Source organism: Arthrobacter zhaoguopingii (assembly GCF_009828595.1).
In the GTDB taxonomy this organism is placed as follows: domain Bacteria; phylum Actinomycetota; class Actinomycetes; order Actinomycetales; family Micrococcaceae; genus Arthrobacter_D; species Arthrobacter_D zhaoguopingii.
In genome coordinates, this window is record NZ_WPNY01000002.1 from 394984 (window position 1) to 452654 (window position 57671).

General features: G+C 68.6%; 54 protein-coding genes, 1 tRNA gene and 1 riboswitch (1 of these 56 running past the window's edge). Of the genes, 21 read left to right on the forward strand and 34 right to left on the reverse strand.

The genetic code is table 11. From position 1 onward, the window contains the following. Positions 1-49: 49 nt before the first annotated feature. Together cysK and epsC are read left to right on the forward strand one after the other, a co-directional pair. Positions 50-985, forward strand: a complete 936-nt coding sequence (gene cysK / locus GVV86_RS04300) for a cysteine synthase A (RefSeq protein WP_159801555.1) — start codon at positions 50-52, stop codon at positions 983-985. A 24-nt stretch (positions 986-1009) separates the two neighbouring features. Then, on the forward strand, positions 1010-1597 hold the full coding sequence (epsC, locus tag GVV86_RS04305; protein ID WP_159616925.1) for a serine O-acetyltransferase EpsC: 588 nt from the start codon (positions 1010-1012) through the stop codon (positions 1595-1597). Positions 1598-1660: 63 nt separating this feature from the next. On the opposite strand, the gene gndA is transcribed toward epsC, so the two are convergent. After that, positions 1661-3097 carry an NADP-dependent phosphogluconate dehydrogenase gene (gndA, locus tag GVV86_RS04310; protein ID WP_159616927.1) on the reverse strand — a complete coding sequence of 479 codons (1437 nt, stop codon included), beginning with the start codon at positions 3095-3097 and terminating at the stop codon, positions 1661-1663. Positions 3098-3285: 188 nt separating this feature from the next. Between gndA and rlmN the strand changes: the two genes are divergently transcribed. Beyond that, complete coding sequence (gene rlmN, locus GVV86_RS04315) at positions 3286-4503, forward strand: dual-specificity RNA methyltransferase RlmN (RefSeq protein ID WP_159801557.1); 1218 nt, start codon at positions 3286-3288, stop codon at positions 4501-4503. Positions 4504-4621: 118 nt separating this feature from the next. Here rlmN and GVV86_RS18585 read toward each other — a convergent pair whose 3' ends face one another. From GVV86_RS18585 to GVV86_RS04345, 5 genes are all read right to left on the reverse strand, one after another. Continuing rightward, positions 4622-7540 carry a CBM96 family carbohydrate-binding protein gene (locus tag GVV86_RS18585; protein WP_246669878.1) on the reverse strand — a complete coding sequence of 973 codons (2919 nt, stop codon included), beginning with the start codon at positions 7538-7540 and terminating at the stop codon, positions 4622-4624. 514 nt (positions 7541-8054) lie between these two features. Continuing rightward, positions 8055-8130, reverse strand: a tRNA-Val gene (locus tag GVV86_RS04330). Positions 8131-8251: 121 nt separating this feature from the next. After that, on the reverse strand, positions 8252-9136 hold the full coding sequence (locus GVV86_RS04335; protein WP_201291359.1) for an NAD-dependent protein deacetylase: 885 nt from the start codon (positions 9134-9136) through the stop codon (positions 8252-8254). Positions 9137-9207: 71 nt separating this feature from the next. Further along, entirely contained in the window at positions 9208-9681 is a 474-nt protein-coding gene (locus GVV86_RS04340) for a redoxin domain-containing protein (protein ID WP_159616931.1), read from the reverse strand. Between the two features lies 1 nt (position 9682). Then, on the reverse strand, positions 9683-10102 hold the full coding sequence (locus tag GVV86_RS04345) for a DUF3052 domain-containing protein (protein ID WP_159616933.1): 420 nt from the start codon (positions 10100-10102) through the stop codon (positions 9683-9685). A gap of 426 nt (positions 10103-10528) precedes the next feature. Between GVV86_RS04345 and aceE the strand changes: the two genes are divergently transcribed. From aceE to fabF, 6 genes are all read left to right on the forward strand, one after another. Beyond that, a complete protein-coding gene (gene aceE, locus GVV86_RS04350) occupies positions 10529-13282 on the forward strand; it encodes a pyruvate dehydrogenase (acetyl-transferring), homodimeric type (protein WP_159801559.1) in 2754 nt (917 codons plus the stop codon). A gap of 142 nt (positions 13283-13424) precedes the next feature. Next, a complete protein-coding gene (locus GVV86_RS04355; RefSeq protein ID WP_159618225.1) occupies positions 13425-14678 on the forward strand; it encodes a PucR family transcriptional regulator in 1254 nt (417 codons plus the stop codon). Between the two features lie 93 nt (positions 14679-14771). After that, positions 14772-15734, forward strand: coding sequence for an ACP S-malonyltransferase (locus tag GVV86_RS04360; RefSeq protein WP_159801561.1), 963 nt, complete (start codon positions 14772-14774; stop codon positions 15732-15734). Further along, the gene (locus GVV86_RS04365) at positions 15731-16798 is read left to right on the forward strand and encodes a beta-ketoacyl-ACP synthase III (RefSeq protein ID WP_159801563.1); all 1068 of its coding nucleotides are present in this window, start codon (positions 15731-15733) and stop codon (positions 16796-16798) included. The genes GVV86_RS04360 and GVV86_RS04365 overlap by 4 nt, the downstream gene beginning before the upstream one ends. A gap of 79 nt (positions 16799-16877) precedes the next feature. Beyond that, positions 16878-17123 (forward strand): acyl carrier protein, encoded by a 246-nt coding sequence (locus GVV86_RS04370; protein ID WP_120165357.1) that lies wholly within the window; start codon positions 16878-16880, stop codon positions 17121-17123. Positions 17124-17243: 120 nt separating this feature from the next. Beyond that, positions 17244-18479, forward strand: coding sequence for a beta-ketoacyl-ACP synthase II (gene fabF / locus GVV86_RS04375; RefSeq protein WP_159618231.1), 1236 nt, complete (start codon positions 17244-17246; stop codon positions 18477-18479). A 179-nt stretch (positions 18480-18658) separates the two neighbouring features. Here fabF and GVV86_RS04380 read toward each other — a convergent pair whose 3' ends face one another. The 6 genes from GVV86_RS04380 to GVV86_RS04405 form a co-directional block, all read right to left on the reverse strand. Further along, a complete protein-coding gene (locus GVV86_RS04380) occupies positions 18659-19162 on the reverse strand; it encodes a DUF3145 domain-containing protein (RefSeq protein WP_120165355.1) in 504 nt (167 codons plus the stop codon). A 228-nt stretch (positions 19163-19390) separates the two neighbouring features. Continuing rightward, positions 19391-20344 (reverse strand): tyrosine recombinase XerC, encoded by a 954-nt coding sequence (locus GVV86_RS04385; RefSeq protein WP_159801681.1) that lies wholly within the window; start codon positions 20342-20344, stop codon positions 19391-19393. Positions 20345-20382: 38 nt separating this feature from the next. Next, positions 20383-21312, reverse strand: a complete 930-nt coding sequence (locus GVV86_RS04390) for a methylated-DNA--[protein]-cysteine S-methyltransferase (protein ID WP_343206281.1) — start codon at positions 21310-21312, stop codon at positions 20383-20385. Between the two features lie 53 nt (positions 21313-21365). After that, complete coding sequence (gene dprA / locus GVV86_RS04395) at positions 21366-22556, reverse strand: DNA-processing protein DprA (protein ID WP_159801567.1); 1191 nt, start codon at positions 22554-22556, stop codon at positions 21366-21368. Then, positions 22553-24091: a YifB family Mg chelatase-like AAA ATPase gene (locus GVV86_RS04400; RefSeq protein ID WP_159801569.1), complete on the reverse strand. Its 1539-nt coding sequence runs from the start codon at positions 24089-24091 to the stop codon at positions 22553-22555. The genes dprA and GVV86_RS04400 overlap by 4 nt, the downstream gene beginning before the upstream one ends. Then, entirely contained in the window at positions 24092-24448 is a 357-nt protein-coding gene (locus GVV86_RS04405) for a YraN family protein (RefSeq protein ID WP_159618576.1), read from the reverse strand. Between the two features lie 221 nt (positions 24449-24669). On the opposite strand from GVV86_RS04405, the gene GVV86_RS04410 reads away from it, so the two are divergent. Then, a complete protein-coding gene (locus GVV86_RS04410) occupies positions 24670-24882 on the forward strand; it encodes a hypothetical protein (RefSeq protein ID WP_159618241.1) in 213 nt (70 codons plus the stop codon). Positions 24883-24939: 57 nt separating this feature from the next. Here the strand turns inward: GVV86_RS04410 and GVV86_RS04415 are convergent, their stop codons facing one another. From GVV86_RS04415 to ffh, 12 genes are all read right to left on the reverse strand, one after another. Then, a complete protein-coding gene (locus GVV86_RS04415; protein ID WP_120165348.1) occupies positions 24940-25266 on the reverse strand; it encodes a DUF2469 domain-containing protein in 327 nt (108 codons plus the stop codon). A gap of 7 nt (positions 25267-25273) precedes the next feature. Further along, complete coding sequence (locus GVV86_RS04420) at positions 25274-25999, reverse strand: ribonuclease HII (RefSeq protein ID WP_159801571.1); 726 nt, start codon at positions 25997-25999, stop codon at positions 25274-25276. Next, positions 25999-26862 (reverse strand): signal peptidase I, encoded by an 864-nt coding sequence (gene lepB / locus GVV86_RS04425; protein WP_159618245.1) that lies wholly within the window; start codon positions 26860-26862, stop codon positions 25999-26001. Before lepB (GVV86_RS04425) ends, GVV86_RS04420 begins: the two co-directional genes overlap by 1 nt. A 91-nt stretch (positions 26863-26953) precedes the next feature. Next, positions 26954-27625, reverse strand: a complete 672-nt coding sequence (lepB, locus tag GVV86_RS04430; protein ID WP_425483357.1) for a signal peptidase I — start codon at positions 27623-27625, stop codon at positions 26954-26956. Between the two features lie 10 nt (positions 27626-27635). After that, positions 27636-27995, reverse strand: a complete 360-nt coding sequence (gene rplS / locus GVV86_RS04435) for a 50S ribosomal protein L19 (RefSeq protein WP_120165344.1) — start codon at positions 27993-27995, stop codon at positions 27636-27638. Positions 27996-28201: 206 nt separating this feature from the next. Then, complete coding sequence (trmD, locus tag GVV86_RS04440; RefSeq protein ID WP_159618249.1) at positions 28202-28999, reverse strand: tRNA (guanosine(37)-N1)-methyltransferase TrmD; 798 nt, start codon at positions 28997-28999, stop codon at positions 28202-28204. Next, positions 28999-29607 carry a ribosome maturation factor RimM gene (rimM, locus tag GVV86_RS04445; protein ID WP_159801573.1) on the reverse strand — a complete coding sequence of 203 codons (609 nt, stop codon included), beginning with the start codon at positions 29605-29607 and terminating at the stop codon, positions 28999-29001. Before rimM ends, trmD begins: the two co-directional genes overlap by 1 nt. A gap of 118 nt (positions 29608-29725) precedes the next feature. Beyond that, a complete protein-coding gene (locus tag GVV86_RS04450) occupies positions 29726-29971 on the reverse strand; it encodes an RNA-binding protein (RefSeq protein ID WP_120165341.1) in 246 nt (81 codons plus the stop codon). A 1-nt stretch (position 29972) separates the two neighbouring features. Next, entirely contained in the window at positions 29973-30374 is a 402-nt protein-coding gene (rpsP, locus tag GVV86_RS04455) for a 30S ribosomal protein S16 (protein WP_159801575.1), read from the reverse strand. A gap of 130 nt (positions 30375-30504) precedes the next feature. Next, positions 30505-31434, reverse strand: coding sequence for a VOC family protein (locus GVV86_RS04460; RefSeq protein WP_159801577.1), 930 nt, complete (start codon positions 31432-31434; stop codon positions 30505-30507). 72 nt (positions 31435-31506) lie between these two features. Next, positions 31507-32202, reverse strand: a complete 696-nt coding sequence (locus GVV86_RS04465) for an alpha/beta fold hydrolase (RefSeq protein WP_159618257.1) — start codon at positions 32200-32202, stop codon at positions 31507-31509. Positions 32203-32286: 84 nt separating this feature from the next. Then, positions 32287-33867, reverse strand: a complete 1581-nt coding sequence (gene ffh / locus GVV86_RS04470) for a signal recognition particle protein (protein WP_159618259.1) — start codon at positions 33865-33867, stop codon at positions 32287-32289. A gap of 98 nt (positions 33868-33965) precedes the next feature. Here ffh and GVV86_RS04475 point away from each other — a divergent pair, with 98 nt between their 5' ends. Beyond that, positions 33966-35471, forward strand: a complete 1506-nt coding sequence (locus tag GVV86_RS04475; RefSeq protein WP_159801579.1) for a glucose-6-phosphate dehydrogenase — start codon at positions 33966-33968, stop codon at positions 35469-35471. A gap of 139 nt (positions 35472-35610) precedes the next feature. Here the strand turns inward: GVV86_RS04475 and GVV86_RS04480 are convergent, their stop codons facing one another. The 3 genes from GVV86_RS04480 to ftsY form a co-directional block, all read right to left on the reverse strand. Next, positions 35611-35949 (reverse strand): P-II family nitrogen regulator, encoded by a 339-nt coding sequence (locus tag GVV86_RS04480; protein ID WP_159618263.1) that lies wholly within the window; start codon positions 35947-35949, stop codon positions 35611-35613. Continuing rightward, complete coding sequence (locus GVV86_RS04485) at positions 35946-37253, reverse strand: ammonium transporter (protein ID WP_159801581.1); 1308 nt, start codon at positions 37251-37253, stop codon at positions 35946-35948. Before GVV86_RS04485 ends, GVV86_RS04480 begins: the two co-directional genes overlap by 4 nt. 219 nt (positions 37254-37472) lie before the next feature. Beyond that, complete coding sequence (ftsY, locus tag GVV86_RS04490) at positions 37473-38669, reverse strand: signal recognition particle-docking protein FtsY (protein ID WP_159801583.1); 1197 nt, start codon at positions 38667-38669, stop codon at positions 37473-37475. A 66-nt stretch (positions 38670-38735) separates the two neighbouring features. Here ftsY and GVV86_RS04495 point away from each other — a divergent pair, with 66 nt between their 5' ends. Next, a complete protein-coding gene (locus GVV86_RS04495) occupies positions 38736-40022 on the forward strand; it encodes an MFS transporter (RefSeq protein WP_159801585.1) in 1287 nt (428 codons plus the stop codon). Positions 40023-40026: 4 nt separating this feature from the next. On the opposite strand, the gene GVV86_RS04500 is transcribed toward GVV86_RS04495, so the two are convergent. Further along, complete coding sequence (locus GVV86_RS04500) at positions 40027-43686, reverse strand: AAA family ATPase (protein ID WP_159801587.1); 3660 nt, start codon at positions 43684-43686, stop codon at positions 40027-40029. A 225-nt stretch (positions 43687-43911) separates the two neighbouring features. Here GVV86_RS04500 and GVV86_RS04505 point away from each other — a divergent pair, with 225 nt between their 5' ends. From GVV86_RS04505 to GVV86_RS04515, 3 genes are read left to right on the forward strand one after another with little or no spacing between them, the layout of a single operon-like run. Next, a complete protein-coding gene (locus GVV86_RS04505; RefSeq protein ID WP_159618273.1) occupies positions 43912-44937 on the forward strand; it encodes a 3-oxoacyl-ACP synthase III in 1026 nt (341 codons plus the stop codon). Further along, positions 44931-47591 (forward strand): alpha/beta fold hydrolase, encoded by a 2661-nt coding sequence (locus tag GVV86_RS04510; protein ID WP_159801589.1) that lies wholly within the window; start codon positions 44931-44933, stop codon positions 47589-47591. The genes GVV86_RS04505 and GVV86_RS04510 overlap by 7 nt, the downstream gene beginning before the upstream one ends. Beyond that, on the forward strand, positions 47588-48571 hold the full coding sequence (locus tag GVV86_RS04515) for an NAD-dependent epimerase/dehydratase family protein (protein WP_159801591.1): 984 nt from the start codon (positions 47588-47590) through the stop codon (positions 48569-48571). Before GVV86_RS04510 ends, GVV86_RS04515 begins: the two co-directional genes overlap by 4 nt. A 140-nt stretch (positions 48572-48711) precedes the next feature. Here the strand turns inward: GVV86_RS04515 and GVV86_RS04520 are convergent, their stop codons facing one another. From GVV86_RS04520 to GVV86_RS04540, 5 genes are all read right to left on the reverse strand, one after another. Next, the gene (locus tag GVV86_RS04520) at positions 48712-49584 is read right to left on the reverse strand and encodes a C40 family peptidase (protein ID WP_159618279.1); all 873 of its coding nucleotides are present in this window, start codon (positions 49582-49584) and stop codon (positions 48712-48714) included. Between the two features lie 3 nt (positions 49585-49587). After that, positions 49588-49761, reverse strand: a riboswitch (cyclic di-AMP (ydaO/yuaA leader). A 125-nt stretch (positions 49762-49886) separates the two neighbouring features. Further along, entirely contained in the window at positions 49887-50858 is a 972-nt protein-coding gene (mutM, locus tag GVV86_RS04525; RefSeq protein ID WP_159801593.1) for a bifunctional DNA-formamidopyrimidine glycosylase/DNA-(apurinic or apyrimidinic site) lyase, read from the reverse strand. Positions 50859-50864: 6 nt separating this feature from the next. After that, on the reverse strand, positions 50865-51560 hold the full coding sequence (gene rnc / locus GVV86_RS04530) for a ribonuclease III (RefSeq protein WP_159801595.1): 696 nt from the start codon (positions 51558-51560) through the stop codon (positions 50865-50867). A gap of 6 nt (positions 51561-51566) precedes the next feature. Further along, positions 51567-51770 carry a 50S ribosomal protein L32 gene (gene rpmF, locus GVV86_RS04535; protein WP_120165325.1) on the reverse strand — a complete coding sequence of 68 codons (204 nt, stop codon included), beginning with the start codon at positions 51768-51770 and terminating at the stop codon, positions 51567-51569. A 2-nt stretch (positions 51771-51772) separates the two neighbouring features. Continuing rightward, a complete protein-coding gene (locus GVV86_RS04540; RefSeq protein WP_159801597.1) occupies positions 51773-52339 on the reverse strand; it encodes a YceD family protein in 567 nt (188 codons plus the stop codon). A gap of 202 nt (positions 52340-52541) precedes the next feature. On the opposite strand from GVV86_RS04540, the gene GVV86_RS04545 reads away from it, so the two are divergent. From GVV86_RS04545 to GVV86_RS04560, 4 genes are read left to right on the forward strand one after another with little or no spacing between them, the layout of a single operon-like run. After that, on the forward strand, positions 52542-52949 hold the full coding sequence (locus GVV86_RS04545; RefSeq protein WP_159801599.1) for a TOBE domain-containing protein: 408 nt from the start codon (positions 52542-52544) through the stop codon (positions 52947-52949). Then, on the forward strand, positions 52946-53767 hold the full coding sequence (modA, locus tag GVV86_RS04550) for a molybdate ABC transporter substrate-binding protein (protein ID WP_246669871.1): 822 nt from the start codon (positions 52946-52948) through the stop codon (positions 53765-53767). The genes GVV86_RS04545 and modA overlap by 4 nt, the downstream gene beginning before the upstream one ends. Positions 53768-53808: 41 nt before the next feature. Next, complete coding sequence (locus GVV86_RS04555) at positions 53809-54606, forward strand: ABC transporter permease (RefSeq protein ID WP_159618578.1); 798 nt, start codon at positions 53809-53811, stop codon at positions 54604-54606. Then, on the forward strand, positions 54606-55643 hold the full coding sequence (locus GVV86_RS04560) for a sulfate/molybdate ABC transporter ATP-binding protein (protein ID WP_159801601.1): 1038 nt from the start codon (positions 54606-54608) through the stop codon (positions 55641-55643). The genes GVV86_RS04555 and GVV86_RS04560 overlap by 1 nt, the downstream gene beginning before the upstream one ends. 59 nt (positions 55644-55702) lie before the next feature. Here the strand turns inward: GVV86_RS04560 and coaD are convergent, their stop codons facing one another. Then, positions 55703-56182 (reverse strand): pantetheine-phosphate adenylyltransferase, encoded by a 480-nt coding sequence (coaD, locus tag GVV86_RS04565; protein WP_159801603.1) that lies wholly within the window; start codon positions 56180-56182, stop codon positions 55703-55705. A gap of 70 nt (positions 56183-56252) precedes the next feature. Here coaD and GVV86_RS04570 point away from each other — a divergent pair, with 70 nt between their 5' ends. Both GVV86_RS04570 and GVV86_RS04575 read left to right on the forward strand, forming a co-directional pair. Further along, positions 56253-57491, forward strand: coding sequence for an aminotransferase class I/II-fold pyridoxal phosphate-dependent enzyme (locus tag GVV86_RS04570; RefSeq protein ID WP_159801605.1), 1239 nt, complete (start codon positions 56253-56255; stop codon positions 57489-57491). Then, positions 57488-57671: the 5' portion of a spermidine synthase gene (locus GVV86_RS04575; RefSeq protein ID WP_246669872.1), read on the forward strand. The gene runs 611 nt beyond the window's last position; the window shows 184 of its 795 coding nt (coding positions 1-184); it begins with the start codon at positions 57488-57490; its stop codon lies off the right edge, out of view. The genes GVV86_RS04570 and GVV86_RS04575 overlap by 4 nt, the downstream gene beginning before the upstream one ends.

Below are 57671 nucleotides of genomic sequence, written 5' to 3' on the forward strand. Positions count from 1 at the left end.
CCTTATCCACCCGTCCCCCGCGGCAGACCAGATCAGGCAGGCTCATTACATGGCACGGATTTACGATGACGTCACCCAACTGGTCGGCGGTACGCCCCTGGTACGCCTCAACCACCTGGCTGAGGGCCTGGGGGCGGACGTGGTGGTCAAGCTCGAGTTCTACAACCCGACCAACAGCGTGAAGGACCGCATCGGCGTCGCGATCGTCGACGCCGCGGAGCGCTCCGGTGCGCTGCGCCCGGGCGGCACCATCGTCGAGGGCACCTCCGGCAACACGGGCATCGCCCTCGCCATGGTCGGCGCTGCCCGCGGGTACAAGGTCATCCTCACCATGCCGGAGACCATGTCCACCGAGCGCCGCGTCATGCTCCGCGCCTACGGCGCCGAGATCGTCCTGACCCCCGGCTCCGAGGGGATGCGCGGAGCGGTGGAACGCGCCAAGGAGATCGTGGCGAACACCGACAACGCCATCTGGGCCCAGCAGTTCGCCAACGCCGTGAACCCGGAGATCCACCGGACCACCACCGCCGAGGAGGTCTGGGAAGACACCGCCGGCGCCGTCGACATCTTCGTCGCCGGCGTCGGCACCGGCGGCACCATCACCGGCGTCGGGCAGGTCCTCAAGAAGCGCAAGCCCGGAGTGCAGATCGTCGCCGTCGAACCGGCCGACTCCCCGATCCTCAACGGAGGGGCGCCGGGCCCGCACAAGATCCAGGGCCTGGGCGCGAACTTCGTGCCGGAGATCCTGGACACCGATGCCTACGACGAGGTCATCGACGCCTCCGTCGAAGACTCGGTGCGCGTTGCCCGCGCCCTGGGGACGAAGGAGGGAATCCTCGGCGGCATCTCCTCGGGAGCCATCGTCTGGGCCGCCCTTGAGCTGGCCAAGCGGCCCGAAAACGCCGGTAAGCTCATCGTGGCGGTGGTGTGCGATTTCGGCGAGCGGTACATCTCCACGGTGCTTTTCGACGACATCCGCGCCTGACCCGCCCTCTACGAGGAGGAAGCCTTGAGCTTTTTAGGGAGACTGCGCGAGGACCTGGAGACGGCCCGCACCCACGACCCCGCGGCGCGCGGGGCTGTCGAGAACACCCTGGTGTACTCCGGCCTGCACGCCATCTGGGTGCACCGGCTCACGCACCGGATGTGGACCCGGCCGGGGCTGCGCCTTCCGGCCCGCATCCTGGCCCAGTTGGCCCGGGCCGCGACCGGAATCGAGATCCACCCCGCGGCGGTCATCGGACGCCGTTTCTTCATCGACCACGGCATGGGTATCGTGATCGGTGGAACCGCCGAAATCGGTGACGACGTCATGATGTACCAGGGCGTCACCCTGGGCGGGCGGTCCCTGGAAAAGGTTAAGCGCCACCCCACCATCGGCGACGGAGTCACCATCGGCGCCGGGGCGAAAATCCTCGGCCCCATCACCATCGGTGCCCGCAGCGCCGTGGGAGCCAACGCCGTCGTCGTCAAGAGCACGCCGCCGGAATCGATCATCACCGGGATCCCCGCGACCTACCGGCACCGCGACGCCCGCCGGGAGACCCTGCCCGCCGTGGATCCCGCCGAGTACGTCGACCCTGCCATCTACATCTAGCTTCTCCACGCACGACAAAGGCCCCGGTTTCCCGGGGCCTTCGTCGTGTCTAAGCCAGCTGAACTAGTGGGTGTCCACGGCTTCGATTTCGGAGCGGTCGCCGCTCCACTGGGTGTGGAAGGTGCCCTCGGCGTCGACCCGGTTGTAGGTGTGTGCGCCGAAGAGGTCGCGCAGGCCCTGGGTCAGGGCGGCGGGCAGGCGCTTGCGGCGCAGACCGTCGTAGTAGGCCAGCGACGAGGAGAAGACGGGCACGGGGATGCCCAGCTGCACCGCCGTGGCCACGACGCGCCGCCAGGCCGGAACGGCGTCGGCGATCGCCTCGGTGAAGGCCGGCGCGAGCAGCAGGTTGGCCGGGCGGTCCGCGCCGGCGTAGGCCTTCATGACATCGTCGAGCAGTTCGGCGCGGATGATGCAGCCGGCCCGCCAGAGCGAGGCGATCTCGTCGAGCTTCAGCTCCCAGCCGTACTCCTTCGCGGCGGCGCCGAGCATGTCCATGCCCTGGGCGTAGCTGACGATTTTCGAGGCGTAGAGGGCAAGGCGCACGTCCTCGACAAAGGACTCGGGCAGTTCGACGCTCGACTCGTGGCCCTTCAACGTCTCCTGTGCCAGCAGGCGCTGCTCCCGCTGGGAGGACAGGCCGCGGGCGAACACGGACTCGGCGATGCCCGAGGTCGGGCTTCCGAGCTCAAGCGCAGAGACGACCGTCCAGCGGCCGGTACCCTTCTGGCCGGCGGAGTCGACGAGGATGTCGACGAACGGCTTGTCGCTGCGCGGATCGGTGTGGCGGAGCACCTCGGCCGTGATTTCGATGAGGAAGGACGAGAGGGAGCCCTTGTTCCACTCGGTGAAGATGTCGGCCTGTTCGGCCGGTTCGATGCCGGCGGCCGAGCGGAGGACGTCGTACGCCTCGCCGATGACCTGCATGTCGGCGTACTCGATGCCGTTGTGGACCATCTTCACGAAGTGGCCGGCGCCGTCGGTGCCGATCCAGGCGCAGCACGCCTCGCCCTTGTACTTCGCGGAGATCTTCTCAAGCATGGGGCCAAGCGACTCATACGACTTGCGGGAGCCACCGGGCATGATCGAGGGCCCGAGCAGCGCGCCCTCCTCGCCGCCGGACACGCCGACGCCGACGAAGAACAGGCCCTTCTCGGCCAGCGCTGCCTCGCGCCGACGGGTGTCTTCGTAGTGGGAGTTGCCCGCATCGATGATGATGTCTTCGGGCTCGAGCAGCGGCGCCAGCTGATCGATGACGGAGTCCACCGGCTTGCCGGCCTTCACCATGATCAGGACCCGGCGGGGCTTCTCAAGGGAGTCGACCAGCTCCTGGAGTGATTCGGTGCGGATGAAGTCGCCCTCGTGGCCGTACTTCTCGAGCAGGGCGTCCGTCTTTTCGATCGACCGGTTATGCAGGGCCACGGTGTAGCCGTTGCGGGCCAGGTTGCGGGCGAGGTTTGCTCCCATGACGGCAAGCCCGGTCACTCCAATTTGTGCACTCAATGATTTCTCCGATGCTTCGAGGCGCGTCGTTGGCGCCTGCGCTGAGTGGGGGCATCTTCGCCCCCATCCCTTAATCCTCAGCCTATTACCGGGGGCGCTCCGGAAGCCATAGGACGGCATATGGCCTAGGTAACATTCGCCACGGGCCGCGGACTCGGCTCCAAACAAGTCGTGAAACAATGGAACCGATGACTGACGCGACCCTTTCCCCCGCTCCCGGTTCCACCCGCCCCCAGGTCCGCCCGGAGGTGGAGGGCGCCGCCCCGGTCGTCGGCAGCGACGGGCGTCCGCTCCTCCAGTTCAAGTCCCCGCGCGTGAAGCAGCCGCCGGTGCACCTGGCCGACCTCACGCTCACCGAACGCCAGGAGCGGCTCAAGGAACTCGGCTACCCGGCGTACCGGGCCAAGCAGCTCTCCACCCACTACTTCACCCACTACACCACCGATCCCGAGCTCATGAGCGACCTCCCCAAGGCGGGCCGGGCCGAACTGGTCGAGGCGATGTTCCCGCCGCTGCTCACCAAGGTCAAGCAGCTCAAGACCGACAACGGCGACACCATCAAATTCCTGTGGCGGCTGTTCGATGGCGCGCTCGTCGAATCCGTCCTGATGCGCTACCCCGGCCGGGTCACCCTGTGCGTCTCCTCACAGGCCGGTTGCGGCATGAACTGCCCCTTCTGCGCCACCGGCCAGGCGGGTCTGACCCGAAACATGTCCACCGCTGAGATCGTGGACCAGGTGGTCGCCGCGAACCGCGTCCTCGCGGCAGGCGAGCTCGGCGGAACCCGCACCGACGGCGGGCACGACGCCGACCGCGTCACCAACATCGTCTTCATGGGCATGGGCGAGCCGCTGGCCAACTACAAGCGCGTCATGGCCGCCGTCCACCGCTTCGTCGACGACTCCCCCGAAGGGCTGGGCATGTCGGCCCGGCACATCACCGTGTCCACTGTGGGGCTGGTGCCCGCGATCAACAAGCTCGCGGCCGAGGACGTTCCTGTGACCTTCGCGCTGTCCCTCCACGCGCCCGACGACGAGCTGCGGGATGAGCTGATTCCCGTGAACACCAAGTGGAAGGTGGACGAGGCCCTCGACGCCGCGTACAACTATTTCGCCACCACGGGGCGCCGGGTGAGCATCGAGTATGCGCTGATCAAGGACATGAACGACCACCCCTGGCGTGCGGACCTGCTGGCCAAGAAGCTCAACAAGCGCGGCCGCGGCTGGGTGCACGTCAACCCGATCCCGCTGAACCCAACGCCGGGGTCGATCTGGACGGCCTCGGAGCCCGCCGTCACCGCGGAGTTCATTCGCAGGCTCCGGGACGCAGGCATTCCGACGACGCTGCGCGACACGCGCGGCCAGGAGATCGACGGGGCGTGCGGGCAGTTGGCTGCGGCCGACTGACGCAGCCCGAAAACGACCGCCGCGCCTCGAAGCGTCCGGCACACCCGAAAACGACAAACGCACCGGTTTTATCCGGTGCGTTTGTCGTTATCAGGTGCGTTGGTCGGCAGTGCCGGGCCTAGTCACTGAAGGTGAGCACCAGCTTGGGTGCGGCCGTGCTGCCGGCCTCCCGGGAGTTGAGGTCAAGGCCGTCGCTGCTGGTGGAGTCCATTCCCAGGGACAGCTGCTGGCCGAGCTCACCGCTCAGGCCGCTGACGGTGAGCGGAACACTGTAGTTGGTGTTGGTCACGGTCGGGCCCAGCGTGCCGATGCCGGTGCCCAGCGCCGGCCTGTTGCTGTACGTGATCGCGCCCTCGGTCCAGGTGTCGCTGGCCACCAGCTTCACGTTCTGCCGGCCCGAGGACCCGCTGCCGGCACTGCGCACCTGCAGCGTGGCACTCTCCAGGGTCCTGCCCGCATACGCCGACAGATCGAACTTCAGGTACGAAACCTCCACCGGGCTGTTGTCCACCCCCAGGACGGTACCCGAACCATAATTCGTCCCTGTCGCCCCGCTGGAGACATAACTGTCAGCAGCGGCCGTCAGCGTGACCGTCTCCGGGGTGCCCCCGCCGCCGCCCGCGGCAGCGGTGGTGAAGGTCCACGTCTTATCCGATGACAGCGGATTACCGGCGGCATCCTTCACCCCGGCCGAGCCGCCCTTGATCGTGGCCGTGTACGTCGTGCCCGCCGCCAGATCCGAACCCGGATTCAACGTCGCGATATTGCCGCTGTACGTCACGGCCGCCGGCACCGGCGTCGTCGACCCCTGCGCCGTCAGCGTGAACGTGGAGGACGTAATCGTCGAGGCGGTCATCGCCTCCGAGAACGTCCCCGACGCGTTCGCCGTCACCGCCACACCCGTCGCACCGGCAGTCGGAGAGGTCCCCGTCACCGTCGGAGCCGTCGTATCCGTAACACCGCCGCCGCTGCCATCACTGAAGGTGAGCACCAGCTTGGGTGCGGCCGTGCTGCCGGCCTCCCGGGAGTTGAGGTCAAGGCCGTCGCTGCTGGTGGAGTCCATTCCCAGGGACAGCTGCTGGCCGAGCTCACCGCTCAGGCCGCTGACGGTGAGCGGAACACTGTAGTTGGTGTTGGTCACGGTCGGGCCCAGCGTGCCGATGCCGGTGCCCAGCGCCGGCCTGTTGCTGTACGTGATCGCGCCCTCGGTCCAGGTGTCGCTGGCCACCAGCTTCACGTTCTGCCGGCCCGAGGACCCGCTGCCGGCACTGCGCACCTGCAGCGTGGCACTCTCCAGGGTCCTGCCCGCATACGCCGACAGATCGAACTTCAGGTACGAAACCTCCACCGGGCTGTTGTCCACCCCCAGGACGGTACCCGAACCATAATTCGTCCCTGTCGCCCCGCTGGAGACATAACTGTCAGCAGCGGCCGTCAGCGTGACCGTCTCCGGGGTGCCCCCGCCGCCGCCCGCGGCAGCGGTGGTGAAGGTCCACGTCTTATCCGATGACAGCGGATTACCGGCGGCATCCTTCACCCCGGCCGAGCCGCCCTTGATCGTGGCCGTGTACGTCGTGCCCGCCGCCAGATCCGAACCCGGATTCAACGTCGCGATATTGCCGCTGTACGTCACGGCCGCCGGCACCGGCGTCGTCGACCCCTGCGCCGTCAGCGTGAACGTGGAGGACGTAATCGTCGAGGCAGTCATCGCCTCCGAGAACGTCCCCGACGCGTTCGCCGTCACCGCCACACCCGTCGCACCGGCAGTCGGAGAGGTCCCCGTCACCGTCGGAGCCGTCGTATCACCGCCACCGCTGCCGCCGCTGCCGTCGTAGTAGTGCCAGTAACGGCTCGTGGCATTTACATCGGCGAGCAGCAGCAGACCGCTGTTGGCCGTGCCTCGCGAACTATTGATGTTCTGCTTCGTCGACGTCACGTTGTGGACATACTGGTCGGCGTCAACGATTCGCGCCGTCTTCGAAGTGGTGAAGCTGATGGTGCTGAGCGGGGTGGATTTCTCGTAGATGGCCCCACCTGAGGTGGTGCAGGCACCGGCGTTGGTCGTGCCGCTGGGCTTGGGATAGGTGGCGAAGGTGCGCAGTCTCTGCGTGCTTTCGTCGATCAGGACGATCACCCGGTTCGGGCACTCGGCCACGGTTGCGATGGTGTGCGCCGACCACGTCGACGTCGAGTTGTTCAGGGCCAGCAGCTGGATCAACGGCTGGGACGCCGATGTGTACGACGTCTTGATCGCGGCGAAGACGCGACCACCGGAGGAGTCCAGCCACTTCAGGTTCATATGGTCATCACCGCTGCGCTGGCCCGACACCGCCGCCACGGGAGTGGACCAGGAGCTGTTTGACGCTCCATCGTTGTGGAAGCTGAAGTACATGCCGTCGGTTGAGTCACCGACCTGGCGGCTCCACATCAGACCCATTTTGCCGGGCCCGTAGGCCACCAAAGCCGAGGTGTCATCCACCGATACGTTGCTCAGCGACGCGGGATGCGCGAACGGTGACCCCCAGGTCTTGCCGTCGGTGCCGGTGACATTCAGGTAGATCCGGTTCCCCTGCTGCCAGGTGGCCCAGATCCGGCCCGTCGTATCCTTATCGATGGTCAGGGCCTCAACGCGCTGATTGTTGATCTGGGTGGAGCTCAGCAGCGTGTACGTCTTAGTGCTCGCGTTGTAGCTGTAACGCCGCATCGTCGTCGGGTAATTCGGCTCGGCCGGCAGACCGTCATTGACGAACCGGTAGCTCGCCACATGCAACGTCGACCCGTCCCACAGCACGTCATGGTGGGTGCTCGACCGCGTATCGGTCTTCACACCCGTATTGACCCAGGAGTTCGTCGAGGGGTTGAACCGGAAGATATGGAAGTCCGAGCTGGACGTGTCCCACAGATTGCCCCACCACAGCCCGTCGTGGAACCACAGATTGCTCGTGGCCCGCTTGGTGCCGGTCGGCGTCCCCGTCCCCGAATGCGACGGACCCTCGACCCCGACATCGCCGGTCGCGCCCGACGCCGCGACCGGCATCACCAAGGCACCCGCCGCAACCAGCAGCGCCGTCAGCACTGCGTTGATGCGCAGATTCAGCAGCCCGCGAGGACGCGGACCACCCTGGCGCCGTAATTTAGATTGAGAAGTCCTGCGGCCGTCACCACGACGGCGAAGTGAAAAGAATGCAGAGTCCAGCACCAGTTGCCCCCTGGATTTAAAAAATGGATCCCCAGTGCGTCAAGTGTGGAGGGGGCGATCCGTCGAGCGCAAGGCAATCGGGAGCGACTCCATACCCTAATTGCAGTCGGTTTCTACCCTGAATTGGAGTGACCATCTACCCTAAATTGGTGGGACTCTCTACCCTCATTGCTTGATTCCCGACCAAACCCCGGGGGCGGAGTCGACCGTCGCGCCATTCCGGCGCAGTCGAAGTGCTGAGGTTGGTGCCTCTGCTTTCGTGGGACAGCAGTGTCGAGTCTTTCGTGGAAAGGGCGCACTCAACGCAGAAACCCCGTTCCCGCGGCTTCTAGGCCGGGAAACGGGGTTTCGGTGGTGGGTCCTACCGGGATCGAACCGATGACATCCACGGTGTAAACGTGGCGCTCTACCAGCTGAGCTAAAGACCCAAATTCGTGAATGCGGCGCCGCCCGGAAAATCCGGAAGAGCGCTCATCACGAGGACTGACTCTACCCGATGACGGACGGCGCGCGCCAATCGCTGGCACCCGGCACACGGGCGGTCCGCGCTCAATTCTCCAGCGCGGGCAGCCTTTCCGCGAGGTAGGTCAGTGACTCCGAGACCCCGGCGTCGATGAGCAGGGTGGCCAGATCGTCGCCCCGGGTCGCGCCGCGGTTGATAATGACCACAGGCTTCCCTGCCTTGTGCGCGTGGCGGACGAACCGCAGCCCGCTCATCACGGTGAGCGAGGACCCGGCGACAAGCAGGGCCCCGGCCTCGTCCACCATGCGGTAGGCCTCGGCTACCCGGTCCGTCGGGACATTCTCGCCGAAGTAGACGAAGTCCGGCTTGAGCATCCCGCCGCAGACCGGGCACGGTGCGATGACGAAATCGGCGGTGTCATCGACGTCGGCGTCGGCGTCGGGTGCGACGTCCCCGGCGTCGGCTTCGCGCTCGAGGTAGCCGGGGTTGAGCCTTTCGAGCAGATCGGCGATCTCGGCCCGCCGGAACTGCGTCCTGCAGTTGAGGCAGACAACCCGGTCGTAGGTGCCGTGGAGGTCGATCACGTTGACGCTGCCGGCCGTTGAATGGAGCCGGTCCACGTTCTGGGTGATGAGCCCGGTCAGCAGCCCGCGCTGCTCGAGCCGTGCGACGGCGGCGTGGCCCGGGTTGGGGTCGGCGTGGCGCAGATGGCGCCAGCCCACGTGATTGCGGGCCCAGTACCGCCGGCGGAGGGCGTCATCGCCCACGAACTGCTGGTAGGTCATCGGGTTGCGCGGGGGCGACGACGGCCCGCGGTAGTCGGGGATGCCCGAATCCGTGCTGAGGCCCGCCCCGGTCAGGACGGCAAGCCGCAGGCCGGACAGCAGCTCCACGGCCTCATCGAGCCGGGCTAGGGCCTCAGCGTCGAGGGGTGCCAGCGCGGCGGAGCCGTCCGTCGCGAATCCCGTCAGTCCGAAGCGCGGATGAGCCGCCGGATCCGCCGGCACGGGATCACCGGGCGGATTCTGTCCGGGCTGCACGCTCACGCCGCACCCGCCAGCGAGGCGACGGCGGAGGCATAGTCCGCCGCGCTGCGCGGCTCCCCCGGGCCGGAACTGACGACGGAGGAGACCAAGCCGTTGGCGTCGAGGAAGAAGGTGTACCGTCCCGCGTGCCCGGCCTGCCCGTCGAAGACGCCGAAGGCCTGGGCTGCGGCGCCGTGGGGCCAGAAATCCGACAGGAGATCGAAGGAGAGGCCTTCGGCCTCGGCATAGGCCCGCAGGGTGTACTTGGAGTCGGTCGAAATACCGAGCAGCCGGACACCATGGGCCAAAAAGAGGCCCCGGGAGGCCTGCAGGTCCGCCAGTTCCCGGGTGCAGACCCGGGAGAAGGCCGAGGGAAAGAAGACGAGCGCCGCCGGCGCACCCCGAAGGGCACTCAAACGAATTGTTTCGCCATGCTGGTTCACCAGCTCGGCAACGGGCGCGGGCTCACCCGGAACAGGGAGCCTCGTCACGCTACTGCTTCCGCCGGCTCACCAGGCGGGTTGCGGCCCACTCCTTCGAGACCCCCGCGGAGGAGGTTGAGTGGAGCCCTGCGGTGGGCGCGGCCTCCTGGATTTCGGACGGGGCGACGTAGCCCTCGCGTCCGGGCTTGGGGGTGAGAACCCAGATGACGCCGCCTTCGCCGAGGGAAACCAGTGCGTCGACGAGAGCATCAACGAGGTCGCCATCGTTGTTGCGCCACCACAGGATGACGCCGTCCACGACGTCCTGGTCGTCCTCCATCAGAAGTTCCGACCCGATGTCGGCCTCGAGCGCGTCGCGGAAGTCGAAGTCGACGTCCTCGTCGTAGCCGAGCTCCTGAACAAGGTCACCGGTCTTCAAACCCAACTTGCCCGCCACACTTACTGCAGTGGCGGCTTCGGCCTCGCTCACTTAGTTCCTCCTGAAGAACGCCGGGACCGTCCAGATGACGAATCCGCACAAAGGTAATCTTGTATTACTACCAGCCAACACCTTTATACGCCACGCTTCAAGCTGGCATGACCTTTGCACGGGCTGCGGCGCACCCCATCTGGTGACACCGCGCCCCCCTTACCCGCCGCCGCGGGCCCATCGACCGTCCGACGCCGCCCTGCCATGGCGTCCGGCGGCGGGCCGCCGCCGCCCTGCCATCCGCGGTTTCGCCCAGCGCGAAGCCGCGGCTACGCATCCGACCCGCCGCGGCGATAGAGTGATTCGGTGAACGGCCTCGGTTAATCAGCCCCCGGCCGGACCTGCACAATCATTCGGGCAATCGATCCGAAGCACGAAGTCATAAGCGTCGCTGACAACATCGGCGACAAGTGGAGAGGTTTTCGCGTGGCTGCAGAAGAAGGTACGGCAGATATTTTGAGTGGTCTGACCGTGGGCAAGCCCGATGGCGACCCTGAGGAGACGGCTGAGTGGATCGAGTCCCTCGATCAGCTCATCCGCACCCAGGGCACCGAGCGGGCGCAGTACATCATGCGTTCGCTGCTCCAGCGGGCAGGAGCCCAGAGCGTCGGCGTTCCGATGGTGACCACCACGGACTACGTCAACACCATCCCCGCCGACCAGGAGCCCGAGTTCCCCGGGGACGAGGAGATCGAACGCAAGTACCGCGCATGGATGCGCTGGAACGCGGCGGTCATGGTGCACCGGGCCCAGCGGCCGGAGATCGGCGCGGGCGGGCACATCTCGACCTACGCCGGCGCGGCCACGCTGTATGAAGTCGGTTTCAACCACTTCTTCCGGGGCAAGGACCACCCGGGCGGCGGCGACCAGGTGTTCTTCCAGGGTCACGCCTCTCCCGGCATGTACGCCCGGGCCTTCCTCGAAGGGCGCCTCACCGAAGAGGACCTCGACGGGTTCCGGCAGGAGAAGTCGAAGGAGGGCCACGCGCTCTCCTCCTATCCGCACCCGCGGCTCATGCCCGAGTTCTGGGAATTCCCCACCGTGTCCATGGGCATCGGCCCGATGAACGCCATCTACCAGGCGCAGTCGAACCGCTACCTCCACAACCGCGGTATTAAGGACACCTCCGACCAGCAGGTCTGGGCGTTCCTGGGCGACGGCGAGATGGACGAGCCCGAATCGCGCGGCCTCCTGCAGCTCGCCGCCAACGAGAACCTCGACAACCTGAACTTCGTCATCAACTGCAACCTGCAGCGCCTCGACGGCCCGGTGCGAGGCAACGGCAAGATCATGCAGGAGCTCGAGGCGTTCTTCCGCGGCGCCGGCTGGAACGTCATCAAGGTCGTCTGGGGCCGCGAGTGGGACTCGCTGCTCGAGAAGGACAATGACGGCGCGCTGGTGGAGATCATGAACACCACCCCCGACGGCGACTACCAGACCTTCAAGACCGAGTCCGGCGGATTCGTCCGGGACCACTTCTTCGGCAAGTCGCCGGCCACCAAGGCGATGGTCGCGGATATGACCGATGCGCAGATCTGGAACCTCAAGCGCGGCGGCCACGACTATCGCAAGGTGTACGCGGCATATAAGGCGGCCACCGAGTTCAAGGGCAAGCCCACCGTCATCCTCGCCAAGACCGTCAAGGGTTACGGCCTGGGCCCGCACTTCGAGGGCCGCAACGCGACCCACCAGATGAAGAAGCTCACCCTCGAGGACCTGAAGGCGTTCCGCGACCACCTGCGGATCCCCGTCACCGACGAGCAGATCGACAACGACCTCTACAACCCGCCGTACTACCACCCGGGCCCCGACGCGCCGGAGATCAAGTACCTCCTCGAACGGCGCAGGGAACTCGGCGGCTCCGTCCCCGAACGCCGCACCAAGCACGCCGAGATCACCCTGCCTGGCGACAAAGCCTACGAGACCGCCAAGCGCGGCTCCGGCAAGCAGCAGGCCGCCACCACCATGGCCTTCGTGCGCGTCCTCAAGGACCTCATGCGGGACAAGGAGTTCGGCAAGCGGATCGTGCCCATCATCCCCGATGAGGCCCGCACCTTCGGCATGGACTCCTTCTTCCCCACGGCGAAGATCTACAATCCCAAGGGCCAGAACTACCTGTCCGTGGACCGGGACCTCGTCCTCGCCTACAAGGAGTCGATCGAGGGCCAGATCCTGCACGCCGGCATCAACGAGGCCGGCTCCGTCGCCGCCTTCACTGCAGCCGGAACCGCGTACGCCACACACGGCGAACCGCTGATCCCCGTCTACGTCTTCTACTCGATGTTCGGGTTCCAGCGGACCGGCGACTCCATCTGGGCGGCCGCCGACCAGATGACCCGCGGCTTCATCATCGGGGCCACCGCAGGGCGCACCACGCTGACCGGCGAGGGCCTCCAGCACGCCGACGGACACTCTCCGATCCTGGCCTCGACGAACCCGGCCGTCATCACCTACGACCCGGCCTTCGGGTACGAGATCGGCCATATCCTCCGGGACGGGCTCAACCGGATGTACGGCGAGAACCCGGGCGGCTCCGAGTCCGAGCGGAACCTCATGTACTACCTCACGGTCTACAACGAGCCGTACGTGCAGCCGGCCGAACCCGAGGAGCTCGACGTCGATGGCCTGCTCAAGGGCATCTACCTGCTCAAGCCCGCGAAGGTCGACGGTCCGCGCACGCAGCTGTTGGCCTCCGGCGTGGCAGTGCCCTGGGCCCTCGAAGCCCAGCAGATCCTCGCCGAGGACTGGGGTGTATCCGCCGATGTCTGGTCGGTCACGTCCTGGAACGAACTGCGCCGCGACGGGCTCGCCGCCGAGGAGGATGCGTTCCTGAACCCCGGCGCTGAGGCCCGCAAGCCGTTCATCACCCAGCAGCTCGAGGGTGCCACCGGCCCGATCGTCGCCGTCAGCGACTTCATGAAGGCCGTGCCGGACCAGATCCGGCAGTTCCTGCCCAACGAGTTTGCCACCCTCGGCGCCGACGGGTTCGGGTTCTCCGACACCCGCGCCGCCGCGCGCCGGTTCTTCAAGATCGACAGCCACTCGGTCGTCGTCCGTGCGCTGGAGATGCTCGCCCGCCGCGGCGAGGTCGACAGCAACGCCCCGCGCGATGCCATCGAGAAGTACTCGCTGCTCGACGTGAACGCCGGAACCACCGGCAACACCGGAGGCGAAAGCTGACCCTGCTCAAGGGGTCCCCGGGTCTGACCCGGTGACGGCGGGCGGTGGACGCAAGTCCACCGCCCGCCGTTGCGTTTAAGCACTTTCTTTGTAGCTGTCCCACAAAATGGAGCTTCCCGGGGGAAAAACGTATGCTCGGTTCATGCCGCTCCCCGACAGCCCTGCTTCCCCGCCCCGGACCGCCGGGGCCGCCAGAGGGTCATCGGCGGCACCGCCGGATCCCGACACCGTGGAGCGGCTGCGCTCGAAGATCGGGGCCCTCTCCACGGCCACCCTGAAGCAGCTCGACTCCGACCTCCCCTGGTACCGCGGGCTGCGCCCCGACGAACGCTCGGCGCTGGGCATGGTCGCTCAAAAAGGCATCGCTTCCTTCGTCAACTGGTACCAGCGGCCCGTCTCCCCGGCCTGGGTGCTCAGCGATGTCTTCGGCACCGCCCCGACGGAGCTGACACGCTCGATCAGCCTGCAGAAGGCGCTCCAGCTGATCCGCGTCGTGGTCCAGGTGGTCGAGGACCAGGTGCCCTTCCTGGCGCCGCCGGCCGATCAGGCGCCGCTGCGCGAGGCGGTGCTCCGCTACTCCCGCGAGGTCGCCTTCGCCGCCGCCGACGTCTATGCCCGAGCCGCCGAGACGCGCGGATCCTGGGACACCCGGCTCGAGGCCCTTGTGGTCGATGCAATCCTGCGCGGTGAAAGCTCCGATGCCCTGCGCTCCCGCATCGCCGCGGTCGGGTGGAACGCCACCGGCCGCATCACCGTGATGGTGGGCAGCGCCCCACCCGAACCCAACGCCGGCTTCCTCAACGAACTGCGGCGCGTCACCGGGCGGCTGGCGGAGGACACCCTCGTCGGTATCCAGGGCGACCGGCTCATCCTGGTCCTCGGCGGTGTGCACGAGCGCGATGCCTCCTACGCCCGCCTCAGCGAACTGTTCGGGCCGGGGCCGGTGGTGTACGGCCCGGAAGCGGAGTCCCTCGTCGCGGCGAGCAGCTCCGCGCAGGCCGCCTTCGCCGGCCTCACCGCCGCAAAGGCATGGCCGACCGCGCCCCGGCCGGTGTCAGCGGAGGACCTCTGGCCCGAGCGCGTCGTCTCCGGTGACGACTCGGCGCGGAAGGCCCTGGTCCACAACATCTACCTGCCGCTGATCAACGCCTCAAACGGCCTTGAACAGACCCTTTCCGCCTACCTGACGCTGGGGCACTCCCTCGAGGCCACCTCACGTGCGCTGTTCGTCCACGCCAACACCGTTCGGTACCGGCTGCGCCGGGTCTGTGACGTCACCGGATGGGACCCGCTGCTCCCCCGGGAGGCGTTTGTCCTGCAGACGGCCCTGGTCGTCGGGCGGCTCTATCAGCCCCCCAAGACCTCCCCGGAGCGGTCGCCGACCCGGTCCGGTTAGGGCTGGACCTTGTAGAGTTCCTACAAAGCGTCCGCCGCAGCTTGGTTAGACAAAACACCCGAGAAAGCACCGCCGATTTGGAAAGCTGGAAACGTGCTCGCAATCGCCTGCCCCGGCCAGGGGTCCCAAACGCCAGGATTCCTCAGCCCGTGGCTTGAACTGCCCGGCGTCGCCGGTCACCTCGCCCTCCTCAGCGACCAGGCCGGCGTGGACCTGGTCAAGCACGGCACGGTTTCCGACGAGGACACCATCAAGGACACCGCCGTCGCCCAGCCCCTGATTGTTGCCGCTGGGCTGGTCGCGGCCCGGGTGCTCCTCGAGAACCGCCCAATGACCGCCGGGACCGTCGTGGCGGGCCACTCGGTGGGTGAGCTGACCGCCACCGCCATCTCGGGCGCACTCACCGAGGCCGATGCGATCGCCTTCGTCCGCGTCCGTGCCACCGCCATGGCCGAGGCCGCCGCGGCCGTGCCCTCCGGCATGAGCGCCGTCCTGGGCGGCAATCCCGACGACGTCGCGCAGGTCCTGGACCGGCTCGGCCTCACCGCGGCGAACGCCAACGGCGGCGGCCAGGTGGTGGCCGCCGGGACGTTTCAGCAGCTCGCCGCCCTCGCCGCCGATCCCCCTGCCAAGGCCCGGGTGATCCCGCTGAAGGTCGCCGGCGCGTTCCACACTTCGCACATGGCCCCGGCCGTGACCGCGCTTGAGGCCCTGCGCCCCTCGCTCACCCCTGCCGAACCCCTGCCGACTCTGCTCTCCAACTACGACGGGCAGCCGGTGAGCACAGGCGAGGCGAACCTTGACAGCCTCATCGCCCAGGTGTCACGCCCGGTCAGGTGGGATCTGTGCATGGCGTCAATGCAGGAAATGGGGGTGACCGGCATGCTGGAGCTCGCCCCGGCGGGGACCCTGACGGGGCTGGCGAAACGCGGAATGCGCGGTACGGCCGCATTGCCCGTAAAATCTCCGGAGGACCTCGACGCAGCCCGCGCCTTCATCGACGAGCATTCGCGTCTCCTGGATACCGACTCATCCCTGGCAGAAGGACATCAGTGAGCACTCCGGCTCTTCAGCAGGCCCCCCTGCGCGACTACACCCGCATTCACGGCGTCGGGGCGTACCGGCCCGAGGTAATCGTCACCAATGACGACGTCGTCCAGTGGATCGATTCCTCCGACGAATGGATCCGCCAGCGCACGGGCATCGTCACCCGGCACCGCGCTCCACGCGACGTGAGCGTCATCGACATGGCCGAGGCGGCCGCGCGCGAGGCCCTGGCCAACGCCGGCATCGACGCGAAGCAGCTCGGCGGGGTGCTCGTCTCCACAGTGACCCACCCCTACGCCACTCCCTCGGCGTCCGCGCAGCTCGCGGACCGTCTCGGTGCGACCCCCGCCCCGGCGTACGACATCTCCGCGGCCTGCGCAGGCTACTGCTACGGGATCGCGCAGGCCGACGCCCTCGTGCACGCCGGTACGGCGGAGTACGTCCTGGTCGTCGGCGTTGAAAAGCTCTCGGACTTCATCGACAACTCCGACCGCACCATCTCCTTCCTGCTGGGTGACGGCGCGGGCGCCGTCGTCGTCGGCCCGTCGACCACTGCGGGCATCGGCCCGTCGGTGTGGGGCTCTGACGGCAGCAAGCACGAGTCGATCCGCATGACCCGGTCCCTCATTGACATCCGCGACTACTCCCTCGGCGCCCTCGCCGCTTCGGACGGCGACGTCGAAGCCGCCGACCCCGCCGCGGAGCAGGCCTCCCTGTGGCCCACCATGCGCCAGGACGGCCCCACGGTCTTCCGCTGGGCGGTGTGGGAGATGGCCAAGGTCGCCCAGCAGGCACTCGACGCGGCGGGCATCACTGCCGACGACCTCGCGGCCTTCCTGCCACACCAGGCGAACATCCGTATTATCGATGAGATGGTCAAGCAGCTGAAGCTTCCCGAACACGTGAGCGTGGCCCGTGACATAGTCGATGCGGGGAACACCTCCGCTGCGTCAATTCCGCTGGCCATGCACCGGCTACTGAAGGAACAGCCGGAACTGAGCGGCGGGCTCGCCCTGCAGATCGGTTTCGGAGCCGGGCTTGTCTTCGGCGCCCAGGTCGTCGTCCTTCCCTGACTTTCCACGCCCAAACTGCCAACGGCGGTTTGACCCAACCACGCCGGGACAGCCCGGCAGTAACAGAAAAGGAGCCACTATGGCTAACAACGAAGAAATCCTGGCCGGTCTGGCCGAGATCGTCAACGAGGAAACGGGCCTCGCTCCCGAGTCCGTCCAGATGGATAAGTCCTTCACGGACGACCTCGACATCGACTCGATCTCCATGATGACCATCGTCGTCAACGCCGAGGAGAAGTTCGGCGTCCGCATCCCCGACGAGGAAGTCAAGAACCTCAAGACCGTAGGCGACGCTGTCACCTTCATCGCCGGCGCGCAGGCGTAGCACCTGCTCCGCGAGGAGCGACGGCGGCAGCCTCCGGCCCGAGCGCCGGAGGCAGCCGCCCACACCCTGGGTTCCCGCCGGAAGGCGTGAACCGACCCAACGCTTTGAAAGAGTGACCCCATGCCCCGCAAAGTAGTCATCACCGGCCTCGGTGCGACAACGCCCATCGGCGGTGACGTGCCAACCATGTGGGCGAACGCCCTCAAGGGTGTCTCCGGTGCTCACACCATCGAGGCCGACTGGGTCCAGAAGTACGAACTGCCCGTCACGTTCGCGGCCCAGATCTCCACACCGGCCACCGACGTCCTCACGCGCGTCGAGGCCAAGCGGATGGATCCCTCAACCCAGTTCGCCGTTGTCGCCTCCCGGGAAGCCTGGCGCGACTCCGGCATTGAAGAGGTCGACCCGGACCGCCTGGCCGTTGCCTTCGCCACCGGCATCGGCGGAGTGTGGACCCTGCTCGATGCCTGGGACACACTGCGCGACAAGGGCCCCCGCCGCGTCCTGCCGATGACCGTGCCCATGCTGATGCCCAACGGCCCGGCCGCCGCCGTCAGCCTCGACATCGGAGCGCGCGCAGGCGCGCACACCCCCGTCTCGGCCTGCGCCTCGGGCACCGAAGCCCTCCACCAAGGCCTCGAACTGATCCGCTCCGGCAAGGCCGACGTCGTGATGTGCGGCGGGGCCGAGGCGGCGATCCACCCCATGCCGATGGCCGCCTTTGCCTCAATGCAGGCCCTCTCGCGGCGCAATGACGACCCCGAGCACGCCTCCCGGCCCTACGACCTCAACCGGGACGGTTTCGTCATGGGTGAGGGCGCCGGCGCCCTGGTGCTCGAGGCCGAGGAGCACGCCCTCGCCCGCGGCGCCCGCATCTACGGCGAACTGGCCGGCACCTCCGTCACCGCCGATGCGTACCACATCACCGCGCCGGACCCGGGCGGACTGGGCGCCACCCGCGCCCTCAAGGCCGCATTGTTCGACGCGCGGGCCCTGCCCTCGGACGTCGTCCACGTCAACGCCCACGCCACCTCCACGCCGGTCGGTGACAAGCCCGAGTACATTGCGCTGAAGGAAGCGCTCGGCTCGCACGTCGGCAACGTGGCGGTTTCAGCCACCAAGTCGCAGACCGGCCACCTCCTCGGCGCCTCGGGTGCCGTCGAGGCTGTCATGACCGTCATGTCCGTGTACGACCGGAGCGCTCCGGTGACGATCAACCTGGAGAACCAGGACCCGGAGATCCCCCTCGACGTCGTCACCTCCGAGCGCAAGCTTCCCGACGGAGACATTGTCGCGCTGAGCAACTCGTTCGGCTTCGGCGGCCACAACGCCGTCGTCGTCATTCGGAACGTCTAGCCCCGCTAGCACGAGAGAAGGGCACCCCCATCCGGGGGTGCCCTTCTCTCGTGCTATGGACTTTTGCGCTGTGGACTTTTTGCTGTGGACTTTTGTGTTGTGGAATTGCGGCCGGGCTTCGGCTTGAGTGCCCGATGCCCGACCGGGCGGATGCCTGGCTGGCCGCTGCAGCGTGCCTGTTAGCCGACCTGGTGGAGCCAGCGGACGGGAGCGCCTTCGGCTGCATGGCGGAACGGCTCGAGTTCTTCGTCCCAGGATTCGCCGAGCGCCAGGGACAGCTCGTTGTAGACGGCCGAAGGATCGCCCGCGCCTGCCTCGTAGGCGTAGCGGATGCGGTCCTCGGAAACCATGATGTTCCCGTGGACGTCGGTGGTGGCGTGGAAGATGCCGAGCTCGGGGGTGTGGGACCAGCGTCCGCCGTCAACTCCGGCGCTCTGCTCCTCGGTGACCTCGTAGCGGAGGTGCGCCCAGCCGCGCAGTGCCGAGGCAAGCTGCGCTCCCGACCCCTGGGGGCCTGTCCAGGCGAGCTCGGCGCGGTGCATTCCGGGCGCGGCCGGCTGAGGCCTCCAGTCCAGGTCCGCCCGCTTGTCGAGCACCGACCCAATGGCCCACTCGACATGAGGGCACAACGCGGAAGGGGCTGAGTGCACGTACAAAACACCGCGGGCCATCACAACAGACATTCCATCCTCCATAGCTTTAGGTACGTCTTCCCCAACGACCTGCATGGCAGATGAAACGGTGCAGCTTTGCGTGTGCTTTGACGACACTGCCCTATGTGCAGTGTGCCGGATGACTAACTAGGAATCATTGTGCCGTACAACTCACCGGAGCGCCACTGTAACTACTCAGGTAATTGTAAAAACTACTTGCTTTCCGGCGAGCCCCATAATTCCGTTCCACCGGACGTACTATGCGCGGGGATGTGACTGCTCGTAACTCCGGCGCAACCGGTCCACCGAGACGTGCGTATAGATCTGGGTGGTGGCAAGGCTGTTGTGGCCGAGAATTTCCTGCACTGCCCGAAGATCAGCGCCGCCGTCGAGGAGGTGTGTGGCCGTGCTGTGGCGGATGGCGTGCGGCCCCGAGGCCGAAGTTCCGCCGAGCGCGGCGAACAGTTTTTGGACGATGCTGCGCACCGCGCGCTGGTCGATCCGGCCGCCGCGGCGGCCGAGGAAGACGGCCGGTCCGCTGGCTGCTGTGGAGAACTGGGAGCGGCCGCGCCGCAGCCAGTCATCCAACGCGTGGGCCGCAGGCACTCCGAAGGGAACCGTCCGCTCCTTGTTGCCCTTGCCGAGCACCGTGAGGGTGCGCCGCTCAGTGTTGAGGTCGTCGATGTCCAGTCCGGTCAGCTCTCCGACGCGGATGCCGGTGCCGTACAGGAGTTCGACCATAGCCCGGGCCTGAAGGGCGCCTCCCTCCCCCGCCGCAGCCGCCTCCTCCAGGGAAGCGAAGATAGAGTCAAGCTGGGCACGGGTGACGACGTGGGGCAGCGACTTTTCCCGTTTCGGCGCCCGCAGCCGGAGGGCGGGGTTGACCGAAATCAGTTCTTCGCGCTCGGCCCAGGCCATGAAGCTGCGGGCCGTCGCCGCGCGGCGGGCGATGGTTGAGCGGGCCAGCCCCGAACTGTCGAGCGACCCCAGCCACGCCCGGAAGTCGCTGAGCTCGACGTCCTCAAGTCGTTCGGTGCCCCGGCCCTGGACGAAGCCCAGCAGCAGTTCGAGGTCGGTCAGGTAGGCCCTGACCGTGTGCTCCGAGCGGTTCCGTTCGGCCTCAAGGTACCGCCTGTACCTGTCGACCGCGTCGGCGAACGACGGTGCGAGGTCGGCCGGGGGCTTGCCTGAGGGAGTCTTCGAGACAGCGATGTCCAGCTCCCTTCCGGCTTTGTACAGTTCTCGGACCTCTACTCTGCTCCTTCCTGGTGACCGCGTCCAACAGGCGCTCCGGCCACGAGGTCCCTTTGTTTTCTGGTGGATCTCCCTCGCCCGGCGGCGCCCCCCGAGGGGCCCGCTCCCGCCATAGCTCTCAGGGCCGAACCCTGCGCCGCAGCGCCCCCCGCAGTTTCCCCGGCCACGGGCGCCTTGCTTTCTGCTGGGCTTGTCGCCGTGCTCTCTCCGCCAATGACAGTCGCACTTTCCGCTACTGTGACCGGCCCGGCCGCGATCCCTGGATTACCTACTTCCCCGGCAGCGCTCCGTGCTGCTTTGACCCCCTCCGAAACGGCCGCTCCTTCGAGGTCAAGCAGGAACCGTTTGGCGTCGATCCCAGCCGCATATCCCGCGAGCGCCCCGTTTCCCGCAACGACCCGGTGGCCGGGGATGAGGATCGACAGGGGATTCGCCCGTACCGCGGCACCGACGGCCCGGCCCATGGCGGGGTTACCCAGTGCCGCGGCGATGCTTCGGTAGGTGCGTGTCTGACCGTAGGGAATTCGAGCGACGGCGGCCCATACCCGATGCTGGAATCCCGTGCCTGCTGGGAGAAGCAGCAGTTGGAAGGAGCGCCGGGCTCCTGCGAAGTACTCTTCGAGCTGTCGGGCTGCGTCGAGCAGGACTACGCCCGCATCCCTTCCCATAGAGCCTCCGTGCTCCCTTGGTACGATTCCGCTCGATTCCGTGCCCGCGGTAGCGCTCGGCTCGCTGCCTGGTGGGGCCCCTGCCTTCGGGTGTCCGGCATTCTGGTGAGCCGGCCGGTGTTCCTGCCAGGGCTCCCCCAGCAGCACCACTCCGGGCTGCGGGTCGTGCCGTTCGTGGTAGGCGCCGACGAGGCCGCCTTGTGCCGCCACAAGAATCAAGCCGCCGATAGGACTTTCAATTCGGTAATGCTGTCTCATAGCAGATTCTCCTCATTCTTCTTGAGGTGCAGGATTTTTTGCGGTTTCTTCAGTCAGCATTTCGGTGCCCGCCTCCACCCGTCCGGGCCGCGGAGGGCAAGGCCTGCGAGCTCGAGGCGTGCCAGCCCGGCTAGGACGTCCCGTGATCCGAGCCCGGCCACTGAGGCGAGCTTGTCGATGGGGGAGTAGATCCTCAGCGGGAGGGCATCGAGCAGGAGGATGTCCTGGACGGCCAGTCCATCGTGGTCGCTGGACGGAACGGACACCTCGGTCTCAGGGTGGGTCCCGAGTGGACCAGCGAGCTCAGCCACCTCGGACGCATCCGTCACGCAGATGGCGCTGCCGTCCCGGAGGAGCCGGTGGCAGCCAGCGGAATTTGCTGAGTAGACCGAGCCCGGGACGGCTCCCACTGGGCGCCCGAGCCCGGCGGCGTGGTGGGCAGTGTTGAGGGCACCAGACCTCCACCGGGCCTCCACGACAACCGTCGCGGCACCCAAGGCTGCGATGAGCCGGTTCCGCGCCAGGAAGCGCCATCGGGTAGGGGAAGAACCCGGCGGAACCTCCGAGATGACGAGTCCATCCCGCGCGACGGTGCGCAGCAGTTCCTCGTTGCCTGCCGGGTAGTAGCGGTCCACGCCGCAGGCCATGACGGCGACCGTCGGAGGCTGGGCCGTCCCTGAGGTCCCCAGCGCCGCGCGGTGGGCCTGGGCATCGATGCCGTAGGCGCCGCCGGAGAGAACGGTGAGGCCCTTCATGGCCAGGCCGGATGCCATTTCGGCCGTGACCGAGACACCGTAGTTGGTGCTGTCGCGGGATCCCACGAGCGCCACCATCCGCTGGAGCGGGGGTACCTCAGCCGGTCCGCGGACCCACAGGCACACCGGTGCTGCAAGCTGGAGGTCCTCGAGGGCGGCCGGCCAGTCCTCCGCTTCAGGGGTCAGCAGGCGCCCGCCGAATCGAGCCAGGGTCGCGAGGTCCCGCTCGGGGGCCAGATCGTTCCGGCGGGGTGCCCAGCGTTCGAGCGCGCGGTCAAGCAGGTGGCCCCGGCTGTCGCCCGGCGCGAGCAGCTCCTGGATCTCCTGCCTCAGGTCGCCGAACGCGCTCAGACCTCCGGTGGCAATGCGGAGTGCATCAAGAGGACCGGCCGCGGCCACCAGGGCGAGTCCGACGGCGTCCGAAGGTTCGAACAGCCGTGACAACGCTGCGCGCGCGATCGCGGTACTGCTCTCCTGGGCGGCGTTCATGCGGCACGCTCCTGCAGACGGAAGCCCAGCGCCACCGACACGTCATCGGGGTCGGGGCGAACGTGTCCGGCGAGATCCGAAACGGTCCAGGCGACCTTGAGCACCCGATCCCAGCCTCGGGCGCTGACCAGGCCGCGTTCCAGGGCCCCGTCCAATGCTGCAGTCACTCTGCGCGGCAGGCGGAGTTCATCCCGCAGAATTCTGCCCCGAATCTCGGAATTCGTTGAACAGCCCCAGCGGGAAAGCCGCTGAGCCTGTGCGCTCCTTGCCGCGTGCACCCGAGCAGCAACGGCGGAGCTGCTCTCCCCTGCCGTTCCGCTGACATAGTCGTTCAATGCAACCCTGTTAACGCCAAGCTGCAGGTCGACCCGGTCGAGCAACGGACCGGACAGCCGGTTGAAATAGCGCCGGCGCTGCTGTGCCGTGCACTGGCATTCAGTACCCTTGCCCGAGGCCAGGCCGCACGGGCACGGGTTGAGGGCGAGCACGAGCTGGAACCGGGCGGGATAGGCTGCCGTTCCCGCCGACCGGTGGAGCACCAGGGAGCCACTCTCAAGCGGCTCACGCAGGGCCTCAAGCACCCTCCGCTCATACTCGGGCGCCTCATCGAGGAACAGCACGCCCCGGTGCGCGCGGGAGGCCGCCCCGGGTCGAGGTATGCCACTTCCACCTCCGATGATTGCTGCCGCCGTCGCCGTGTGATGGGGGCTCTCAAAGGGCGGCCGCCGCCGAAGGGTATTGCACGGCGTACCGCTGAGCGAGTGAATGGCCGTGACCTCCATGGCGTGCTGGTCATCAAGGTCGGGCAGGATGCCAGGCATCCGTTCGGCGAGCATCGTCTTACCAGCACCGGGTGGACCAACCATCATCAGGTGATGGGCGCCGGCGGCAGCGACCTCCAGGGCGAACCGTGCCTCAGCCTGACCTGCAACATCCGCAAGATCGCGTTGCGCTCCGGCATCCGGCAGGGCAGGGTCCGCCTCCTGCTGCTCGGGCTCACTTCCACTGAGCGACTGCACGGCAGCAGGATCGGCACCGTATGCCAGAAGCACCTCGGCAAGGGAACGGTAACCCCATACCGCGGCGCCCGGCACGAGTGCGGCCTCCGCGCGGTTGCCGACGGCCACGACGACGTCGCTGTATCCTGCGGATACGGCCGCCATGACCGCCGGAAGGACGCCTCGGATGGGGCGGAGGCGCCCGTCCAGGCCGAGTTCGGAGAGGAACACCGTGCGTCCGCAGCCCCGAACGTCTCCCGCGGCAGCCAGCGCCGCCATCACGATGGCAAGGTCGAAACCGGAACCACGCTTGGGAAGCGACGCAGGGACGAGGTTCACGGTGATCTTGCGGCGGGTAAGGGGAACCCCGGCGTTCCGTGCGGCCGCCCGGATCCGGTCCTTCGCCTCATTCAGGGACGCGTCAGGCAGGCCAAGGAGGACGAACGCCGGCAGGGTCTGGCCGATGTCGGCTTCGACCTCCACGATGTAGCCGTTGAGCCCTACCAACGCGACCGAGTACGTGCGGCCCAGCGCCACCTAGATCACCGCCCGGATGTGTTCGATCTGGGGAGTGCCCGCACCGTCATCGAGGATGGCCACGGCATCAACGCGGAAGCCGGCGAAGCGCTGCCGGTGCGCCCGGGCCCACTTGGAGGCCAGCACATAGAGCCGCTCCAGCTTCGCCGTGCTGATCGCCTCCAACGGGTGCCCGAAATCCTGGGAGCTGCGCGTCTTGACCTCGACGATGACCAGGGTCGCTCCATCCACCGCCACCAGATCGATCTCCCCGGTGGGACAGCGCCAGTTCCGGTCCACCACCTGCAGCCCCCGCGCTTCAAGGAACTCCGCAGCGGCCGCCTCGCCGCGCCGTCCCAGGTCATCCTTCGCCGCCATCGACGCCACCTCCACCACCAGCATGGGAGGTTCCCGAGTGAATCCGACCCGCTGTAGCCGCTATGTGGATAACCCGTCGGTCCGGGTCGGCTGCGGCCCAGCGGGCAAGCCAAAGCTACGCCAAGGAAGAATGCAGTTGACCGGCGCCATGAAGCTCGAAGGCGAGTAAGCTCGCATGCTATAAAACCGGCTCATCAACCGCGCACGAGGAGGGACCAGCAATGACACCCATCGAAGACAGGACGGCCGAAGGGTCGGAGGCGGACCAGCTTGAGCAGCGGGCCCCGGTCGCTGCGGACAGCGGCGAGGATGATGCCGGCGCCGGAGTTTTCGCCGTAGGAAACGGTGGCTCGGAAGCCGACGTCCTTGAACAGTCGGTCGACCTGCCCGAGGATTCCGATTCGGAGTACCCGCGGGACAGCGACGAGGAATAGCCGCGGCTGAGGGTCGGCCCGGCGCTGCGGACGGGCGCGGCCGCCAGAATTGGAAGACTAGCCCCCCAGCGGCCCGTCCTTGGGCAGAGCGAGGTCGTCCGACTTCGAGAGCTCCTCGACATTGACGTCCTTGAACGTGATGACCCGGACGTTCTTCACGAAGCGCGCCGACCGGTACACGTCCCACACCCAGGCGTCCTGCAGGGTGAGGTCGAAGTAGACCTCACCGTCCGCGGAGCGTGCCTGCAGGTCGACGTGGTTCGCAAGGTAGAACCGCCGCTCGGTCTCGACGACATAGCTGAAGAGACCCACGACATCGCGGTACTCCCGGTACAGCTGGAGCTCCATGTCGGTTTCGTAGTTTTCAAGATCTTCGGCGCTCATGAATCCATCATCCCCCAATTTCGACGCCGGGGACTCCCGGCCGTTCGGTGCTTCCCAGCCGCCAGGACCGGCGGTGGTAGTCGGTTGGTCCGCGGCCGTCGATGGCGGCCCGGTGGGCGGCCGTCGCGTAGCCCTTGTTGACCTCCCAGCCGTACTCCGGGTGCTCCCGGGCCAGCGATGCCATCAGGGCATCCCGCTCGACCTTGGCCAGAACGCTCGCGGCCGCCACGCTGAGGCAGTCGAGGTCGGCCTTGATGCGGGTGGTGACCGGCGAGTCGCAGCCGGTGGGCTCGGGCCCGGTGTCGAAGAGGCTGCCCTGACCGCCCGCCGAGAGCCAGTCATGGTTGCCGTCGAGGATGACGGCGTCGGGCCGGACGGTCGCCGAGACCTGCTCCCACGCCCGGTTGCCCGCCGCCCGGAGGGCGGCCATCAGCCCGTCGGCGTCGATCTCGGCCGCACTCGCATGCCCGACGCCGTAGGCGGCGGCCCAGCGACGGATCCGCGGCACCAGGGCGGTCCGCTCGCCGGCCGAAAGGAGTTTGCTGTCCCGCACCCCGCGCAGTACCCGAGCCGCATCGAGGTCGATCACCACCAGGCCCACCGAGACGGGACCGGCAAGCGCCCCGCGGCCCACCTCGTCGCACCCTGCGACATACCGGTGGCCGGTCGATGTGAAGGTGCGCTCGAAGGACAGGGTGGGTGCCTTGGAACGGGCGGTGCGGACCGAAGCCATCAGTTCCCCGATGCGCCTTCGGCCGGTGCGGGGATGTTCTCGAACACCTCGGGGTAGCTGTCGAGGACGGAGGCGTTGCCGAGGGGCCAGGCGATGACGGAGGCCTTGCCTTCGATGGCGTCGACGTCGATGAACCCGCCGTCCTTGTCCTGGTTGGCCCGCGAGTCTGCCGAGGCGTTGCGGTGATCCCCCATCACCCAGATCTCGCCCTCGGGGACGGTGACGTCGAAGGGGGTGTCGGACGGCGCGGCCCCCGGGAAGAGGTACGGCTCGTCGAGCGGTTCCCCGTTGACGGTGATGCGCCCGTCGGCGTCGCAGCATACGATTCGGTCGCCCTCGAGCCCGATGACGCGCTTCACGAGGTGCTGCTGCGACTCGTCCGGGGCGAGCCCCACGAACACGAGCGCTTCGCTGAGCCAGCTGGTGTCGGAGTCGGCCGCCGCTTCGGGGAGCCAGCCTTCGGTGTCCCGAAACACGACGACGTCCCCGCGCTCGAGGGCAAAGGGCTCGGGCACGAGTTGGTTGACGAAGATCCGGTCGTCGATCTGGAGCGTGTTTTCCATTGACCCCGAGGGGATGAAGAAGGCCCGGAAGAGGAAGGTCTTGATCAGGAAGGACAGGACGAGGGCGATGACGACGATCGTCGCGATCTCCTTGAGCCAGCCGAGGAAGCCGCCGCCCTTGCCGCCGGAATCCTTCGCTGCGGCCCTGGACCCTGCACCGGCAGAAGATCCAGCACCGGCAGCCTCCGGGCCCGTCGCTGCGCCGTCGGCGGGTACGGCGTCGGGTCCGGCGGGGGTGGCACCGGCCGGCTGCGGGCCGCCGGCTCGGGCGGCCGACTTCCAGTGGAAGCGTCGTGGCATTTAGGAATTCCTCTGCATCTTGGCCGGCGGTGGAGCTGCCGTTCTGTTCCTGGTGAATCTCTGGTGCGTTCCGCTCAACGCCCTCCCCCGGTCATTCGATGGCGCCGGCCCGGTCCAGCGGCCACACCAGGTGCTCCGCCCGCCCCAGGACGCGCTCCTCCGACACGAATCCGCCGCCCGGAGCGCCGAGCAGTGCGCGCGAATCGGCCGATTCGGAGCGGTGATCACCCATCACCCACAACCTACCCTCCGGAACGGTGACGTCGAAGGGAGTCTCGCTGGGCGCGTCGCCAGCGGAGATGTACGGCTCGTCGAGGGCCCTTCCATTGACGCTCACCCGGCCATCCTCCCCGCAGCATTTCACCTGGTCGCCGCCGACGCCGATGACCCGCTTGACGTAGACGGTATCCGACCCGCGCAGCCCAAGCCACTGCCCCACCATCCCTGCGGCCTTCTGGGCCGTACTGCGCGGATCGCTGATCGGATCGAAGGACCCGCGTCCGTCAAAGACGATCACGTCGCCCCGCTGGATCGGCCGGTCGCCGAAGGCGCTTTTGCTGACGAGGATGCGGTCGCCCTGGCGCAGCAGGGGTTCCATCGAGGCCGACGGAATGAAGAACACGTCGATGACCAGCGCCCGCAGGACGGAGGTGAGCACGATGGCGAGAATCAGGACCGGTAGCACAAAACGCCAGCCCCACACAGGAGACCGGCGTTTTGTGTGCTCCCGGGCCGCGGGCCCGGGAGCTTTGTCTTTCCGCACCAAAAACGGGTTACTTGACCGTCTTGGGATCGCGCTTTTCCTTGATCTTGGCTGCCTTGCCGCGCAGATCACGCATGTAGTACAGCTTGGCGCGGCGCACGTCACCCTTGGAGACGACCTCGATCTTGTCGAGGACCGGGGAGTGAACCGGGAAGGTACGCTCCACACCGACACCGAAGCTGACCTTGCGGACGGTGAAGGTTTCGCGGATGCCGTCACCCTGGCGTCCGAGAACGAAGCCCTTGAAGATCTGAACACGGGTGTTCTTGCCTTCAATGATGTTCACGTGGACGTTGATGGTGTCGCCGGCGCGGAAGTCCGGGATGTCGTTCCGGAGTGAACCGGCGTCGACCGAGTCGAGAATATGCATCTTTATACTCCTGGTGAACGCCACAGGTCATTCACGTTGGTCGCAGCGGTCAAGGCCGGTGAAGCAGGCAATTACCGCCGAAGAGAGTTAGCCGGCTGCACCGCTACCCGGGGCCGGCGTGCCGAGCTGTTGGCTGCGCTCCCCCTGTGGCAGGGGCGGGCCCAGCAGGCACAAGCCCCAATTATTCCATAGAGAACAGGCAGGGGCTAATCTGCGGCGTCCGGGCGGGGTACGAGCCGCCCGTCCACGATGTCGATGCCCGCCTTGGCCAGGGCGCTACGGTCGGCCGCGGTGAGCGAGGGGACGTCGATGGCGTCCAGCAGGTCCGGGCGCCGGGCGGCAGTGCGGAGGAACTGCTCGGTGCGGCGGAACTCGGCGATCTTCGCGTGGTTGCCGCTGAGCAGCACGGGTGGGATGCCGCGGCCGCGCCAGAAGGAGGGCTTGGTGTAGACGGGGTATTCGAGCAGCCCGTCGGCATGGGACTCCTCGACGAGGGATGCGGGGTTGCCGACGACGCCGGGGATGAGGCGGCCGACGGCCTCGACCATGGCGAGCACCGCCACCTCTCCCCCGTTGAGGACGTAGTCGCCGAGGCTGACCGGCAGCACGTCGAAGGACTCCGACGCCCAGTCCAGCACGCGCTCGTCGATGCCTTCGTAGCGGCCGCAGGCGAAGACGAGGTGCTCGCGCGCAGCGAACTCGTGGGCCAGAGCCTGGTTGAACACCGTCCCGGCGGGTGAGGGCACCACCAGGAGGGGACGCGCGCCCGCCGGACTCTGCTCGGAGATTGAGAGAAGGGAAAGCGCCCACGGTTCGGGCTTCATGACCATTCCTGCGCCGCCCCCGTATGGGGTGTCGTCAACGGTGCGGTGCTTGTCGACGGTGAAGTCCCGCAGGTCGTGGACGTGCACATCGAGCAGGCCGTCCTTCCGGGCCCGGCCGATCAGGGAGACATCGAGGGCCGCCAGATACTCCGGGAAGATCGTGACGACGTCGACGCGCACTATCGGCCTTCCCCGGCCGCCCGGGTCGCTTCGTCGGGCAATCCGTTGACCCCGCCGTCCAGCTCGTCCTCGCCGTCATCCGGCGCCGAGTTGGAGCCGGGCAGGTTCAGCTCGAACAGGCCGGCGGGCGGGTTCACCGTGACGAACCCTTCCCCGGGGTTCACCTCGGGGACGATCTCCCCAACGAACGGAACGAGGACCTCGTGGCCGTCGGCGAGCTCGACGACGAGCAGGTCCTGGACGGTCATGGTGCGAAGTGCCGTCACCTTCCCGACGACGTTCCCCTCATGGCGCACGTCGAGTCCCACGAGTTCGTGTTCGTACCAGGCGTCGTCGTCCTCATCGTCGGTGGTGTCGCTGTCGATGAAGAGGGTTCCGCCGCGGAGGGTCTCGGCCGTATTGCGGTCGGGCACCTGCTCGAAGGCAACGATGAGCGTGTCCTTGTTCCAGCGGGCCTTGGCCACCGTCAGTTCCGGCAGCGCGATGCCCTCGGCCCTGAAGACCGCCCCGGGCTCGAAGCGGTCCTCAGGAGCGTCGGTGAACAGCTGGACGGTGACCTCACCCCGGATTCCGTGGGGCTTGCCGATCCTTGCGACGAGTACTTCCATGGTGCTGCTCCTGCGCTCCCGTGAGGGACATCGGGGGTGGAAAAATTCTTGGCCAAATGGGTTCGGCCCCATCACCATCTGTTGGTGAGGGGCCGAACGGTAAAGCAGGGGTGCGGGCTCAGGCGTGCCGGCGGTCGGTGTCGACGACGTCGACCCGGACCGGCTCGCCGTCCGCAAGTGCTGAAACGACGGTGCGCAGGGCGCGTGCCGTGCGGCCCTGGCGGCCGATGACACGGCCCAGGTCCTCCTGGTGGACCCTCACTTCGAGGGTCTCGCCGCGGCGGTTGCTCTTTGCGGACACCTGGACATCGTCCGGGTGATCCACGATGCCGCGGACGAGGTGCTCCAGCGCTTCAGCAAGCAACTTACTCGGCCTCGGGTGCTTCCGCAGCCTCGTCGGCCTTCTTGGCCTTGGGGGTGATGGCCTCGTGGACGATCACTGAACCCTTTTCGGGAGCAACGAATGCTTCCTTGGGTGCCTTGGTCCGCAGAGTGCCTTCCTGGCCCTCGAGGCCCTTGAACTTCTGCCAGTCACCGGTGATCTTCAGCAGTGCCGAGACCTGCTCGGTCGGCTGGGCGCCGACGCCGAGCCAGTACTGCGCACGGTCGGAGTTGATCTCGATGAACGAGGGCTCCTCGGTGGGGTTGTACTTACCGATTTCCTCGAGGGCACGGCCATCACGCTTGGCGCGCGCATCCATGACGACGACACGGTAGAAGGGTGCGCGGATCTTGCCCATGCGCTTGAGGCGAATCTTTACGGCCACTTGTGTGGTCACTCCTTGATAATGAAAGGGGCGAACCCGTCATCCTGCTCCCGTGGGGCGGGCCATTCGAAGGGGTTCAAAGGACACAATTCACGCACAGAGAGAGGGGCTGCACGGATCGAGTACGAATCTATTGTGCCAGACGGTGGGGTGTTTGGGCGATTCCTGCGGCGGGCGCGCCTCCAACGACCCTAATGCTGTTGTTCCACGGGTCGCGGAAGCGCAGTTCCACCCCCGTCGAGTGCCGCTCGATGCCCGCGAACCGCAGCCGGTCCGCAAGTGCGTCGACGTCGTCGGCGGCCGGCACGGTGATGAGGACCTCGCCGAGCCCCAGGGTGTCCTGCCGCGGCCCGGCCCCGCGGCTGTTCCAGACATTCATCGCCATGTGGTGGTGGTAGCCGCCGGCGGATACGAAGAGTGCCTGCCCGTGCCAGCCCGCCGTGCGCTCGAAGCCGAGGGTATCGACATAGAAGGCCTGCGCGGTGTCGATGTCCCCGACCTGGAGGTGGACGTGCCCGACGCCGGCGCCGGCCTTCCGCAGCCCGCCGGCGGCCGCTTCGGTCAGGTGGTCGGTGAGGTACTGAGCCGGAGGCAGGGCCCGGTTGTCCATGATGATGCTCCGGGACGGGCCGGTGCCGGTCCACTGCCACGTCGTCCGCGGTTTGTCGAAGTACAGTTCGATCCCGTTGCCTTCGGGGTCGGTGAAGTAGAACGCCTCGCTGACGAGGTGGTCGGCGCTTCCGACATACCGGCTGTCCGGATGGCGTGCGGCGCTGGCCACCGTGGCCGCGAGATCCGTCCGGCTGCCGAACAGCAGGGCGGTATGGAACAGGCCCGCCTCCGTCGGCGCCGGAAGGCGGAGCCCGGCGGCCGGGGCGAGGTGGAGCAGCGGGGTGGACCCGCGCCCCAGGTACAGCCCGGCCGGGTCACGGCCGTCGGGTCCGGCAAGCTGCTCGAGGCCAAGGGCGTCGGTGTAGTAGCGGGCCATGGCATCCAGGTTGCCGACCTTGAGCGTGACGGTTGCCATTCCGGTGTTCTGCGGCAGCAGATCGATGGGCATGGTCTCCTCCTCGGGTTGAAAGCCTCTGGTGGTACAACACTTGAAGCTTCAACTTATTCCCCGGCCGGAAGGTCAGGCAGCGGACGAGCGCAGAAAGTCCCGGACCACCCGGTCCCCTTCGTCGGTGTCGTGGGGGCGGTGGGCTCCGGGAGTGACGCGGTGGACGGCCCCGGTGCCCGCAAGGTAGCCCGCGACCTCCTCGTACAGCGGCTCCCAGCCTCCGGTCAGCACCAGGGTGGGTACACCCGGCACGATGTGCAGCGGCGCGGTCCACGGCGGGGCCTGCAGCCGCAGGCGCCGTGCGCTGCGGCGCTCGTCCTCGGTGGTGGGCTGCTCGGCCTCGGCCGCATAGAGCAGCCGGACGAACTGCTGGAGGAACTGCTCGTCGGAGAGCTCGCCGCGCTGCTCGAACAGGGGGGTGACGAGTTCGATATGGGCGGCCGTGACAGGCAGGTCGGCGGTGAGCGACAGGCAGGCCGGTTCAATCAGGGTGAGCGAAAGGATCAGGTCGGGCCGCTCGACCGCGGTGATCATTGCCGAGATCGCGCCCTGGGAATGGGCCACCAGGTGGCCGCCGTCCCCGAGCGCCTCAGTGATGATGCGCTGATCCTCACCGTGGTTGGTCGGCAGTGGCTCAGCCTCGGCGTCGAAGCCGTGCCGGCGCAGGAAGAGGCAGTCGTAGTTAAGGGCCAATCCGTGCTGCCGCGGCCAGGCGGCCGCCCCGAATGAGCTGCTGCCATGGACGAAGACAATGCGTTCCTGCGTCATGCTGCCAATCTGTTGCCGTCCGCCCGCGCCCCGGCCCGCCGGCGGTGCCGGCAGGGCCGGACCGCCGCGGCCCGGGTCCGGTTCCTACTTGCCGAGGAACTTCTCGAAGCCCTTGGGCAGGTTCAGCGACGCCGGGTCGAAGTCACCGGCGTTTCCGAACGCCGCACCGGTCGGTGCGGCGCTGCGGGCCGCACTGCGCTTCGCCTCGGCTGCCGCAAGTTCCTGGGCGGCCTTCGCGGGGTTTCCCGAGCGCGCCTTCTTCTTGCCCTTGGCCGCGGCGGCCTTCTTGCGCTGGCCGCCGAACCCTCCGGGGCCGGCCATTCCCGGCATGCCCGGGATACCGCCGCCCGAGGCCATCTTGCGCATCATCTTCTGGGCCTGACCGAACCGCTCAAGCAGACCGTTGACCTCGGAGACGTGCACGCCCGACCCGCGGGCGATGCGCGCACGGCGGGAACCGTTGATGATCTTCGGCGCGAGGCGCTCGTGCGGGGTCATCGACCGGACGATCGCTTCAACCCGGTCGATCTCGCGCTCGTCGAAGTTTTCGAGCTGCTCGCGCATGCCGGCGGCGCCGGGCATCATCATGAGCATCTTCTTCATCGAGCCCATGTTGCGGATCTGCTGCATCTGGGCCAGGAAGTCGTCGAGGGTGAAGTCCTCCTGATCGGCGAACTTCTTCGCCATCCGCGCCGCTTCGTCCTTGTCCCACGACTGCTCGGCCTGCTCGATCAGGGTCAGAATGTCGCCCATGTCGAGAATGCGTGAGGCCATGCGGTCGGGGTGGAACAGCTCGAAGTCCCCGAGGCCCTCGCCGGTGGAGGCGAACATGACGGGCTTACCCGTGACCGAGGCGACCGAGAGAGCGGCACCGCCGCGTGCGTCGCCGTCGAGCTTGGTCAGCACGACGCCGGTGAAGTCGACGCCTTCGTTGAACGCGAGCGCGGTGTTCACCGCGTCCTGGCCGATCATGGCGTCGATGACGAAGAGCACCTCGTCGGGGCTGATGGCGGCGCGGATGTCCGCGGCCTGCTGCATCAGTTCGGCGTCGACACCGAGCCGTCCGGCGGTGTCAACGATGACGACGTCGTGGAGCTTGGTGCGGGCCTCGGCCACGCCCTGGCGGGCGACGGCGACGGGGTCCCCGGTGGCGGCCTCGAATTCGGAGCTGACCCCCGGGTGCGGTGCGTACACCGGGACGCCGGCGCGCTCTCCGTTGACCTGGAGCTGGCGCACAGCGTTCGGGCGCTGCAGGTCGGCGGCCACCAGCAGGGGGCTGTGGCCCTGGCCCTTGAGCCACTTGGAGAGCTTTCCGGCCAGGGTGGTCTTACCCGCGCCCTGCAGGCCGGCGAGCATGATCACCGTCGGCGGCGTCTTGGCCAGCCGGATCCGGCGGGTCTCCCCGCCGAGGATCCCCACGAGCTCCTCATTGACGATCTTCACGACCTGCTGGCCCGGGTTCAGGGCCTGGGACACCTCGAGCCCGAGCGCGCGTTCCTTGACGCTGGCGGTGAAGGCACGCACCACGGGAACGGCGACGTCGGCGTCAAGCAGGGCACGGCGGATTTCCCGGACCGTCGCGTCGATGTCAGCTTCGGTCAGGCGCCCCTTGCCGCGGAGGTTTTTGAACGTCGCGGTCAACCGGTCGGAGAGTGAATTGAACACAGGCCGTGAACTACTTTCATCGGAGGTTGGAAAGACTCAACCTCAAGGGTATCAAGGAGGCTGCGGAAGCGGGTCCGCCGGGCCCCCGCACGGGAGACATGAGCGCCCGAAAGTGGCAGGGTGTAGGGGTGAATACTTCTTCCCTTACAGAACCCGGAACGGTTGCCTCAACAACCGATAAGCGCGTCCGGACGCTCCTGATCCTCGGTGCCTCCGGTGACCTCACCGGCAGGCTCCTGCTGCCCGGACTCGCCCGGCTGATCCGTACCGGCCGGGCGAAGGGGCTCTCCCTCGTCGGCGCCGGGTCGGATCCCTGGGACGACGAGAAGTGGCGTGCCCGGATCGACGAATCGTTCGCGGCGGCGATGGAGGCAAGCGGTGAGCAGGGCAGGCGGGCCCTGCAGGAGGTGCGGGACACGAGCACCTACCACCACGCCGACGTCACGGCCGGAGGTGTGCTCACCGAGCTCGTCGCCTCCCTCGAAGGTCCCGTCGCGATCTACTTCGCCCTTCCCCCGACGGTGAGCCAGCTCGCCTGCGCGGCCGCCGCCGCCGCTCCCAATGGACTGCCCGCGGAGACGCGGCTCGTCATGGAAAAACCGTTCGGCACCGATAAGGAGTCGGCCCACCGACTGAACGTCAACCTCGCGGGACTTGTGCCCGAGCACAACATCCACCGAGTCGACCACTTCCTCGGCAAAGCCACGGTGTTCAACATCCTGGGCATGCGCTTCGCGAACCGCATCCTCGAGCCGGTGTGGAACAACCTCCACATCGAAAAGGTCGAGGTGATCTTCGACGAGGATCTGGCGCTGGAGAACCGCGCCCGCTACTACGACCGCGCCGGCGCCCTGCGCGACATGATCCAGAGCCACCTGCTCCACGTCATGGCCCTGCTGGCGCTCAACGCCCCCTCGACCCTCCATGAGCGCGACCTCCGCGACCATATCGGGTCGGTGCTGCGTGCCAGTTCGATCGATCTGAGCCATCCGGGCAGCAGCCGGCGCGCCCGCTACACCGCCGGCAGCATCAAGGGCCGTGAGGTGCCCGACTACACGGCGGAGCCCGGAGTCGACGGCTCCCTGGGGACGGAGACGCTCGCGGAGGTCGTGGTTTCGATCAACAATGACCGGTGGGCCGGTGTGCCGTTCATCCTCCGGTCGGGCAAGGCGCTGGGGATGAAGCGCAAGGAAGCCCTCATCACGTTCAGGCCCGTCAACCATATCCCGGACGGGTTCAAGGGAATGGACACCCCGACGCGTCTGCGGATCGGCTTCGGGCCCGACACGCTTCAGCTTGAACTGGACGTCAACGGGCCCGGCGACATGTTCTCGCTGGACCGCGCGACCCTGACGGCGGAGCTCAACGCCACCGATCTGCTGCCCTACGGGGAGGTCCTTGACGGGGTACTCTCCGGGGACCCGACGCTTTCGGTGCGCAGCGACATCGCAGAGGACTGCTGGCGCATCGTCGAGCCTGTCCTGGCGGCTTGGGCCGCCAACGAAGTGCCGCTCGAGGAATACCCTGCAGGTTCCCAGGGCCCACAGGCGTGGGAGACCTCGAAGGTCGACACCACGCTGGAAACCCCCGTACTGCCCGACTGACGGCGGGCGCGGCCCGACGCGCGGACCCGCCGGCCGGTCCGACCGCGGACCGGCCGGCGGGTTCGATTTAAGGGAAAAGCCACCCCGGCGCGGGGTGGCTTTTCTCCTCGGACGCATGTTTCGTGGCGTAGCTTCGCAGCTACAGGGCGGCCTCGCCGCGCTCCCCCGTGCGGACGCGGACGGCGTCCTCGACGGGGATGACCCAGACCTTGCCGTCGCCGGCGCTTCCGGTGTTGGCGGTCGAGACGAGGACGTCGACGATGTCGCGGACCCATTCGTCGGAGACAAGCACCTCGACCCGCGCCTTGGGCAGCAGGTCCACCGTGTACTCCGCACCCCGGTAGACCTCGGTGTGCCCGCGCTGCCTGCCGTAGCCGCTGGCCGGGCTGACCGTCAGGCCCTGCACGCCGTACGTCTCAAGGGCGCCGCGCACATTGTCGAGTTTGTCCGGGCGGACAATCGCTGTCACCAGTTTCATGAGTTCACGCTCTCCGTCTGATCGATGGTCTTCTTGTCACGGAACTGGTCGGCAAACGGGTGGAAGGACCCGCCGACGCCGAGGCCGCCGAACTCGTAGGCCGTCTCCGCGTGCTCCGACAGGTCGACACCGGCCACCTCGTTGTCCGAGGTGATGCGGAACCCGATGGTCCTGTGGATGGCCAGACCGATCAGTGCGGTCATGACGGCCGACAGCGTGACGGCGACGAGGACCGAGACGAACTGGGCGACGAGCTGCGCCGCCCCGCCTCCGTAGAACAGGCCGCCGCCGGCGCCGTCCACCGGAAGGGCGATGAAGCCGAGGGCCAGGGTGCCGGTGACGCCGGCCACCAGGTGCACCGCGACCACGTCCAGGGAGTCGTCGAAGCCGAGGCGGTACTTGATCCCCACGGCGAGTGCGCACAGGACCCCTGCGACGAGGCCCAGGCCGACTGCGCCGATCGGGCTCACGTTGGCGCAGGCGGGGGTGATGGCGACAAGGCCCGCCACGATGCCCGACGCTGCGCCAAGGGAGGTGGGCCGTCCGTCGCGGAAGCGTTCGGTGACGAGCCAGCCGACCATCGCGGCAGCGGGTGCGGCCATGGTGTTGATCCAGATCAGCCCGGCCTCCTCAGCCGTCGACGCGGCGCCGCCGTTGAAACCGAACCAGCCGAACCACAGGAGGGCGGCGCCGAGCATCACCAGGGGGATGTTGTGCGGGCGCTGCGCCGGGTCCTTGCCGAAGCCCTGGCGCTTGCCCAGGATCACCGCGAGCACCAGAGCCGCGACGCCTGCGCTGATGTGCACCACGGTTCCGCCGGCGAAGTCGATCGCTTCGCCCACGGCGCCGCCGATGAGGCCGTCGGCGCTCAGGAGCCCGCCGCCCCACACCATGAAGGCCAGCGGGCAGTAGACAAGGGTGACCCAGATGGGGACGAACAGCGACCACGCGCCGAACTTCGCGCGGTCGGCGATCGCGCCGCTGATCAGGGCGACGGTGATGATCGCGAACGTCACTCCGTAGCCTGCGCCGATGAGGTCCTCGGTGCCGATCAGTTCCTGAAGCCCGAAGGAGGCGAAGGGATTGCCGAAGAGCTGGGCCACTCCGTCCCCGCCGGTCATTGAGTAGCCCCACAACACCCAGACGATCCCCACGAGGCCCACCGCGATGAAGCTCATCATCATCATGTTCAGGGCGGCCTTCGCGCGGGTCATGCCGCCGTAGAAGAAGGCTAGACCCGGCGTCATAAGCAGTACCAGGGCGGCCGAAACCATGACCCAGACGTGACCTGCTGTCAGATCCATATTCACGTCCTCTCAGAGGTGGCGGGCACTTCCCGCTCCTCAAGAGTGACGTGCCGGTGTTTCCGGGCATGAGGGTTTAGGTTTCGCGCAGGTTACTGGTTCCGCGCTCAGGTAAAAGGGCGGTGACGGCCGTGTTTCGGCGGTGTTTCCCACCGCACCACGGGCCGTCCCGCCCCTGTGTCCGGCCGCGCTCCCTGGATCGGGGAGCGCCGCCCGGCGTTAGTTGAGGAGGGCGTCCACGAAGCTCTCGGCCTCGAAGGGCGCCAGGTCGTCGGCGCCCTCGCCGAGGCCCACCAGCTTCACGGGCACGCCGAGGCTGCGCTGGATGGCGACGACGATGCCGCCCTTGGCGGTGCCGTCGAGCTTGGTGAGGACGATGCCGGTGACATTGACGACCTCGGAGAACACCTTCGCCTGGTTGAGCCCGTTCTGCCCGGTGGTGGCATCGAGGACGAGGAGCACCTCGTCGACGGTGCCCTGCTTCTCGATGACCCGCTTGACCTTCCCGAGTTCGTCCATCAGGCCGACCTTGTTCTGCAGGCGTCCGGCGGTGTCGATCATCACGACATCGACCTCCTGGTCGATCCCGGCCTTGACCGCCTCGAAGGCGACCGACGCGGGGTCCGCGCCGTCGATGTCGGACTTCACGGTGGGCACCCCGACGCGCTGGCCCCAGGTGGCGAGCTGTTCGGCGGCGGCGGCGCGGAAGGTGTCGGCCGCGCCAAGGAGTACGTCCTTGTCCTCGGCGACGAGCACCCGGGCGAGCTTGCCCACGGTGGTGGTCTTGCCCACACCGTTCACGCCCACGACGAGGACGATGGCGGGGCGGTCGAGGTGGCGTTCGGTCGCCAGCGACCGGTCCATGGTGGGGTCGACGAGTCGAATGAGCTCCTCGCGGAGCATCGCCTTGACCTCTTCGGGGGTTCGGCTGCCGGAGACTTTGACGCGGGCGCGCAGTGCGTCGACCAGCTCGGTGGTGGGCTCGGTGCCGAGGTCGGCCAGCAGGAGGGTCTCCTCCACCTCATCCCAGACGTCCTCGTCGATCTTGTCCCTGGAGAGCAGCGCCAGCAGGCCCTTGCCCAGGGCGGTGTTGGAGCGCACCAGCCGGGCGCGCAGCCGGGCGAGCCTTCCCTGCACCGGTTCCGGCCGTTCGGTGGTCGGGAGTTCAGTGACGGCCTCGTCGAGTCCGCTGAGATCGTCGGGAACGACGACGCCCGGGGTGGTCGCCACCTCGCCGTCGACAAGGTCAACGGAGGTCGCCCCGTGAACGTCGAGACCGCCCCTGTCATCGGCATCGCGAAGCGTCGGGTAGGCGCCCGGAGGCGTGCGGCGCCCCTTGAGCAGCAGGACGGCGGCGGAGCCGACGACCGCAATGGCGATCACGAAAAAGATTACGATCTGGAGAGTCTCATTCACTGTTCCAGCTTCTCACACGAGGCGATTGAGCATCCGGCGGCCTGCAGTGGAAGACTTCTTCTTACTATGGTTCGAAATCCCCAGCGCTCCGCCCTCCGCAGGCTGCTTCCCTTCCCTCCGGCCGGACGGCCCATCCGCAAGGAGCAGGAGCGGATCCCGCGTGAGATCAAGGTGCTGATCGCCTCGGCGTTCGTCATCGCCATCGGCTTCGGGCTCGTCGCCCCGGTGCTCCCCCAGTTCGCGCAGAGCTTCGACGTGGGAGTCACCGCCTCCTCGGTGATCGTCAGCGCCTTCGCCTTCACCCGGCTCATCTTCGCCCCGGCCGGTGGACGGCTGATCGAGCGCCTGGGCGAGCGGCCGGTCTATGTGGTGGGTCTGCTGATCGTGGCGCTGTCGACGGCGGCGTGCGCCTTCGCGGAAAACTACTGGCAGCTGCTGATCTTCCGCGGGCTCGGCGGCATCGGCTCGACCATGTTCACCGTCTCCGCGCTGGGCCTGATTGTCCGCCTGGCGCCGGCCGGAATCCGGGGCCGGATCTCGAGCGCCTATGCATCGGCCTTCCTGCTCGGCAGCATCGGCGGCCCGATCCTCGGCGGGCTGCTGGCCGGCTTCGGGCTGCGGGTCCCCTTCCTTGTCTACGCGGGGGCGTTGCTGATCGCCTCCGCCGTCGTATTCTTCCAGCTCAAGGACACCCGCCTCGGGGACCGGCGGACCGGAGCCGCCCAGTCGGTGCTCACGGTGCGAGAAGCCCTCAAGGACTCGGCCTACCGGGCGTCCCTGCTGTCGAGCTTCGCCAACGGCTGGTCCTCCTTCGGTGTGCGCCTGGCCCTGGTTCCGCTGTTCGCGACGGTCGTGCTGGGCGCCGGCCCTGGGATTGCGGGCATCTCGCTGGCGTTCTTCGCCGGCGGGACGGCTCTGGCCCTGACGGTGTCCGGCCGCCTCGCCGACACCTGGGGGCGCCGTCCGATGCTCCTCATCGGACTGGCGGTCAACGGCCTTGCCATGGCCGCCCTCGGGTTCGCCGGGAGCGTCCCGGTCTTCCTGGCCATCTGCGTCGTCGGCGGCGTGGGGGCCGGCATCCTCAACCCGGCCCAGCAGGCCGTGGTGGCCGATGTCGTCGGCAGCGAGCGCAGCGGCGGCAAGGTGCTTGCCGTCTTCCAGATGGCCAGCGACACCGGTGCCATCTTCGGCCCCATCCTCGCGGGGATCATCATCGACCAGCTCCCCTACGGGTCGTTCGCGCTGGCGTTCGCGGTGACCGGAGCGCTGACCGCTGCGGCCTTCGTGCTGTGGCTCGGCTCCCGGGAGACGCTCCCCACCCGAGGCCAGGCCGCACCGCCGACGGCGGCCTGACGGCTCAGGCGCCCACCAGCCGCTGGCTGATCACCGCCGAGACACCGTCTCCGCGCATCGACACCCCGTAGAGGGCGTCGGCGACCTCCATCGTGCGCTTCTGGTGGGTGATGATGATGAGCTGGCTCGACTCCCGGAGCTCCTCGAAGATGGAGAGCAGCCGGCCCAGGTTCGTGTCGTCAAGGGCGGCCTCCACCTCGTCCATCACGTAGAACGGGGAGGGCCGGGCCTTGAAGATCGCCACGAGCAGGGCGACGGCGGTCAGCGAGCGCTCACCGCCGGAGAGCAGCGACAGCCGCTTGATGCGCTTGCCGGCGGGCCGGGCCTCCACCTCGATCCCGGTGGCGAGCATGTCCTCGGGGTCGGTCAGCACGAGCCTTCCCTCGCCGCCGGGGAAGAGCCGTCCGAAGACATGCTCAAACTGCACGGCGGTGTCGCGGTAGGCGGCGGTGAAGACCTGCTCCACGCGCTCGTCGACCTCGCGGATGATGTCGAGAAGGTCCTTGCGGGTGGCCTTGAGGTCCCCGAGCTGCGTGCTGAGGAAGGTATGACGTTCCTCGAGGGCTGCGAACTCCTCGAGCGCGAGCGGGTTGACCTTCCCGAGCGCGGCCAGGTCGCGCTCGGCGCGCCGAAGCCGCTTCTCCTGCTCGGCGCGCACGAAGGGCACTCCCTCGGCGACAACGCGGCCGCCGTCGTCCACCGGGAGCCGCAGTTCGGCCCACTTGTCCTCCGACGCGGTGGCCGTGGGGACGGGCAGGTGCGGCCCGTATTCGGCCGTCAGGTGTTCAGGGGTGAGCCCGAGCTCTTCGACCGAACGGTTCTCCAGCGCCTCGATGCGCAGGCGCTGGCCGGCCCGGACCAGTTCGTCGCGGTGCAGGGCGTCGGTCAGGCGCGCCAGTTCGGCCACCAGCGCCTCATGGGCTGCCCGGGCCTGGCCCAGCTGGGCTTCGGCGTCGGCCGCGCGCCGCTCGGCGGCCGCCCGGAGCCGCTCCGCGGCGGCGATCGAAGCGGTAATGAACTCGAGCACCGTGCCCGCCGCGGCAGCGACGGCCCGGGCCCGGGCTGCCTGCGCCTGCCGAATGCGGGCCCGCTCGGCCGCCTGCAGGCGCGCCTGCCGCTCGCTGGCCGCTGCGCGCTCGAGGGAGGCGGCCCGGTTGGCGAGCGCGTGGAGCTGCTCCTCGGCGCTCCTCAGCGTGAGCCGGGCGTCCATCTCGGCCTGGCGTGCGGCTCCCGCGGCAGCCGAGAGCCGGTCCCTCACCTCGGTCGAGGGGTCCGGGTCGTCCGGCAGCTCCTGGACCGCCGCGAGCCGCTCTTCGGCGTCCTTGAGCTTCGCCCGTTCGAGCCCGAGCGTTCCCTCAGCGGTTTGGGCGAGCTTCCGAAGACGGTCGGCTTCCCCACCGGCGGAGCGCACAGCGGAACCGAGCTGGCCGAGTTTCTCCTCGACGGCCGAGAGGCGCGCGTCGGATTCGTGGAGTTTCTCCAGCGCCGCCGCGGCGCGTTCCGCAGCGAGCTGTTTCTGCGCGGCCGCGTCGGCGAGCCGGCGCGTGATGTCCGCAACCTGGGCCGAGGCATGCTCCAACCGCCGGGTCGTCTCCTCGACGGCCGCCTGGATCTCCAGCAGGCTCGGGGCCCCGGGGGATCCGCCCCGGGCCGTGGAGGCCGACACGGTGTCGCCGTCGCGGGTGACAGCGGTCAGGCCCGGGTGGCGCTGAACGGCCGCGTGCGCCGCATCGAGGTCCTCGACCACCACAACCCCGTCCAGCACCGCGGCGAGCGAGTGCCGCAGGGCCGGGCCGGCGGAGAGGAGGTCCAGGGCGTACCGCGTACCGGCCGGCGCCGCGGCGGCCGGTCCGGCCGTCGAACCGGCATCCGGGCCGGGGCCTGTCGTTTCGGATCCGTCGGAAGGTGCCGCATTCCCGCCGGAGTCTGCCGCATTCCCGCCGGAGTCTGCCGAGCCGGCGACGACGACGGCCACCTGCCCGGCGTCGTCCTCCTTCATCCGGCGCAGGGCCGCCACGGCGGTGCCCGCATCGGCGACGGCGACGGCGTCGGTGAGGCCCGCGAGGGCCGCAGCGACGGCCGTCTCATATCCCGGTTCGACCCGGATCAGTCCGGCGAGCGGCTCGCGGACCCCGGGAATCCCGGAGGCCAGGAGCGCCTGCGAGCCGTCCCGCTGCCGCAGGCCCTCCAGCTGCGCGCCGCGGCGTGCAGCGAGGGCGTCCCGCTCGCGCTCGGCGGCGCGGCTGCTTTCGTCGAGGGCCGCTGTGACCGCGGCGAGCCGTTCGAGCTCGGCCTGGGCCTCTTCGTAGGCTGCGTCGAGGCCCTCCTCGCCGTCCACGGCGCCGGCCACCTGCCCTTCGAGGGCGGCGAACTCACGTCCGGCAGCTTCCTGCCGCGCCAGCGCCTCGGCGATCGAGCCGCCGAGGCGGCCCAGTTCGGCCTCGACCGACTCGACCCGCGACCGGGCCGCTCCCACCTGGCCCGCGAGGCGGGCCACCCCTTCGCGGCGGTCGGCTGCGGCGCGCAACAGCGCCGTCAGGCGCTTTTCCTCGGCCGCGGCGGCCTCCTCGGCTTCGGCCCGGCCGACGAGGGCCGATTCGAGTTCCTGGGCGTTCTCCCGGATCTGGTCCTTGAGCTCTTCCTCCTCGGCCCGGAGCCGGTGGGCCTGCCGGTCGAGCTCGTCGGGTTCCCTGCCCCGGTCGGGGGCGGCGGCCGGCACGCCGAGCAGCTTGGAGCGTTCGGCGGCGAGGACCTGCAGCGACCGGTACCTCTCGGCGACGGCCGTGAGCCGGTACCAGTCGTCCCGGGCCCGGGTCAGCGCCGGTGCGGCCTCGGCGGCGATCCGCTCGAGCCCGCCCTGGCGTTCCCGCTGCGCTTCGAGGAGCGCTTCGACCTCCGCGTGCCGCCGGCGTGCCGCCGTTTCGTCCGCCGTCTCCTTGGCGAGTGCCTCCTGCAGCCCGACCAGTTCATCGGCGAGCAGCCGAGCCCGCGCGTCGCGGACCTCGAACTGCACCTGCTGGGCGCGGCGGGCCACCTCGGCCTGCTTGCCCAGCGGCGTCAGCTGCCGGCGCAGCTCCGCCGTCAGGTCGGTCAGGCGCGCGAGGTTCGCTTCCATCGACTCGAGCTTCCGCACAGTCTTTTCGCGGCGGCGGCGGTGCTTGAGGATGCCGGCTGCCTCCTCGATGAAGCCCCGGCGTTCCTCGGGGGTCGCGTGGAGCACCTTATCGAGCTGGCCCTGGCCGACAATGACGTGCATTTCCCGGCCTAGGCCCGAATCCGACAAAAGTTCCTGAATGTCAAGTAACCGGCAATTCCTGCCATTGATCGCGTATTCCGATCCCCCCGAGCGGAAAAGCGTACGGGAAATGGTCACCTCGGAATATTCGATGGGCAGGGCACCGTCGGCGTTGTCGATGGTGAGGGTGACCTGGGCCCGGCCCAGCGGCGGCCGGCCGGCCGTCCCGGCGAAGATGACGTCCTCCATCTTGCCGCCGCGCAGGGTTTTGGCGCCCTGTTCGCCCATCACCCACGCCAGCGCGTCCACGACGTTCGACTTGCCGGATCCGTTAGGTCCGACGACCGCCGTGACGCCCGGCTCGAAGTCGAACGTCGTCGCGGATGCGAACGACTTGAAGCCTCGCACGGTTAGACTCTTCAAATGCACAGTGGTCAGGTTCTCCAAAGGGGGCGGGTCTTCCCAATCTACTGCGTGTAGCACGGTTCGACGCGCATCTGCCGCGACCGTGTGCGGACAAAAAAGAAACCACTTGGAGGAATACCAAGTAGGCTTTCCAAAGGTTCGGAAGCATCCCCAGGCGCCCCGGCACGACCTCCAAGGTGGTATTTTCCCCTTGGAGCGGGGCGTTCATCAGTTGACGAGGCAGGAAATTTGACCGGTAACGCGACGTTTCGACATGAAAATACGGCTCTGCTCGCCGTCACGAGCGTGGAGGCGCCGGTAGTCGTCAGTTCCGCGGAATTCGACGAGCGGCTGGCCCCGAGCCTGAAGCGCCTTCGGCTCTCCAAGAGGCTGCTTGAGCGGGTAGCCGGCGTCACCGAACGCCGCTGGTGGTCCCCGGGCACCGCCTTCGACGACGCCGCCATCGAGGCGGGCGCGAAGGCCATGGCGGAGGCGGGCATCGAACCCGGCGAGGTGGGGCTGCTCATCAACACCTCGGTCACCCGGCGCAACCTTGAGCCCTCGGTCGCCGTGAAGATCCATCATTCCCTCGGGCTTCCCTCCTCGGCGATGAACTTCGACCTCGCCAACGCCTGCCTCGGCTTCGTCAACGGCATGACCCTGGCCGCCAACATGATCGACTCGGGCCAGATCAAGTACGCCCTGATCGTGGCGGGCGAGGACGCCCAGGGCACCCAGGAGGCGACGTTCAACCGGCTGAACCGGCCCACCTCCACGCGGGAGGACTTCCTCAGCGAGTTCGCCACCCTGACCCTCGGCTCCGGCGCGGCCGCGGCCGTGATCGGCCCGGCCGACCTGCACCCGGGCTCCCACCGCATCCTGGGCGGTGTCTCCCGGGCCGGGACCCAGCACCACGAACTGTGCGTGGGCGGAGTGGACGGCATGTACACCGACACGAAGGGCCTGCTCGACGGCGGGCTCGAACTGGTGGTGGACGCCTGGCACGAAGCGCAGACCGACGGGTGGAAGTGGGACTCGATGGACCGCTACGTCACCCACCAGGTCTCCAACTCCTACACAAACGCCATCATCAAGGCCGTGAACCTGGTGCGCGAGCGGGTGCCCATCACCTTCCCCCGCTGGGGCAACGTGGGGCCCGCATCCCTGCCGATGACCCTGGCGCAGGAAAGCCAGTCCCTCAACGCCGGGGACCGGGTGCTGTGCCTCGGTGTGGGCTCAGGGCTCAATACCTCGATGATGGAGATTGCGTGGTAGCTCTCCCCGGCGTTGACCCCTCGTGGTCGGCGTATCTCGACGTGCCCTCGTCGGCCCCCGCCGACAACCCCGGGACCGTCCGCACCTGGCACTACCTCGACAACGCCGCCGCTCTCCGGGAGTCCGGCACCGAGGTCCGCGGAACCCTGCTGTGCGTGCACGGCAATCCCACCTGGTCCTACCTGTGGCGTACGCTGCTGCCCGCCGGAACGGTGGCGGGCTGGCGCGTCGTCGCCGTTGACCAGCTCAATATGGGCTTCTCCCAGCGGACCGGGGTCTTCCGGCGCCTCGCCGACCGCGTTACCGACCTCGAGGATTTTATTGCCGCCGCCGATCTGCGCGGCCCCCTGGTCACCGTCGGGCACGACTGGGGCGGCGTCGTCAGCCTCGGCTTCGCCCACCGCAACCGGTCCCGCCTGGCCGGGGTGGTCCTGACCAACACCGCGGTGCACCAGAACCCGTCCCGGCCCCTGCCCGCTCCCCTGCGCCTGGCCCTGCTGCCCCCGGTGCGCCGGACCGGAACCCAGACGACTCCGGCGTTCCTCGACATCACCCACGCCCTGGCCCGGCCGAAGCTCACCAGCGAGGTCCGGGATGCCTTCCGCGCGCCCTACCGCACCGTCGAATCCCGGAAGGGCATCGCCGATTTCGTCGCCGACATTCCCCGCGATCGGTCCCACCCGAGCTTCCCGGCCCTGACGGAGATCGCCGACGGGATCCGCACCCTTGACGTGCCCTCGCTGCTCCTTTGGGGTCCGCACGATCCGGTCTTCACGGAGACCTACCTCGAAGACCTCACCCGCAGGCTGCCGCACGCCGACGTCCACCGCTTCGAGGACGCCGGCCACCTGGTCCAGGAGGACGCCGACGTCGCCGGGACTCTCTTTTCCTGGCTTCGGCGCCGGGGCGTGGCGGCGGACAGCGCCGAAGGCACAGGCGCCGCTCCCGACGCCGGCACCGGTTCCGCCGACGCCGATGACCGCGTCTTCACTCCCCTTGAGACGCGCCTCACCGAAGCGGCGGCCGCCGACGGTTCGTCGCTGGCCGTGGCCGAGATGGACTCCGGCCGTGTGCGCCGTTCGCTGAGCTGGGCCGGGCTGGAGGCCGACATCGCCGCCGTCGCCGCAGGGCTCGGGCGCTCCGGTCTGGGCGCCGGAAGCAGGATCAGCCTGATGGTTCCGCCGGGGGTTGACCTGACCGTCCTGATCTACGCCTGCCTGCGGATCGGCGCCGTGATCGTGGTTGCCGATGCGGGGCTCGGGGCCCGCGGGCTCTCCCGCGCCGTGCGCGGGAGCGCGCCGGACGCCGTCATCGGCATCGAGCGCGCCCTCACGGCGGCCCGGATCTTCGGCTGGCCTGGACGCCGGATCAGCGTGGAAGAGCTCGACCCGGCCCGGCGCCGGCTGCTGGCCGTTGACACCTCGCTGGCCGAGCTGCGCACCCCCGCCGGTGCCCCAGCCGGCCTCCGCCCGCCGCCGCACCCCGACGCCGACGCAGCCATCCTCTTCACCTCCGGTTCCACCGGGCCCGCCAAGGGCGTGGTGTACACGCACCGGCAGCTCTCCGCCATGCGGGACGCGGTGGCCGAGACCTTCGGCATCCACCCCGGTGGTGCCCTCGTCGCGGGGTTCGCGCCGTTCGCCCTGCTCGGGCCGGCCCTCGGGGTGGCATCCGTGACCCCCGACATGGACGTGACAGCGCCGCGCACCCTCACCGCGGCGGCGCTTGCCGACGCGGTGGCCGCCGTCGACGCCACAGCGGTCTTCGCCTCACCCGCCGCCCTGCGCAATGTGCTGGCGACCGAAACGGACCTTTCCGCCGACGGCCGGGCCGCGCTGCAGCGGGTGGGCCTGCTGCTGTCCGCGGGCGCGCCGATCCCTGCTCCCCTGCTCGAGCGGGTCCAGGCGCTGCTGCCCGACGCCGCACTCCACACCCCTTACGGCATGACGGAGGCGCTGCCGGTCACCGACGTCGACCTGCCCTCGATCCGCAAGGCGGCCGGGGACGCCGCCGCAGGCCTGCCCGGCGCCGGGAACGGGGTCTGTGTGGGCACCGCCGTGCACGGGGCACGGGTGGCGGTCAGCCCGCTCGGCTCCGATGGCTCCGCTGACGGAGAGCCGACGACGGAGGCCGGCGTGAGCGGGGAAATCCTCGTCGACGCCCCTCACGTCAAGGACCGCTACCACCGGTTGTGGCGCACCGAGGCCGAATCGGCCCGCACGGCGCCCTGGCACCGCACCGGCGACGTCGGCCACTTCGACGCGGCCGGGCGACTGTGGGTTGAGGGCCGCCTCGGCCACATCATCACGGCCCCCGGCGGGGTCCTCACCCCCGTCGGCGTCGAACACGCGATCGAGGAGGTCGACGGGGTGCGCCTCGCCGCCGTCGTCGGCGTCGGTCCGGCAGGAACCCAGGCCGTTGTCGGAGTGCTTGAGACCGACCCGCCGCTCCGGCGGAACCGTCCGGGGCTGGCCGAGGCCGGTCTCGCGGCCGGCGTCCGGGCCGCGGCCTCCGCCGCGGGGACCGAGCTCGCCGCGGTCCTCACCGTCCCGGCCCTGCCCGTGGACATCCGGCACAACTCGAAGCTCGACCGGGCCCGGATCGCCGCCTGGGCGGAGCAGACCCTGTCCGGCGGCCGCGTCCGCACGCTATGACCGTCCTGGTCACCGGGGCCAGCGGCCTCCTCGGCGGCGCGGTGGCCGCCCTGCTTCGAGCACAGGGAACTCCGGTGCGCACCTTCCAGCGCCGGCCTTCGGGCGTGCCCGGAGCCCAGGACGAACTGGGATCCCTGACCGACCCTGCGGCCCTCGCCCGGGCCGCCGCCGGCGTCGACGCGGTCATCCACCTTGCCGCCAAGGTCTCCTTCACCGGGCACCCGGCCGACTTCGAGGCGATCAATGTCGAAGGGACGCGGGCGCTCCTGACGGCTGCGCGGGACGCGGGAGTACCCGATGTGGTCTTTGTCTCCTCGCCCTCGGTGGCGGCGGACGGCACCTCGTCTCCCGGGGCAGGCGCCGCCCCGGCCGATCCGGAGCGCGCGCGGGGCGACTATGCGCGGACGAAGGGCCTTGCGGAACTGCTTGCGCTGGGCATGTCGGAGCCGGGCTTCCGGGTCGCTGCCGTCCGCCCCCACATCGTCTGGGGGCCCGGAGACACCCAGCTCGTCGAGCGCGTGCTGGCCCGGGCCAAGGCCGGACGCCTTCCCGTTCTCGACCAGGGCACGGCGCTGGTGGACACAACCTACGTGGACAACGCCGCGGCGGCCATCGTTACGGCGCTGCGCCGGATCGGGCACGTGCAGGGCAGGGCGCTGGTCGTGACCAACGGCGAGCCGCGGCCGATCGGTGAGATGATCGCCGGAATCTGCAGAGCGGGCGGCGTACGGCCGCCACGGTGGAGCGTGCCCGGGGCCGTGGCCCGGACGGCGGGCGCGGTTGTCGAAAGGGCGTGGCGGCGCTCCGGGTCGACCCACGAGCCGCCCATGACCCGCTTCCTCGCTGAACAGCTCTCGACGGCGCACTGGTTCGACCAGCGGCAGACCCGGGAGCTGCTCGCCTGGGTCCCCGAGGTGTCGATCGACGAGGGCCTCGCGCGTCTGGCCGCCCACTACCGGGCACCGGGGCCCCGCTTCTGACGCTGCGGCCCTGACCGCAGCTACCGGGCACGCCCCCATCCGCGGGATGCGCGGCCCGAGTCCGGGCGCGTCGGTGGATAGCCAAAAGGCCGGTACCCCTTTCGGGGCACCGGCCTTTTGCGTGCTGAAACAGCGGGGTATTAGCCGGCGGTGTAGTAACCGTCGACCGACATGGCGCTCACGTCGTGGACGAGGGTGCCCTGCGAGGGGTTCAGCGCGCTGACCATCTTGCCGTTGCCGAGGTAGATGCCGACGTGGCTTCCACCGTTCTGGCTGACCAGGTCGCCCGGCTGCGGGTTGGCGGTCGGGGTCAGGGCGGCGAACTGCGACCAGGTGGTGCGGGGCAGGTCGATGCCGTTCTGGGCGTAGACCCACTGGACGAAGCCGGAGCAGTCCCAGCCACCGAAACCGGTGCCACCGAAGACGTAGCCGGAGCCAACGCCCTGCAGTGCCGTGCCGGTGATGCCATTGGTCGAGGCGGCGCCGATGACGCGCATCCCGTTGCTCTGGCTGCTGATGCCCATCGGGTTGCTGGCGGTCGCAGCGGTCTGGGCCGGTGCTGCCTGCGGAGCAGGAGCGAAGGCCTGGACAGCGGCGGCGGGCTGCGGAGCAGCAGCTACGGCTTCGCCGGAGAGGACGATGGTCTGGCCCGGGTAGATGACCGAGTCCCAGCCCATTCCATTGGCGGCGAAGATGGCGTCAAGACTGACCCCATACTTGCCGGCGATGCTTCCGAGCGTGTCGCCTGCAACCACGGTGTGCGAGGTTGCGGAGGCAGGGGCTGCCTGGACAGCGGGGGCGCTGACCTGCGATGCGGACGTGCTTACCTCAACCTCGCCGGCAGCGTTCGCCGGAAGCGTTGCACCGAGCAGGATGCCCGAAGCTGCGACGACGACGGCTGCCGGGCGGCCAGCTACGCCGGCAGTTGCGGCGACGGCGCGGGTTGCGGTCTTGAGGGGACTGGTGCGGACCGGGGTCGCCCGGTGGCGCGCGATTGTACGATTCTTGGACATAAAGTTGCCTCTCCCGATGCCTGCGGAGTTAGCTGTCGGGTTCGGATGGGACACCCGGGCGCGCCGGACCATCTCCCCAGATGATGTCCGTGCCGCGCCTTAACCCCTAGGACTCTTCACAAAGAGCCCGCTCTCGGTTCCCCCGCCCCTGTCGGAAATGTTATGCGAACGGTCCTTCTGTCACCGACAGGGTTAGGCAGTCTGACGAAGGGCGCCGGTCCATGATGTCCCGGCGCGGGTCTAACGCTACCTGCGCATCTCGGAATTGTCACATTCAGATCACGGACGGGTAAACGCTGTAACTACCAGCGGGCATTGCGCGGTACCGGCTGGCATCGAGGGCAGCTGTAGGAGGAGCGGTTCATGAAGACATCCCTGCGCATCCGGGTTTCCCGCCCTTCCGCGGCACACCGCCTGCAGTGCTCGCCTGTGCGGCCGTAAGCGTTGAGGGATCGTTCGAAGTATCCCGAGGTGCCGTTGATGTTCACGTAGAGCGAATCGAAGCTCGTTCCACCGGCCTCAAGCGCCCGCTCCATTACCGACCGCGCCTCCTCGACGAGTCGGAGGGACTCGGACCGCCGGAGGGTATCGGTGGGGCGGGCGAAGTGGAGGCGCGCGGCCCACAGTGCCTCGTCGGCGTAGATATTGCCGATGCCGGAAATGAGTGACTGATCAAGCAGAGCGCGCTTGATGCCTGTGCGGCGGGCCCGCAGCCGGGCGTGGAAGACGTCGAAGGAGAAGGCGGGGTCGAGGGGGTCACGGGCGATGTGGGCGGCCTGGCGCGGAATCAGCGGCAGATCACCCTCTCCCCTGCCGCCCGGGAGTCCGTCCGGGGTCGGTTCGAGGTCCGCAAGGAACATCCCCCCAAAGATCCGCTGGTCGACGAACCTCAGCTCGGAGGGCAGTTCGACCCCGGTTTCGTCGCGCGCCGGCGACAGCACAAGGCGGATCCGAAGGTGTTTTTCGTCGGGAAGTCCCGGATCCTTCACCAGGAGCTGTCCGCTCATGCCCAGATGGGCCATGAGCGCCGTGCGGGGCGGCCCGGCGGGGTGAGAATTCTCACTCGGGGCATTCAGCGGCATCCACAGGAACTTTCCGCGCCGGACGACGTCGGCGATGGTCATACCCGCAAGCCGCCGCTGAAGGTCATCGGGGCCCATGGGATGGCGGCGTGCGGAGCGCGGGTCGAGGACATCGGCCGCTTCGATGGTGCGGCCGCCGGCCCAGCGCGCCAGCCCGCGGCGCACCACCTCGACTTCGGGAAGTTCGGGCACCGCGGCCTAGCTGCCGTCGGCAGGCAAGGCGCCGCGCAGGATCTTCCACGACGCGGCCGCGGCGGCCTGTTCCGCTTCCTTCTTCGAGTGTCCGGCGCCGGTGCCGTAGGGCGTTCCGCCGATGACGAGGAGCGCCTCGAACGAGCGCGCATGGTCGGGGCCGGTGCCTGTCACCTGGTAGTCGATGGCGCCGAGGCGGCGGGCGGCGGCGGTCTCCTGGATGCGCGTCTTCCAGTCGGTGCCCTCGCCGAGGACCTCCGAGTCGCGGAGCAGCGGCCCGATGAGCCGCATCACCATCGCCTGGGCCGTCTCGATCCCGTGGCTGAGGTAGGCGGCGCCGATGACGGCCTCCATGGTGTCGGCCAGGATGGAGGACTTGTCGCGCCCGTTGGTCAGCTTCTCCCCCTGCCCGAGCAGGATGTGCTGGCCGAGGTCGAGGCTGCGGGCCACTCCGGCGAGGGCGCGGGTGCTGACGACGGCGGACCTGCGCTTGGCGAGATCGCCTTCGGAGAGGCCCGGGTTGTCGCGGTAGAGCGCGTCCGTCACCGACAGGCCGAGCACCGAGTCGCCGAGGAACTCAAGGCGCTCATTGGTGGGGATACCGCCCTGCTCGTACGCGTACGACCGGTGCGTCAGGGCAAGACGAAGCGTCCCGGCATCGATATCGACACCGAGACGCTTGGTCAGATCTTCCTTAGACACGCCAGATTAGACGTCGGCTACCTTGCGGCCCTTGTACTCAAGGAACAGCGGGGTGCCGGCGGAGTCGGTCACAACCTTGGCCTGGTGGGCCAGGCTGTAGGTGACGCGGCCGTTCTCCACGGTCTTGACCAGTTTGGGGGCGGTTGCCTTCCACTGGGACCGGCGTGCGCGTGTATTCGCGCGGGACATTTTCCGCTTGGGAACAGCCACGACTAACTCTCTTCTCTCTCGTCTGACTCTGTACGTGGTGCCGCATCATTCTCAGCGGCAGTGCCGGTCAGCCCGGCGAGGGCAGACCAGCGAGGATCCAAAATTTCGTGATGGTGGTCGGGCTCATCGTTCAGGCGCGCTCCGCATTCGGAACACAGACCCTTGCAGTCCTCCCGGCACACCGGCTGGAACGGCAGTGAGGTAACCACCGCGTCCCTCAGCACCGGCTCGAGATCGATTGAATCGTTCTCAACCCGGTGCAGGTCTTCTTCATCTTCAGCCGGCAGCGACCCGGAGTCACCGTAGTAGAAGAGTTCCTGAATCTCCACACCGCTGGTGTATTCAAGGGGAATCAGGCACCGGCCGCATTCGCCCGATACCTCGACGTCCGCGGTTCCCGACACAAGGATTCCTTCATGAACCGCTTCCAGGCGCAGATCGAGTTCCATGTTGGAACCCTCCTGCACGCCGATGAGCGCCACCCCGAAATCCTTGGGCGCGGGTACATGTTCTTCGATTGTCCGCATGCTTCCCGGGCTGCGCCCGAGGTCTTTGACACTGAAGATCAAAGGCGAACTGAGATCGCTTTTAATGGTGACTCCTGTAGAACATATGACCGACGTATCATCTTAGCCTGAGATCTTCCTCCAGCCCAAAACGCCTCACAGCCCCTCCCGAGCCGGGCCCCCTCTGACGCGGAACGCCGGCCCCGGAGCGGAGCAAGGTGAGGACCCGTTCCTTTTCCGCATCTGAGGGTCTAGCCTCGTATCCATGCCGCATATACGGATTCGGGAGGCCGCCCAGTACCTGGCCGTCAGTGACGACACGGTCCGGCGGTGGATCGACGAGGGAACGCTGTCGAGCCGCCGCTCACCGGGCGGGGTCCTTGAGGTCGACGGCGTCGACCTCGCCCGGCTTGCCAAGTCGCGTGCCGTCACCCCGGAGGATCCCGCCGGGAACTCGAGCTCGGCCCGGAACCGGTTCGTCGGTCTGGTCACCAAGGTTACCGCCGATAAGGTCATGGCCCAGGTCGAGCTGCAGTGCGGGCCCCACCGGGTGGTGTCTCTGATGAGCGCCGAAGCCGCCCGGGACCTCGGCATCGAACCCGGCGCCGTCGCCGTCGCGGTGGTGAAGGCGACAACGGTGATCATCGAAACCCCGCAGGGGCGGCAGCAGTGAGCCCGGCCGTGCCCTCCCCCGCCGCCGGCACGCGCGCCGGCCGGAGGCGGCCGCGGCACAGGCGCGGAGGCGCCGCCGTTCTCGCCTGTGCCCTGGCCCTGACCGGCTGCGGGGGCGGCGCGGACCCGGCGAGCGGGGGCGGGGACACCCTCACGGTCTTCGCGGCGGCCTCGCTGCGGGAGGTCTTCGAATCGCTGGCCGAGGACTACGAGACCCGGAATCCGGGATCGGAGGTTGTGCTGAACTTTGCCGGCTCCTCCGACCTTGCCACCCAGATCGAGGCCGGCGCACCGGCCGATGTCTTTGCCTCCGCCGACGCATCGACCATGGAGCGGCTCGCCCAGGCCGGGCTGATCGACGGCGAGCCCGGAGAATTCGCACGGAACCGGCTGACCATCGCCGTCCCGCCGGGGAATCCCGCCGGTGTGAAGGGTTTCGCCGACCTCGCCGGCGTCCGGCTGGTCGCCTGCGCACCCCAGGTTCCGTGCGGTGCGGCGGCCGCGCGGATCCAGGAGGTCACCGGCGTGCGCCTGTCTCCCGTGAGCGAGGAATCCTCGGTCACCGAGGTGCTCGGCAAGGTGATCTCCGGCGAGGCGGACGCCGGACTCGTCTACGTCACGGACGCCCTCGCCGCGGGAGGTGAGATCGAGGCGGTGCCCATCCCGGAGGCCGCAGAAGTGCCCAACAGCTACCTGATCGGGGCCGTGGCCCCCGATGCGCCGGAGGCCGCCCAGGAGTTCATCAACTCGGCCACCGGCTCTGCCGGGCAGGCCCTCCTGCAGGAGGCGGGCTTCCAGCCGCCCGCGGACCGGCCGTGACCGGCACGCGGCCCCTGACCGGCCCGGAACGGGCGCGGACCCTGAAACCCCGCGCGGGCTTTTCCGGACTGCCTCCCTGGCTCTTCCTCGTGGCCGCGCTCGGCGCTCTGTTCATCCTGCTGCCCCTGGCCGCCGTCGTCGCACGGGTGGACTGGTCCCGCTTCCCCGAACTGGTCACCTCCGAGTCCTCGGTCGCCGCCCTGAAGCTCAGCCTGACCACCTCGGCCGCTGCCACCGCGCTCTGCATCGTGGCCGGCACCCCGATGGCTCTGGTCCTGGCCCGCAGCGCCTTTCCCGGCCAGCGGGTGCTGCGCGCGCTCGTGCTGCTGCCCCTGGTCCTGCCTCCGGTGGTCGGCGGCATCGCCCTGCTTTACACCTTCGGACGGCAGGGCCTGCTGGGCGGCACGCTCAGTGCCCTCGGGGTGGAGATCGCCTTCTCGACCACCGCCGTCGTCCTCGCCCAGACCTTCGTCGCGCTGCCCTTCCTCGTCCTCAGCCTCGAGGGGGCGCTGCGCAGCGCCGGCGGCCGGTATGAGGCGGTCGCCGCGACCCTCGGCGCCTCCCCCACCACGGTGCTGCGCCGAATCACTCTTCCCCTCGTCCTCCCCGGGCTCCTCTCAGGAGCCGTCCTGTCCTTTGCCCGGGCACTTGGGGAATTCGGAGCGACTCTGACCTTCGCGGGCTCCCTGCAGGGCGTCACGCGGACCCTGCCGCTGGAGATCTACCTCCAGCGGGAGACCGACCCCGACGCCGCCGTCGCGCTCTCGCTCGTGCTGGTGGCCGTCGCCGTCCTCGTCGTCGGCCTGGCGCACCGGTCCTCGGCCCCGGCGGTGCGCTGATGGGATTCGCCCTGCAGGCCGCGGTTCATGCCCGCGGGTTCGACGTCGCACTGTCGATGGGCGACGGCGAAACGCTCGCCGTGCTGGGCCCAAACGGGGCAGGAAAGTCCACGCTGCTCGCCCTCGCCGCCGGGCTCCTGCGGGCCGACACCGGGAGTGCGGAGCTCGACGGGCGGAGCCTGTTCGGCCCGCGCTCCTTCCTCCCGCCCCACCGCCGCGGGGTCTGCCTGCTGCCGCAGGACCCCCTCCTCTTCCCCCACCTGAGCGTGCTCGACAATGTCGCGTTCGCGCCGCGGAGCGCCGGGGAATCGAGGGTTGCTTCCCGCGCGTCGGCACGGGGGTGGCTGGCCGAAGTCGAGGCCTCCGAGCTAGCCGACAAGCGCCCGGGACAGCTCTCGGGAGGCCAGGCGCAGCGGGTAGCCGTGGCCCGGGCCCTGGCGGCCCGCCCGTCCCTGCTGCTGCTTGACGAGCCGCTCGCCTCCATCGACGCCGCCGCCGCTCCCGGCCTGCGGCGGATGCTGCGGCGGGTTCTGGCAGGGCGGAACGCGGTGATCGTCACCCACGATCTTCTCGATGCGCTGATCCTCGCGGACAACGTCACGGTGCTGGATGAGGGCAGAATCGCCGAGACCGGCAGCACCCAGTCGGTATTGGAGCGGCCCCGGAGTTCCTTCGCCGCCGGCCTGGCCGGCCTCAATTTCGTTCCGGGCACCTCCGTGCCGTCGGGGCTGGTCGATGCCGCCGGACGCCGCCTTGAGGCGGTCTCCGAGACTCCACTGCCCGCTGGGGTTCCCGCCGCCGCGGTGTTCAGCCCGCGGGCGGTCTCGGTGTTTCCCGCGGCACCCGCCGGAAGCCCCCGCAACGTCCTTCGGGTGTCGGTGACGGACCTGGAGCCGCACGGGGAGTTCGTCACGGTGCGGGCGGGGCACCTCAGCGCGGAAATCAGCACCTCCGCCGCGGCCGAACTGGACCTGGTTCCCGGCTCCGAGGTGTGGTTCACCGTCAAGGCGACGGCGGTGACGCTGTACCCGCTCTAGGCACCCTGCGGCCGGTGCCGAAGCGGGTGCTCCTCTGTGCGCGCCGTTCTGCCTGCCCGCTAGGAGGCGGTGGGTCGAGCCATGCGGTCCAGAACGGTGCCGGGCACATACGCGGAAATGTCCCCTCCCAGGGAGGCGACTTCCTTCAGCAACGTTGATGAAACGTGGAGGAAGCTGCTCTCTCCGGGCAGGTAGACGGTTTCCACACCGGTCAGCTTCCGGTTCATCGTTGCCATGGGCAGCTCGTAGTCGAGATCGTGGCTTGAGCGCAGGCCCTTGACGATCGCAACGGCACCGCGGTCGCGGCAGAACTCCGCCAGCAGGCCGTGACCCATGAACTCCACGGTGACCCCCGGCAGGTGGGCGAGCGCCTCGCCCGTGATCTCCAGCCGCTCCTCGAGCGTGAAGCGGTACTTCTTGGAGTAGTTCGTGGACACGGCCACCACCACCTCGTCAAAAAGACCGGCGGCACGCGTGATCACCTCCACATGACCGTTGTGGATGGGGTCGAAGGATCCGGGGCAGACGACTCGGCGCATACTCCTAAACTACCCACCCGGTCCGCCGGCCAGAGGCTCCCGCCACGCTGGAGCGGTAATACTTGTCCCTATGACGTCCTCCTTTTCCTCCCCCGGCCGCTCCGCGCAACAGGCGGCAGAACCCTGGCAGCGGACGGCCCTCGGCGCCAACCTGCTGGGCCCGGACGGCGCGCTGGGCGTCACGATCTTCGAGGAGATCACCGCCCTGGCCGCCGCTCACGGGGCGATCAACCTCGGTCAGGGTTTCCCCGACGAGGACGGCCCGCCCGAAATCCTTGAGGCGGCCCGCGCGGCGATCGCCGCCGGGGCCAATCAGTACGCTCCGGGGCGCGGCGTGCCCGAACTGCGCGCAGCGGTCGCGTCCCACCAGGAGCGGTTCTATGGGCTGACCCCCGATCCCGAGACGGGCGTCCTTGTCACCACCGGCGCCACCGAGGCGATCGCGGCCGCCGTCCTCGCTTTCGCCGGGCCGGGCGATGAGGTCCTGACCTTTGAACCGTTCTATGACTCCTACGGAGCCGTCATCGGCCTCTCCGGAGCACGCCACACCACCGCACCGCTGCGGGCCCCGGACTTCCAGCCCGATCTGGAGGCCCTCGAGGCGGCAATGAGCAGCCGGACTCGAATGCTGCTGCTCAACAACCCCCACAACCCCACCGGTTCGGTCTTCACCCGGGAGGCGCTCACCCGGATCGTCGAACTGGCCGTGCGCCACGACGTCCTGCTGGTGACAGACGAGGTGTATGAACACCTGACCTTCGGCGGCACGCATATCCCGGTGACGTCCCTGCCCGGGGCCGCCGAGCGGACCCTGACCATTTCCTCGGCAGGCAAAACGTTTTCCGTCACCGGCTGGAAGGTCGGCTGGCTGACCGGCCCTGCGGACCTCGTGGCCCGCGTGCGCACCGTCAAATCCTTCCTGACCTACAGCTCCGGGATGCCGTTCCAGGGCGCCGTCGCCCGAGGACTGGGCCTGCCCGACGCCTACTTCACGAGGATCGCCGAGACCCTGCTGCGGAAGAAGGACCTGCTGTCCTCCGGGCTGGCGGCAGCCGGGTTCCGGGTCCATGCCTCTCAGGGCACCTACTTCGTCCTCGCCGACTGCGCCCCGCTCGGGGTGGTGGACGCGATCGACCTGGCCCGCCGGCTGCCGGCGCTGGTGGGTGTCGCTGCGATTCCCGTGCCGGTCTTCTGCCACCCGGAGGGAGCCGAGCGCACGCGGTCCCTGCTCCGCTTTGCCTTCTGCAAGAAGTCGGAGATCCTCGAGGATGCCGCCGGGCGCCTGGCCTCTCTGCCGGGGAAGCTGTGACCGCTGACGGCTCGGTGCCCACCCGCTGGCTGCGCGGGGTGGGTGCCCACGCGGAGATCGACGAGGATGCCTTCCTCGACGGCGCCTACATCCTCAGCATCGGCGGAGCACAGCAGTCCCACGTCAACCTCGCCGAGCCCGGCCAGGTGTTCTATGAATACCTCCGCCGGATCGCCAATG

Coding starts and splice junctions, on each gene's coding strand:
- cysK (WP_159801555.1), top strand. CDS start 50: ATGGCACGGATTTACGATGACGTCACCCAACTGGTCGGCGGTACGCCC.
- rlmN (WP_159801557.1), top strand. CDS start 3,286: ATGACTGACGCGACCCTTTCCCCCGCTCCCGGTTCCACCCGCCCCCAG.
- GVV86_RS18585 (WP_246669878.1), bottom strand. CDS start 7,540: ATGCCGGTCGCGGCGTCGGGCGCGACCGGCGATGTCGGGGTCGAGGGT.
- GVV86_RS04355 (WP_159618225.1), top strand. CDS start 13,425: ATGCCGCTCCCCGACAGCCCTGCTTCCCCGCCCCGGACCGCCGGGGCC.
- GVV86_RS04370 (WP_120165357.1), top strand. CDS start 16,878: ATGGCTAACAACGAAGAAATCCTGGCCGGTCTGGCCGAGATCGTCAAC.
- fabF (WP_159618231.1), top strand. CDS start 17,244: ATGCCCCGCAAAGTAGTCATCACCGGCCTCGGTGCGACAACGCCCATC.
- GVV86_RS04380 (WP_120165355.1), bottom strand. CDS start 19,162: ATGTCTGTTGTGATGGCCCGCGGTGTTTTGTACGTGCACTCAGCCCCT.
- GVV86_RS04390 (WP_343206281.1), bottom strand. CDS start 21,312: ATGAGACAGCATTACCGAATTGAAAGTCCTATCGGCGGCTTGATTCTT.
- dprA (WP_159801567.1), bottom strand. CDS start 22,556: ATGAACGCCGCCCAGGAGAGCAGTACCGCGATCGCGCGCGCAGCGTTG.
- GVV86_RS04405 (WP_159618576.1), bottom strand. CDS start 24,448: ATGGCGGCGAAGGATGACCTGGGACGGCGCGGCGAGGCGGCCGCTGCG.
- GVV86_RS04410 (WP_159618241.1), top strand. CDS start 24,670: ATGACACCCATCGAAGACAGGACGGCCGAAGGGTCGGAGGCGGACCAG.
- GVV86_RS04415 (WP_120165348.1), bottom strand. CDS start 25,266: ATGAGCGCCGAAGATCTTGAAAACTACGAAACCGACATGGAGCTCCAG.
- GVV86_RS04420 (WP_159801571.1), bottom strand. CDS start 25,999: ATGGCTTCGGTCCGCACCGCCCGTTCCAAGGCACCCACCCTGTCCTTC.
- lepB (WP_159618245.1), bottom strand. CDS start 26,862: ATGCCACGACGCTTCCACTGGAAGTCGGCCGCCCGAGCCGGCGGCCCG.
- rplS (WP_120165344.1), bottom strand. CDS start 27,995: ATGCATATTCTCGACTCGGTCGACGCCGGTTCACTCCGGAACGACATC.
- rimM (WP_159801573.1), bottom strand. CDS start 29,607: ATGGAAGTACTCGTCGCAAGGATCGGCAAGCCCCACGGAATCCGGGGT.
- GVV86_RS04460 (WP_159801577.1), bottom strand. CDS start 31,434: ATGCCCATCGATCTGCTGCCGCAGAACACCGGAATGGCAACCGTCACG.
- GVV86_RS04465 (WP_159618257.1), bottom strand. CDS start 32,202: ATGACGCAGGAACGCATTGTCTTCGTCCATGGCAGCAGCTCATTCGGG.
- GVV86_RS04475 (WP_159801579.1), top strand. CDS start 33,966: ATGAGCGCCCGAAAGTGGCAGGGTGTAGGGGTGAATACTTCTTCCCTT.
- GVV86_RS04480 (WP_159618263.1), bottom strand. CDS start 35,949: ATGAAACTGGTGACAGCGATTGTCCGCCCGGACAAACTCGACAATGTG.
- GVV86_RS04485 (WP_159801581.1), bottom strand. CDS start 37,253: ATGGATCTGACAGCAGGTCACGTCTGGGTCATGGTTTCGGCCGCCCTG.
- GVV86_RS04495 (WP_159801585.1), top strand. CDS start 38,736: ATGGTTCGAAATCCCCAGCGCTCCGCCCTCCGCAGGCTGCTTCCCTTC.
- GVV86_RS04515 (WP_159801591.1), top strand. CDS start 47,588: ATGACCGTCCTGGTCACCGGGGCCAGCGGCCTCCTCGGCGGCGCGGTG.
- GVV86_RS04520 (WP_159618279.1), bottom strand. CDS start 49,584: ATGTCCAAGAATCGTACAATCGCGCGCCACCGGGCGACCCCGGTCCGC.
- GVV86_RS04545 (WP_159801599.1), top strand. CDS start 52,542: ATGCCGCATATACGGATTCGGGAGGCCGCCCAGTACCTGGCCGTCAGT.
- GVV86_RS04560 (WP_159801601.1), top strand. CDS start 54,606: ATGGGATTCGCCCTGCAGGCCGCGGTTCATGCCCGCGGGTTCGACGTC.
- coaD (WP_159801603.1), bottom strand. CDS start 56,182: ATGCGCCGAGTCGTCTGCCCCGGATCCTTCGACCCCATCCACAACGGT.
- GVV86_RS04570 (WP_159801605.1), top strand. CDS start 56,253: ATGACGTCCTCCTTTTCCTCCCCCGGCCGCTCCGCGCAACAGGCGGCA.